The following is a 46826-nucleotide window of genomic DNA, read 5'->3' as shown; positions in this document are numbered from 1 at the left end:
TATCGCGGGAGGCATCCACAAAGCGCCGAAGCGGTATTAGCAGAATCTCTGTATCTAGTCTAAAATGGTCAACACGAAAATAAATAAATAAATAAATAAATAAATAACCTACATCTATAAAAAGGAGGAAACCATATGTCACTGCGTTTCATTACCGGAAGGTCTGGATCCGGGAAAACGACATTCATCGAACGCGAAATTGCTACCGAACTCGAGCAGAATCCAATGGGCGCACCAATCATTGTCATCGTTCCGGATCAGATGTCGTTCTCGATGGAGCATAGTTTGTCCGTTAAGTTTGGCTTAAAAGGAATCATCCGTGCACAAGTATTGACGTTCAAACGCTTGGCATGGCGTGTGTTGCAGGAAACAGGCGGCATCACCCGTAAGGAAATAGATAGCTTCGGTTACAGGATGCTTGTTCGAAGCGTTCTTGAAGACAACCGAGACGATTTTAAACTATTTCGGCAAGCTGCGAGTAAACGAGGATTCACTGAACAAATCGGGGATTTGTTGAAGGAGTTCAGCCGCTATTCTCTTGACCATCAGACTATGAACACGCTTCACGAGACACTCGCCGCATCAGGCGCGCCGCGTACGTTGCTCGACAAGGCGGAAGATTTATCACTGTTGCTGACGAAACTGGAAGAAAAGCTAGGCACAACATATGTCGATAGTGAAGGGCATCTTGCACTCCTAGCTTCGCAAATTCATCACGCAGACCTGTTAAAAGGGGCTGACATTTATATAGATGGTTTTGAAAACTTTACGACAAGGGAATATGAAATCGTGACGGAACTGATGAAACATGCAAAGCGCTTGTCGGTTGTATTGCCGATGGAAGGAGCGCTAACGGGTTTTGCGGATCACGAATTATTCTTCAATCCAGTTAGAACCTCGCTTAAATTGCGTGAATTGGCTAGGGCGGATTCCATCGATGTTGAAGAAGACGTCTTCATGCAGGATTCGCACCGATTTCTGAATACGGACCTCACTCATTTTGAAGCTGAATTCGACCACTATCCAGCGCAGCAAAAACCATCTGAAGGCAATGTCATCTTGATTGAAGCCGCGACCCGCCGTGCAGAAATCCATGCAGTGGCACGCAAAATTCGTGAGATGATGATTTCAGGGAAACGGTACAAAGACATGTCAATCCTGTACAGGCAGCCTGAAAAGTATGATGAACTGATTGAGACCATTTTTCCGCATTATGATATACCCGTGTTTATCAGCCAGAAAAAGCCTATGCTGCATCATCCACTCATTGAGTTTTCGCGTTCAGTGTTAGAAGCGGTGACTATGGGATGGTCGTATGAATCGGTATTCCGTGCTGTTAAAACGGATTTGTTTTTCCCGCATAGGGAAACGAAGTTACTATGGCGTGACAGGGCAGACAGACTTGAAAACTACGTACTTGCACATGGAATTCATGGACATCGTTGGTTCGACGACACTCGCTGGCGCGTGAAAAAGTACCGTGGGCTCGAAATGCATACAAATGTACAAACCGATGAAGAACTAGCAATGGAGCAGCAATTGCATATGATTCGGGATGCAATTAGAGAACCGCTCGCGGCTTTAGAACAACGTTTAAAACGATCGAAAACAGGCCGCGATGTAACGGAGGCATTGTTTGTATTCATGGAAAAACTTCATGTGTACGATAAAATTATCGATTTACGTGCTGAGGAAGAACGAGCGGGGCGTTTGCTTGGTGCAACGGAACATGAACAGGCATGGAACGGGTGGATTAACGTCCTCGATCAGTTTGTATTGATGTTTGGTGATAAGGAAATGGATGTTGTGGAAGCTGTTCGCATATTGGATGAAGGGTTTGATTCACTCGAATTTGCCCGCATTCCGCCGTCGCTCGACCAAGTGACTGTTACATCTGTTGAGGTTTCCAGTTTAATGGATATCGATGCGGTGTTTGTTCTCGGCGTAAATGATGGCGTGATGCCAAAACGAGTGGACAATGAAGGGCTTCTCTCAGATGTAGACCGTGAATGGTTTTCGCAAATTGGCTTTGAACTTGCGCCAACCTCGAAAATGAAGTTGATGGATGAAACATATATGGCGTACCGTGCATTCACGGCGTCGCGCGAAAAATTATATGTATCGTATCCAATCGCAGACGAGGAAGGAAAAGCACTCATTCCATCATTATATATAACGAGAATTGGACAGTTGCTCCCGGGAACGCCACTTGAAATCGCTGTGACAGATCCATCCGAATTGTCACTTGAAGCCGATCAATTCGATTACATCAGTCACCCAAGATCAGCACTCCCTTACGTTTCCATGAAGTTGAAAGTGGCAGAACAGTCAGGTGTCCTGGAACGTGAATGGCGTGCGGTGATGGCGTATTACGAAGAGGATCCCTACTGGTCATCTGTGATAAGCCATATCTCGCGCCCGATGCATTCAAAGAATGATGCAGAACGTCTGCGATCCGAAATCACAACAGGGTTGTACGGGGAATCATTTGTCTCTAGCGTATCACGCATTGAATCCTACTACAGTTGTCCGTTCCAACATTATGCGTCGTTTGGGCTTGGCTTACGCGAGCGGACGGAATTTACGCTGGAAGCACCAGCAATCGGTGATTTATTTCACGCTGCGCTTAAATGGATTTCGGATGAAACAATGCGTCTCGGGAAGTCATGGGCAGCGTTGTCGCGCGAGGAATGCTGGAATCTTGCAAGAGGTGCAGTGGAAGACATTTCGCCATACTTTTTCAATCGGATTTTATTGTCGACGAACCGTTATGTCTATATTAAACGAAAGCTGATGCACATTATTCAGCGGACAATCTATTCACTTAGTACGCAGGCGAAATCGACTGTGTTTAAACCGGTTGCTATTGAAGCAGGATTTGGTCCGGGCGAGGAACTGCCAGCGCTTGAAATTCCACTACGTCGGGGCGATTTGATGAAACTGCGCGGGCGGATTGACCGTGTCGATGCAACAGAAATAAGCGGAAAAAACTATGTCCGCGTTGTCGACTATAAATCGTCTGCGAAAAGCCTTGACCTAACGGAAGTCTACTACGGCTTGTCTCTGCAAATGATGACGTATCTTGACGTTGCACTCGAAAATGCGGATGAATGTCTCGGGATACATGCGGATCCAGCGGGCGTTTTATATCTGCATATTCATAACCCGATGATTAGAACCGGCACGGAATTAACTCCAGCACTCTTAGAGGCAGAAATTGTGAAGTCCTACAAAATGAGAGGCTATCTGCTCGATAATCCGGAAGTCGTTATCGGAATGGACGCTGATATTGGACGATCTTCTTCAATCGTACCGGCCTCTATTAAAACGGATGGAACATTTGCAAAAACTTCAAAAGTCTTGTCTCCAGATGATTTACAGATGATGCGGTCTTTTGTCAGAACGCGCCATCAAAAGGCAGGAGACGCGATGTTAGCGGGCGATACCCGCGTTTACCCGTACAAATTAAAAGACAAAATGCCGTGCGAGTTCTGTTCGTACCGTTCGGTTTGTCAGTTCGATCCGACAGATCCGTCTTCACAGCACAGGCCGTACAGTGAAATGGACCCAGAAACGTCACTTGATAAAATGCGTAAGGAGGTTGCGGACGATGCAGATACCCTTGAAACCTGAAGGACTGACATTTACAGATGCCCAGTGGAAAGCGATTTGGGCGACAGGAAAAGATATTCTCGTTTCCGCTGCCGCCGGTTCCGGTAAAACGAAAGTATTAATCACACGAATGATTGAAAAAGTGTTGGATGAAACCGATCCGATAGATGTTGACGAACTGCTCGTCGTTACATTCACGAATGCGTCCGCTGCAGAAATGCGGTATCGAATGGCAGAGGCATTGGAAGAAGCCATTGCTGCAAGGCCGGAATCTGTACATTTGCGCAGGCAATTGAATTTATTGAATAAAGCCCAGATTTCAACATTGCATTCGTTTTGCATGAATGTCGTCAGGCAATATGCTTATTTAATAGACATCGATCCCGGATTCAGAATTGCGGATAGCACGGAAGCAGCTCTATTGAGTGACGATACAATTGGGGCTGTGCTTGAGGATGCGTATAGCGCGGAAAATCCTGAAGCCATGTACCGGCTGGCGGACAGTTTCACGTCTGACCGCAATGATCAGTCGATTGAAACACTGATTGACCGGTTGTATGATTATTCCCGTGTACACCCCGTCCCGGAACAGTGGCTTCGCCTCATTCCGGAGCAGTATGAAATCGATGCCGGATCTTCCATAGATGATCTGCAATTTATCGGACCGCTGAAAACAGCTATCACGCATACCCTTGAAGAAGCGGCGGCACTGACTAACGACATGAAACGAATTGCACTTATGCTTGACGGACCAGAACCGCTTGCGGCCACGGCGGAAACGGATCTACTGTGGATAAATGAAGCCATCCATCGCATAACTGAAGGTACATGGGAACAAACCTATGCATTTTTTGGTACGCTGAAATGGGTGAAGGCCGCTACAATTCGCAAAGATTCGTGTGACGAGGAACTGGCAAAACGTGCGAAAGCACTTCGTGATGCAGTGAAAAAGATTATTAACACACTTAAAGAGTCCTATTTTACAAGGACACCGGCTCGACTGCTCGATGAAATTCGGTTGATGGCACCGACGATGCATACGCTGATTGACTTAGTCATCGATTTTGGCAGACGTTTTGAACTTGTAAAAATAGACCGTGGGATTGTCGACTTTTCGGATTTAGAGCATTACGCACTGCGGATTCTATCCAAAGTAGATGATGGGGTAATTGTGCCATCTGATATAGCAGTTGATTATAAGAACCGTTTTGCGGAAGTGTTGGTCGATGAATACCAGGACGTCAATTTGTTGCAAGAGACAATCATCCAGCTCGTCAAGCGTGGTGGGGAAGCAGATGGAAACTTGTTCATGGTCGGCGATGTCAAGCAGTCCATTTACCGTTTCCGCCTTGCGGAGCCAATGTTGTTTCTAGGAAAATACAATCGTTTCACCGAAACAGATGGCGATCAAGGATTGAAAATCGACTTGAATGCCAATTTCAGGAGTCGTAAAGAAGTACTGGATGCAACAAACTTCATTTTTTCGCAAGTGATGGGCGTGACTGTTGGTGAAATTGACTATGACGACGCAGCAGCATTGAAATATGGCGCAAATTATCCTGAGAAATCTGTGACGACGGGTCTAACCCTTCTTTACGATGAAGCGGATGACGAACTAGAATTAGACGATGCGACTGAACTGGCGGGACAAAACTTGAAAATTTCGCAAGCAGAAGCACGCTTTATGATCAAAAAGATTCAAGATATGATTGCATCTGGTGCGGAAGTGACGGATGCGTTTAGTGATAAAAAGAGGCCGCTTGAGTATCGTGATATTGTCATCTTGATGCGTTCAATGACTTGGTCAGGAGAAATTGCTGAGGAATTTAAACTGGCGGGCATTCCGATTTACACAGAACTAAAGCGCGGCTATTTCGATGCGCTCGAAGTAATGATTATGCTAAACACATTACGGGTCATCGATAATCCGTATCAAGATATTCCGCTCGCGTCCGTCTTGCGCGCTCCGTTTATTGGTATGACAGAAAATGAATTGGCGCAAATTCGACTTGCTGGGAAAAGTGAGCCGTTCTTTGAGGCGTTGAACCGCTTTGTGTCAACTGGTGGAGCCGGTATTGCACCAGCTACGCAAGAAAAACTTCAACGATTCTTCACGCAATTTGAGAACTGGCGCAACTTGGCGCGACGCGGTTCGTTGTCAGAACTGATCTGGCAAGTATTATCGGATACACATTACTATGAAATGGTGGGTGCCATGGCGAATGGCAAGCAGCGCCAGGCAAATCTACGTGCACTGCATGATCGTGCAATTGATTATGAAAAGACTTCGTTCCGAGGATTGTTCCGCTTTCTTCGTTTTGTTGACCGGATGCGAAAGCGTGGGGATGACCTCGGCGCAGCACGTTCACTAACGGAGAAGGAAAATGTCGTTCGTATAATGACAATTCATTCATCCAAGGGGCTGGAATTTCCTTTTGTTTTCATCGCAGGGGCTGGCCGGAAATTCAATAAAATGGATTTCAATGAACCTTATCTATTTGACCAGCATTTTGGTTTGGCGGTCAAAGCAATCGATCCAGATAATCGCATCACGTATACATCATTGCCGTTCTTAGCAATGAAGGAAAAGAAAGAACTTGAAATGCGCGCGGAAGAAATGCGTATTTTGTACGTCGCGATGACTAGAGCAAAAGAGCAACTTGAAATTATTGCTTCTGTAAAAGACATCGAGAAATCGATTGTGAAATGGCAGGATGCACAGCTTGTCGATCCTGACCAAATGCTGCCGGAATATACTCGATCACGTGCGAATGGGTACTTAGATTGGATTGGGCCGGCTGTTGCGAGACATCCATCATTCGCGAAATTTGGCACTATGCCAGGGGGGCAGTCCATTATGGATTCATCAAACTGGCATATAAATGCACTTCCAGTTTCCTCGTTATTTACGCGAATTGAGGGTATAGAAGAGGAAGAGATGGCGCCCGAAATCGTTCCGGTAGAAGAAGTGAACGAAGATATGCTCGTAGAAGTGAAACGACGATTCGATGCGACCTATCCGTTTCTTTCGTCCGTAACGAAGCGATCGAAACAGACAGTCAGCGAGTTGAAACGCTTGGCAATTTTAGAACAACAGGCGGAAGAAGACATCGTAATCTCTGGAAATGAAGATGTAAGTACAGCGTATCTGCATCAACGACCGGCATTCATGCAATCGCGTGCGCTGTCAGCTGCTGAAGTCGGAACGGCGATGCACACAATTATGCAGCATATTGATATTCGGCAAAAAGGTAGCGTCTCTACGATTGAAAAGCTAATAACAGAGTTGACGGCCCGCCAATTGCTGACTTTTGAAGAAGCGAATGCGGTCGATGCGAATCGGATAGCCAACTTTTTCAATATGGATATTGCAAAACGACTGATGTCAGCTGAGCGCATTGAACGGGAATTGCCGTTTACATATGCCCTGGATGACCTAGATGGCGACTATCAAATCTTGCAGGGAATCGCCGATTGTCTATTCAAAGAAAAGGACGGTTGGGTGCTGCTAGATTATAAAACGGACCGGGTAAGCGGACGCTATGGTTCTGATGAAGAAGTGGAAGTAGAAATGCAAAAACGTTATAGAATCCAGTTGAATTTGTATAAGAAAGCGATTGAAGAAATCTTGAAAATCGAAATTAAAGAGATGGTCCTCTATTTATTTGATGGAGAAAGGACTGTGGACATACAGGGGGAAAGAAATTGAAATTAACTTCAACTACGCTTGGAAATCGGATTGAGACACTTGACGTGTTACGGGGAATTGCGCTGCTCGGGATTTTTATCGCGAATATGTTGCATTTCCATTCCCCTTATCTGTACTTGGATCCGTATACATGGTTCAGTGCGCCGGGTGATGTGGAAAACTTCAAGTGGATAGATATATTTGTAGAGGCTAGTTTTTATCCGATTTTTGCAATGCTGTTCGGTTATGGCATAAACATGCAATATGAAAAAACGCTTGTCAACAGGTCACCGTTTGCTCCAGTTCTTGCACGACGCATGGGGATTTTGCTGCTTTTTGGATTGTTCCATGCGTTGTTCATATGGATGGGTGACATCCTGTTTACTTACGCATTAATGGGCTTTATCATGATTGCTTTCATTAGAATCCCAAAGAAATGGATGCTTCCGCTAGCCGCGGTGCTGTATATCATTCCTACGGGTATCGTGTATGCAGCGACTTACTACTTAAACAAATTGCGCCCGGATGCCATGATGGAAGGGTACGCTGATATTCATCAGATTGAAAGATCACTAGAAGCGTATGCTTACGGAAATTTCGGCGAAATTTTCACCTTCCGTTTTTTTGAGTGGGCTTTATACGGATTGACTGGGGTTCTCACTGCTCTATTCATCGTATTGCCACTAATCTTAGTCGGTGCGGGTTTGTCTAAATGGAAAGTAATTGAACGCGCTAGTGAATTTAAAGGACGCATCCTAATAGTGACTGTTATTACGCTTGCTGCAGGGATATGGATGAAGGCTGCTCCCTTCATAGGCGGCCCATCATCAGATTCGATTATGTTGCAATCGCTATTCGGCGGTCCTGTTTTAGGTGCGGGTTATGTCGGTCTAGTGCTTTTACTTTATCAGGTACCGCTGTTTCGCACATTATTCCGTCCGCTCTCAAAAGTGGGACGCATATCATTAACAACGTATATCACACAATCCATTGTGGGTACACTAATTTTCTATGCCTATGGTTTTGGCATGTACGGCAAAGTGGATTTAGCTACAGGGATATGGATTGCAGTTGGTGTATTTGTCATCCAAGTCTTATTCGCAGAGCTTTGGTTATCGAAATTCCGTCTAGGACCACTAGAGTGGCTTTGGAGAAAAGCGACTTACGGAAAGAATTTGCCAGATAAAGAGGAAAAAGGATAACATTTGTCGTAATGATTAGAATAAGACGTTTTTTCAATATGAAGGGGTGGGCACTCAGATGAAGTTATTATCGTTCCGTTATGAAGGTAGGACATTATTCGGCCCGAAAGTGAAAAGGGAAGAAGCGGTATGGGATATGATTGCCATTGCAGAAGCATATGAAGATGCTGAATTTCCTAAAACAATCACGGAAGGTATCGCAACAGGTCGTGATTTCGTTGACAAAGTGACAAAACTTGCTGAGCGGGCACGGGAGGATGAAAATGCAGATCAATTTAAACATGCGTTTACGGCTATTGAGTGGTTGTCACCAATTCCGAGAACGCCTAAAAATGTTCTGTGTGTAGGCAAAAACTATGCAGACCATGCGGCGGAAATGGGCTCGAATGCACCGCCTGAAAAATTGATGATCTTTACTAAATCGCCGACATCCATTGCTGCGGACGAGCAAGAACTTTCAATTCATGGCGATATAACGGATAACCTCGATTATGAGGGAGAGCTTGCAGTTGTCATTTGTAAAGAAGGTCGCAACATTCCAAAACAGCTTGCCTATGACTATGTTTTTGGTTATACAATTGCAAATGACGTAACAGCGCGTGACGTACAAACTGCGCATGGTCAATACTTCCTAGGGAAAAGTCTCGATGAATCGTGTCCGATGGGTCCATATATCGTGACGAAAGATGAAATTCCGAATGCACATGATTTATCGATTGTTACGAAGGTCAACGATGAAGTTAGACAAAATGGCAATACGGCATCGATGATTTTCAAAATTGATGAACTAATCGCAGAGATTTCACGATTCGTTACGCTTGAACCGGGCGATGTTATTTTAACAGGCACTCCCGCTGGTGTCGGAAAAGGCATGAAGCCGCCAACGTTTTTGAGAAAAGGTGACTTGGTGAAAGTCTCAATTGAAGGCATTGGTACTCTAGTAAACAAGTTTGTGTAAGTAATATTCCTTTTGTGAAATAGGAGATTATGATAGGGTTATTATGTAGTTATAATAACAAATGAGGTGACAAGTATGGACGCATTAACAAACACAACACATCTTCATATTTTCACTTGGGTTGTCGGAATCATTCTATTCCTAGTTGCTGCAGGCATGGACAACGAATCCAAAGGCAAAAAAATACTTCACATGATTGCACGTTTATTCTACGTACTAATTCTAATTTCGGGCGCATTGCTATTCTTCGAATACTCTTCGCTTAACGCAGCGTTGTACGGCGTCAAATTCTTATTGGGTCTTGTAACAATAGGTATGATGGAAATGGTTCTTGTACGTTCTACAAAGAACAAGAGCGTCAAGGTGGTCTGGATTCTGTTCTTCGTCTTCTTATTGGCGACGTTATTCCTCGGATTCAAACTACCGGTAGGATTTGACTGGTTCGCTTAAATTTTTATGATGGGGAGGAATGAGGATGGAATCGAGAATCGGACTACTGTTTCTGATTGTTGTCTTGATGTTAATGGCATTGTTTGTCGTTTCTGCCTTCTATACTTCCCGGAAAAAGCGAACATCTTCAGAAGAGAATGAATAAGACACTTGCTGGCTAATTGCCGGCAAGTGTTTTTTTGATTTTAAGGAAACAATAAAGTGTTGGTCAGTGGATAACGTTAATCCTTCCCAATTTCACAAAATCGACCTATTTCGCGGTGTAGAAGAAGGTTTTTCACGTTATAGATGGCGGGCGGTCACTCTGTTTGGTAAAATGACGGATGACAGTTCGTTTATTAGGAGGCTATTTTGTGAAAGCGAATAAATGGTTTGGACTTATTGTAACTTTTCTATTACTGGTAGCGACCCTTAATCCTTCGGGGGCATTTGCAGAAACGGAAAAGACAATAGAGGATGAAAGTATATATGATTTACTAGTTGACCGGTTTAACAATGGCGACGGAAATAACGATTTTGATGTCGATGCAACAGACCTTAGTGCGTTTAATGGCGGTGATTTCACCGGCGTGTCTACGCGCTTGGATTATATCGCAGGAATGGGTTTCACACTTATTTCGCTAGGACCTGTGTTTGAGACGGAAACGTATGACGGAAACAAAGTGCTAGATTATACAAAGTTTGACCCTCACTTTGGGACTGACGCAGAATTCTCAGAAATGGTTAAAGCAATCCATAAGAAAGATATGTCCGTTATCGCTGATTTCCCACTTGCTGGAGTTAGTTCGAATCATATCTGGGCGACAGAAGGAACAGTGAAATCAGTGCCAGTCGCTGAAGGAATAATCGATTGGGATTATTCTGATACAGCTACTCAACAGGCTTTGATAGAAACGATTGCAGATTTTGTTGAAACGAATAAGTTGGACGGAGTTCGCTTAACAAAGATCGAACAAATTGACACGGCTCTATTGAATGACATCATTCAGGCTGTGAAAACGGTCAATCCGAAAGCGTATGTAGTGACAAATGAAGAAAGTGATGCGGACTTCGATTCTACTCCTAATATGGAAAAAGTAAACGCAATGAGAGCATCATTTTCACAATTTGACGCGGACTCTTCACCATTATCGATATTTTCAAATGACACTGAGAAGGAAATAATCCAGTTCGATGATTTGACAGGACCGCGATTGACTTACGATATGGTGGAAGCGAAAATGTTCCCGCCAACCAGATGGAACATTGCAACAACTGCTCTATTTACACTTCCTGGAGTACCCGTAATGACATATGGTAGTGAAATAGCTGTGAACGGACAACAAGCACCTGAAAGTCACCAGCTTATGAATTTCAAGATTGATACAGAACTGATTGAGCATATCGGGGACCTCAACACACTGCGCAACAAGTCTGAAGCGTTGCGTAACGGAGATTTTGAAATGCTGCACAATGAGGGCGGATTTACGGTCTTTAAGCGTTCAAATGACGAGGAAACATGGATTATCGCGCTAAATAATACGACAGAAACGGCTAGTCTAGAAATACCGAAAGAAGTATTCGGGGAAAATAAGAAACTACGCGGTTTGCTAACTGGTGATACGGTACTTGAAGGAAAAGACGAGATTTTCCGTATCGTACAGGAACGTGAAGTTGCTGAGATTTACATCGCTGATGAAGACAAAGGATTCAATATCCCTTATCTAATCGCATCCATTCTTATATATGTACTGTTCTTAGGATTCTTATTGACAGTTTGGCGTAAAGGAAGAAAAGGTAGAAAAGAACAAAAAGAAGGAAATGTAAAATAAGAGGAAAAACTCCAAGGCAAGTAGCCCTGGTGTTTTTTTATTGAGTCGCCATTTTCACTGGATTATTTTCGGCCCGCTTTCGGCGAATTAATCACGACACTTATTCCGAGAGGCATGCGTGGCTAAAAGTGACTCCGTCACTTCTAGCCACGCATTTTTCGGTCATACTGTTGTGATTATTCGCCTGTCGCGTTCCTACAATATCCAAGTGAAAAGTGCAGTTGTTTTGAAAGAAAGAATAGATGAGCTTCTATAAAGAGTGTAAGTGCCCGAAGATGCAATTTCGGGCACTCTCGCACGCTGTACATTGTATTCTCTGCCTTACTCTATACGAAATTAATACTTCTTCATAATAAAAAGAGAAACACTATAATAGAAGGCTTTAGCGGTCAAAATTGTATCTTTGACCGCTTCTCTCCATGTGAGAAGCAATCTATTCTATCTTCCCGAAAAGCTTAGGCACTTCTTGTACCAGTGTCTTTGGAAAGCGACGGATGAACGAACACCATAAGATTATCGAAAAAATAAGCAGGGATGCGACAAAGTCGCATCCCTGCTTATTAAAACATCTCTATAACGGTATAGTGGTCCGTTCAATCCAAAGCGAACCAAAAGTAACTTTACACGTAGTGCCCAGTGTCTAAACTCCCGCGCTTTTCAGTGTTACTAATCCGCTTTATAACCTACCATATTCACCGGGTCTTTTGGTGAAGAGTAAGCAGGGGAGTAGACGAGTTCAAGAGCAGCTAAATCCTCAATTGTCATTTTTCCCATGATTGCGGTAGTGATGACATCGATTCGCTTGTCGACTCCTTTATCACCGACGGCTTGTGCGCCAAGGACGAGTCTAGACTTTTGATCATAATGGACACGCAATAAAATCTGTCCGTGATCCGGATAGTAGCCCGCGTTCGTCCTACCTTTATAGACGGAAGTGCCAAACGCAATGCCTTCATCCGACAGACTTTTCGCTGAATGTCCTGTCATAGCAGCTGTCAGTGAAAACAGTTTTGTAATCGATGAACCAAGCAGTCCATTCATTTTTACGGGTTTGCCTGCCAGATGGCTTGCAACAATGAACGCTTGCCGGTGTGCGTGCCATGCGAGTTTGACGTTTTTCGGTTTGCCCGTGAACCAATCTTTGGACTCTGCTGCATCACCAATCGTATAAATGTCCGGATCGTTGGTTTGCATAAAACTGTTGACGACAATCCCTTTTGTAGGACCGATATCTAAACCGGCTTCGATGGCAAGTTTTGTATCCAAATCGATTCCGATGCTCGCAACGATAAAATCGACTTCAAAATCCACACCATTTTTCATTACTAAACGCTTGCCTTCAATGCGTTCAATGGCGTCTTCGAAGTAGATCTCTACATGATTGTCCTTCATCTCTTGCCCAAGTACTTCAGAGATTTCTGCGTCCATAATATTCATAATGCGATCATTTCGGTCAATAACTGTTGTTTTCAATCCTTTATGGATGAAGTTTTCAGCAAGTTCTATGCCGATGAATCCGCCGCCGATGACTGCACAGGATTGCGGTTTTTCCTGTTCAATGTAATTCATGATTTCTTCCATCTCGGCAAAATTCTTCAATGTAAATAAAGGGAGTTTGCCAAGACCTTTCAAATCAGGAATACGGGAAGTGCCGCCCGGAGACAAAATGAGTTTATCGTAGGATTCGGTAAAAGTCTGTCCAGTTTCCAGGTTGTGTACCTCGACGGTTTTATTCTGTCGGTTAATGGACAAAACATCATGCGCTAACTGGACATTAATATCCCGCTGTTCACCAAATTCTTCAGGCGATGCACCAACGAGTTTCGATTTCTCATCGATCAAGCCACCGATGACGTACGGCATACCGCATGTGCCATAACCCAGTACTGGATCACGTCCGAATAATGTGATTTCTGAATCCGGCACTGCTCGTCTAATTTGAGCAGCGACAGTAGAACCTCCTGCAATCGCTCCGACAATGACTACTTTCATGCATTCAATCTCCTCGAGAAATATTATTTATTCAACTTGTTTAAGAAATAGATACCGACCGTCCCTGGCCCTACATGAGCGCCAATGACTGAACCAATTAGGTGTATTTCAATGCTTTTAGGATGGAAAAGCTCTTCAATCGTTGCCTTCAACTCCAGTGCTACAGCTTCATCGTCGCCGTGGCTGATTGCAATCGTTTGTTCAGACAAATTATCGCCTCGCTCTGCCATCAAATCAGTCATACGTCGCAACACTTTTTTACGTCCGCGGTGTTTTTCAATTGGAACAAGTTTTCCACCTGCGACGTGGAGCAAAGGTTTAATGTTCAGTAAACCACCAATGAATGCACTTGCTTTTGATACACGTCCGCCACGTGCCATATAGTCAAGATCTTCCACAGTGAAAAGGTGCTCCATATGACCGGCCATGAAACGGATTTTACGTTCGATTGTCCGCACATCGTCTTCTCCAGCATCACGGAGACGGACTGCCTCTTTTACCAGCAGTCCGTAACCAAGAGATGCGCATCTTGAATCAATGACAATTAGATTCATACTTGGATTTGTTTCTTTTATTTGATCTTTTGTCATAATTGCAGTATCAAATGTACCTGATAACTCCGATGAAAAAGCAATGTATATTCCATCTTCGCCAGATGCTGCGAGTTCTCTCCATTTTTCCAGGAACAATTCGGGAGCTACTTGTGATGTCTTAGGTTGTTTACCATTCCGGATGGCATTATAAACTTCCAACGCATCAATTGTTGCTATGTCATCGTATTCCTTGTCGTCAATTAAGACGCGTAAAGGGAAAAGTGTAACATCGTTTTCTTCGTAAAATGACTTTGGCAAATCGCAAGCACTGTCCACAAAAATTCTCATTTAAATTCCTCCATTGGGTACATATAGTTACTTCAAGTGTAACCTCTCTCTAAGGACACGTGCAATGCCATCTTCGTTATTGGTATCAGTCACTTCATCCGCAATCGATTTCAATCTGTCAATTCCATTGCCCATTGCAACTCCAACCCCAGCATAGTCAATCATTTCTAGGTCATTGTCTTCGTCACCAAATGCAATAATCCGTTCTTTCGGAATATCCATCCATTTGGATACATGAGAAATGCCAACCGCTTTATTCAATCCATGCCGAACGATTTCGATGACTTTCCATGGTGCGCCCCATTGGCGGTGATCAATAACTTCAGCGTGCACGTCACCGAGATGCCGTCGGATGGTATCGACTTTATTGTCAGGTGCATGGATCAATAAACTAGTCGGATCGACCTGCAAAAACTTACGGATGTCGCCTTGTGTAATTGTAGGATTCCCAAAACCAAAAATATCAAGCAATTTTTCGTCATGATAGTGCATATATACATCATCCATCACTTCAGCAACGATATTATGGAACGTAAATTCCTGCATTGCATCAATGACATCATTGACTACTGGAAGCGAAATCGTCTCATGTATGGTTTTCCAGGATTGATCGCCTGGATGGTGTACGAAAGCACCATTGAAATTGACGATGGGCGTCTTAAGGCCAAGTTGACGATAATACACTTCACTTGCTCTGTATGGCCTACCGGTTGCAATCATGATGTGGTGGCCATTATCCTCTGCTAATTTTAATGTGCTTTTTGTTTTATCTGATATGACTTTTTCATCTGTGAGTAACGTCCCGTCAAGGTCGAGGACGATTAAATGTGGCTTCAAAAAAAACGCCTCCTTCTGTTAATTAGTCTATCGTTAAAGTGTGATGCACGTCAAAAAATTCCAACGCATAAACCGTACTTTTTGTTTTATTAGAAAAACTTTGGTAGGCTAGATTGAAAAGGAACAGGTGATTGTCTATGATGATAACTGACGAATCTTGGGGAAGTATCCCATTACTTCATATAGTGGAAGAAGAATTTGCAGACAAACAAGTGCCTGTCGTTATTTTCTTCCATGGATTTACGAGTGCTAAAGAACATAATTTGCATTACGCATATAATATAGCGAAAAAAGGTATTCGGGTTCTACTACCTGATGCGCATCTGCATGGCGCTAGGGGAGAGGATTTAGACGAAGTTCAGTTGAGTTTGCGGTTTTGGGAAATTGTCTTAACCTCCATTGAAGAAGCGGATTTCTTGCATTACGAACTGCACAAACGGGGCCTTCATACGACAGGGAAAATTGGTTTGGCGGGGACATCGATGGGTGGCATTACAACGCTCGGATGTCTTGCCCTTTATGAATGGATCGACACGGCAGCGGTTATGATGGGCGCACCAGGCTTCGTTCAGTTGGCAAAAGCGCAAATGGCTGAGTTTGAGCGACGCGGTTTTAAATTACCTATAACAATTGAGGAAAAGCAGAAGCTACTGGCAACGTTAGCAACGTTCGATTTAACGAAAAACCCATCACTCCTAAACAAGCGACCTGTCTATTTCTGGCATGGTGAGCAGGATGCAGTAGTGCCTTATGAACCGACGCATAACTTTTATAAGGCCGTCAAAGCAGCATATACTGACACGCCCGACAACATTAAATTTGTTTCGGATAAAAATGCAGGGCACGCTGTTTCGAGGACGGGAATGCTAGGAGCTGCGGAGTGGCTTGCTGTTCATTTGAAATGATGGAGCAAACTCTGTTATGATGGGACTATCAAACGCAGGGAAAGAGGGATGTAGATGAGTCAGGATATGAAAGACAGTATGATGGGCGCTCTGGAAAACGTAATTGACCCGGAACTAGGCGTCGATATCGTCAACTTAGGGCTTGTATATGATGTTGAACTCGACGAAGAAGGTACTTCAAAAGTTACGATGACACTTACATCGATGGGCTGTCCGATGGGGCCGCAAATCGTTGCAAACGTGACACAAGAACTGATGGAACTCCCAGAAGTGAAAAATGTTGATGTTAACATCATTTGGAATCCACCATGGTCTAGAGAAAAAATGTCACGCTATGCAAAAATAGCTCTAGGCGTTAGATGATACCAATATCCAGACTGTGTGACTTAGAGATGAGTCATGCAGTTTTTTTGTTTGGAAAATCTACAAAGTCGGACGTAATTCAAACATAGCTTTAAATTAGTACCTGGTAAAAAAGGAATCTGGAATTAATGTCGAATGATATACATATAGGGAGTGGATGATTTTGTCGATAAATACAGCTGATGTGTGTGACGATTTTGCAAGCGAGTTACAAGTATGTGCCATTGAATTTAAATCTTATGGTAAAAATAAAAACTTTTCTGGTCCGATTGCAACGGTTAAAGTATTTGAAGATAACGTTCTAGTAAAAGAAGCGCTGCAAACAATTCCTGAGGGCAGCGTTCTCGTGGTTGATGGAGGCGGATCCAAAAGATGTGCACTACTTGGAGGAAACCTAGGTGAAATTGCGGAAACACGTAAGCTTGCCGGTATAATTATATATGGTTGTGTCCGCGATACAACTGAACTTTCAGCGCACAATATCGGTGTTCTCGCGCTTGGAAGCAATCCAATGAAGACTATAAAAGTAGGTAATGGGGAGCGGGATATCGTATTGCGCTTCGGAGACATCGAGTGGACGCCAAATCATTATGTTTATGCTGATGAGGATGGTGTCGTCGTCGCTCCTAGAAATCTATTTAGCAACTGACAAACCTCTGAGAAGGAAAGCCTCTTCTCAGAGGTTATTCCTTGTTTACAATCCAGTGCAAATACTTTACAACAAGTTCAATTCATCCTATAATTTAATTAATCAAAGATAGTCAAAGTCAGAAGTAACCTATAGAAAGGTGGATGGTTATGCGAATGGATGGACAACAAGAAGACCAGCGTTCACCTCTTGAACAATTCGGACGCAATCTTGTCGAAGAAGTAAAAAAAGGTAAAATGGATCCAGTTATTGGACGTGATGAAGAAATTCGAAACGTCATTCGGATTTTATCGAGAAAAACGAAAAATAACCCTGTTTTAATAGGTGAGCCTGGCGTTGGGAAAACAGCAATCGTAGAAGGGCTCGCACAGCGGATTGTGAAAGGCGACGTGCCTGAAGGATTGAAAGACCGTCAAATTTACGAACTTGATATGAGTTCACTTATCGCGGGTGCAAAATACCGCGGTGAATTTGAAGAGCGCTTAAAAGGCGTACTGAAACAAGTGAAAGACAGTGCAGGGGAAATCATTCTATTCATCGATGAAATCCATACCATTGTCGGTGCTGGAAAATCTGAAGGTGCAATGGACGCTGGAAATATGCTAAAACCAATGCTAGCACGTGGCGAACTGTATTGTATCGGGGCTACAACGCTGGATGAGTACCGCATGAATATCGAAAAGGATCCAGCACTAGAACGTCGTTTCCAGCAGGTACTTGTACGCGAACCTTCCGTGGAGGATACCGTATCAATTTTACGGGGTTTGAAAGAACGCTACGAACTTCATCATGGCGTGCGCATACATGACCGCGCAATTGTCGCAGCGGCAACCTTATCAGACCGCTATATAACAGAACGTTTCCTGCCGGATAAAGCAATTGACTTAATCGATGAAGCGAGTGCGATGATTCGGACTGAAATCGATTCGATGCCATCTGAATTAGATGCAGTGACACGTCGGATTATGCAACTTGAAATTGAAGAACAAGCTATGCGTAAAGAAAAAGATGCAGTGAGTAAAAACCGTCTAGAGGTACTGCGGGGTGAATTGAAAGAACTGAAAGATTCGTCCGCAGGAATGCGTGAGCAGTGGGATTCGGAAAAAGCGGCATTACGTGTCATTCAGGACAAACGGGAAAAATTAGATCGTTTCCGGCGCGAACTGGAAGATGCTGAAAACCGCTTTGATTTAAACAAAGCAGCGGAACTCTCTTATGGAAAAATCCCGACGCTTGAGCAAGAGTTGCATGAACTGGAGGCCATCCTCGTAGATGGTCAGGAAAATCGACTGCTCCGTGAAGAAGTAACGGAAGAAGAAATTGCAATGATTGTTGCGAGGTGGACGGGCATTCCTGTGACGAAACTGGTTGAAGGTGAACGTGAAAAACTGCTGCGTTTGCGTGAAACACTTGAAGAGCGAGTTATCGGGCAAGATGATGCGGTTCAACTTGTAACGGAAGCCGTATGGCGTGCGCGTGCAGGTATTAAAGATCCCGACAAGCCTATTGGTTCATTCCTATTCTTAGGGCCAACCGGCGTCGGAAAGACTGAACTAGCGAAAACACTTGCAGCAACACTGTTTGATTCGGAAGATCATTTCATCCGCATCGACATGTCGGAATACATGGAGAAACACAGTATATCGAGACTGGTCGGCGCACCACCTGGCTACATCGGTTACGAAGAAGGCGGCCAGTTGACAGAGGCGGTTCGTCGCAATCCATACGCGGTCATCTTGTTGGATGAAATCGAGAAAGCACATCCGGACGTTGCCAATATCTTGCTACAAGTGCTAGATGATGGACGGATTACCGATAGTCAGGGGAGACTCGTGAATTTCACAAATACAGTTGTCATCATGACGTCCAATATTGGCTCAGCCTACTTGCTTCATGGTCTGGACGATACAGAAAATCATGCTGCAGAAGATCTCGTTATGGCCGAATTAAAAAATCATTTCAAACCGGAATTATTAAATCGAATGGATGATATTATCATTTTCCATTCGCTTACAGGAAATTCGTTCCGCAGGATTGCACGAAAAATGATTGATGACCTCGTCATACGATTACGCATGCAGGAAATTGTTTTGGAATACAGCGAAGATGTACTAGATTGGATTATTAATGAAGGAACAGATGCCGATTTCGGTGCACGTCCATTGAAGCGGTTCATCCAGCGCCATGTTGAAACAATTGTTGCAAAAGAAGTCATTAAAGGTGATCTCAAGCTGAATGATAAGCTCGTTCTTACTATGGAAGACGAGAAACTGGTTATTCAACTAGTCTAAAAAAAAAGCCACGGCGCTTGAATCCCGTGGCTTTTCCTATGGTTTATCCAATAAAAAACCATCTCCGACGTGGGAGATGGTTTTTGTTGATCAATTATCTGCAACTTCGCCGTTTGGTAAAGCTTCACCCAAGATGATGACGACTACACCAACGATTAAAGAAACAACCACACCTGACATGAAGTCAAATGGTACGTTGGCAATTGCACCAGTTACATAGTTCAACATTGTGATTAAACAGAAAGACCAGAAAAATGTCATTACGTATCTCATCGAATTCACCTCTACATTACTATTTCATTATTTATCATAGCACAGCAAGTGCATTGGAGAAACTATTTTCCGTGGAATCAGAAGTTTATTTGGCGAAAAAGTGTCAGCGGGTTGAAAAATCGGCCTGTTTCTTTTATAGTTAAGAGCAGGTACTAACAATAGATGATAAAGAGCGGGGGATGCGAAATGAATGCTGGTATATTAGGCATGGGTAAATACGTGCCAACACAAGTTTTAACGAATGCGGACCTTGAGAAGCGTTTAGATACATCAGATGAATGGATACGTACAATGACAGGCATCGAAGAAAGACGAATTGCAGATGATTCAACGAATACTTCCCATATGGCCTACAATGCCGCAGTGGATGCGATTGAAAAAGCGGGAATTAAGCCAGAAGAAATCGGACTCATCCTTGTGGCTACAGTAACACCGGATAGACCGTTTCCTTCTGTATCCGCCATGCTTCAAGAACAGTTAGGCGCAACACATGCAGCAGCAATGGATGTTTCAGCGGCATGTGCAGGTTTCATGTATGGTATTGTAACTGCGAAACAATTCGTCGAGTCGGGAACATATGATTATGTACTCGTTGTTGGTGTTGAAAAACTTTCAAAAATCACCAACTGGGAAGACCGCAATACCGCGATTCTTTTCGGAGATGGAGCGGGAGCTGCTGTCATCGGAAAAGTGAGTGAAGGACGTGGAATTCTGTCATTCGAACTTGGTGCAGACGGTAGTGGTGGTAAACATCTTTACCAGGATGAAAAACTTGTCATGAATGGCCGCGAAGTATTCAAATTTGCTGTTCGTCAAATGGGAGAAACGGCTGAAAATGTTATTGAAAAAGCGGGTCTTCAAAAAGAAGATGTTGATTTCCTCATTCCGCATCAAGCAAATATCCGAATTATGGAAGCATCTAGACAACGACTTGGTTTACCAGTCGAAAAAATGTCGAAGACAATTCATAAATATGGTAATACATCTGCGGCATCTATTCCCATTTCACTTGTCGATGATTTAGCTGAAGGCAAAGTAAAAGATGATGATGTCCTTGTTCTTGTTGGATTCGGTGGAGGGTTAACATGGGGAGCTTTATGCATCAAGTGGGGACGTTAAGAATTGGAGAAATACGTTTTAAAATGGTTTGGCAATAACTGATCGAATTATCTTATATAGAGGGGAAGTTTATACGCTATGGAAACAAAACGTGTAGTAGTTACAGGAATTGGTGCTGTTTCTCCATTGGGGAATTCCGCTGAGGAGTCATGGAGTGCGGCATTAGAAGGCAAGTCTGGAATTGGACCATTGACAAGACTTGACAGTGATAAGTTTCCTGTAAAAGTAGCAGCAGAAGTTAAAGACTTCGATATCGAAACGTACATCTCGAGGAAAGATGCACGTAAAATGGACCGATTCACGCATTTTGCGCTTGCATCCTCGATTATGGCGATGAAAGATGCGGACCTGGTACTTGAAGGCGACTTAGCGCTTCGTACAGGTGTATGGATTGGATCAGGCATAGGCGGCATGGAAACACATGAAAAACAGTTTCTAACTTTCCAGGAGAAAGGCTATCGCCGCGTTAGTCCGTTTTTCGTACCAATGATGATACCGGATATGGCAGCGGGCCAAGTTTCCATATACCACGGTGCAAAAGGCATCAATTCATGTACAGTGACAGCTTGTGCATCGGGCACGAACTCAATAGGTGACGCTTTTGAAGTCATCCGTCGGGGTGATGCAGATGTCATGATTACCGGCGGGGCAGAAGCACCGATTACAACAATGGCGGTTGCTGGTTTTTGTGCAAACACAGCTTTATCACTAAATCCGGATCCAGCGACTGCATCACGTCCTTTCGATAAGGACCGTGACGGCTTCGTAATCGGAGAAGGTGCGGGGATTCTCATTCTTGAAGAGTATGAACATGCTGTCGCACGCGGTGCAAAAATTTACGCAGAAATGGTCGGTTACGGTTCGACAGGTGATGCACATCACATAACAGCTCCAGCACCTGGTGGCGAAGGCGGTGCGCGTGCGATGATGGAAGCGATTGAAGACAGCGGCATCAGTCCTGACAAAATCGATTATATCAATGCTCACGGGACTAGCACAGCGTATAATGATGAATTCGAAACAATGGCAGCGAAAACAGTTTTCGGCGAGCATGCCTATAAACTTGCAATGAGTTCAACCAAATCAATGACGGGTCATTTACTTGGTGCGGCAGGCGGATTGGAAGCAATCTTCACAGTGAAGGCGCTACAAGAAGGAATTCTTCCACCGACAACAAATTATGTCAATGCGGATCCTGAATGTGATCTTGATTATGTCACTGAAGGTGCACGTAAAGCCGACATCACTTATGCAATGAGCAACTCTCTTGGTTTTGGCGGACATAACGCTACACTCGTGTTCAAAAAGATATAAATTTAAATGATTGGGCGTCCCTTTTAAAAGGGACGTCTTTTTTTCTTGGTTAGGTATAGGATTCGGTTTATAAACAAAGCGATGGCAATTAACGACAGTATATTTACATGGAGTGAAACGGAGATTCTGCTAATGACGCTTCGGCGCTTTGTGGTGCCTCTCGCGATAAGCCAGAAAGGAGGGCGCTTTCCGTCTTATCGCTTCGGCTACCACTGGACGCGCCTGTGCTGGATGGACTATGTAAGAAAGCGTATTTCGTTATCGGTGATTAGATTGCACCCTATATTATAGTGCGATAAATCGAGTCAATGCATTTAACAACGGTAACCATAGATGGAATGAAACGGAGGTTCTGCTATTACCGCTTCGGCGCTTTGTGGATGCCTCCCGCGATAAGCCGGAAAGGAGATCGCTTTCCGTCTTATCGCTCCGGCTACCACGAAGTCACGCCTTCGCTGGATGGTCTCTTTCAGAAAGCACATTTCGTTATTGGGGATTTGACTTGCAATCTATAGTGCGTCTTTCTCCAATGAAATTAGTATCAAATAGTAATCACATTATAATCTCAGTGCATACATCTCAGAATTACTATTAATAATGTACACTCCAGCGCCGGCGCGGCAAAGGGTAGCCGAAGCCGTGAGACTGGATGCGAAGCGTTAATCAAGGCTCATGGCGAGAGGCCTCCCCAAAGCGCCAAGTGTTCTACAATCCACACTCCGAATTGCCATAACTGTATAAGCCAGCCAGCTATATCTCCAAAATTACTCCACACAAAAGCCCCTCTTTCGTCTAAAAGAGGGGCTTGCAGTCATATAATCAAAGAAAATCAAAAGGACGATGCATAATGACAAGGTTATTCCTATTCCTTATGAGCTATGGACTCATTGTCGTTACAGTTTCAAATATGATTTTCTATTTTAACTACAGATCACTAGGATATGAGTGGTATCAAATATTCTATTTCATTTTACGTACGGCAGATTTTACACTGTTCGTTATTTCCGCAATCGTAATCATTCTTACCGTCTACGTCCGAGCCCCATCGCGGACTCCATCTTACCGAGAGTGACAGACGCAATTGCGTTCGCTTTCTCCGCACCTTTATCCAGAATTTCATCAAGAACAGGTGAATCCAACAATTCATAATATCTTTCTTGAATAGGTGTCAAATGATTAATAACTGCTTCAGCAACACCCGCTTTAAATGCACCGTATCCAAGACCATCGTATTTCGCAACGAGATCGTCGATTGACACGCCAGACAATGCAGCTTCAATTGTTAGCAGATTTGATACGCCGGGCTTATTCTCGATATCGAATGTAACGATGCCTTCTGAATCAGTCACTGCGCCCTTGATTTTCTTTTCAATGTCTTTCGGTGAATCGAGAAGAGAGATGGTTCCCTTTTTATTGGGGTCGGATTTACTCATTTTCTTTGAGGGATCCTGAAGGGATTTGATGCGTGCACCGTTCTTTGGAATCCGGACTTCAGGAATTGTTAAGACCTCGCCGTATCTCTTATTAAAACGTTCCGCCAAATCTCGTGTTAACTCGAGGTGTTGCTTCTGATCATCGCCGACTGGAACGATGTCAGTGTTATACACTAAAATATCAGCGGCCATAAGTGGTGGATATGTCAGCAAGCCAACCGAAACACCTTCTTTGCCTTCTGTCTTATCTTTAAATTGTGTCATGCGCTCAAGCTCGCCGATCGTCGAAATACATTGCATCATCCATCCTGCTTGTGCGTGCGCCGGAACTTCCGATTGGATGAATAATACCGCCTTGGAAGGATCAATCCCGCTTGCAATATAAATTGCAGCTAGAGAACGAATGGTTTTTGCGAGTTCCACCGGATCCTGTTGTACTGTAATCGCATGCTGATCAACAATGCAAAACAGACATTCAAAGTCATTTTGCAACTCTGTAAATTGACGGAACGCTCCAATGTAGTTGCCTAGTGTCACTGTTCCTGTAGGCTGAACGCCTGAAAAAATGGTTTTCATCTTTACATCTCCTCCTCAATCATAAAAAAACATCAGCCGTCCCCGTAAAAAAGGGACGACTGATGTTTGATCAACCGTGGTACCACCCGAATTGCCCGAAGGCCACTCTGATTCCCATAACGCGGGGGACGTGACAAATTTCCACACGGTTCGTTCAATAAATTCAAGCTAAATTGAACGAACTCAAGTGGGTTGACTTGTCAGGCTCAGGATCCCATTCCTTCAGTTTAGTATGCTTGTTTGCACCAACCACAAGCTCTCTGCAATACGAATACTGAAATACTCTTTTCCTTCAAAGCCATTCGCTATAAATGTTATTCACCATTATAAAACGTAATACAAAAGAATGCAATAGGCGAGCTGCTTATAGATAGAAGATAATGAGAGCGATTCCCATTACAGCGAGGATGAGTGCACCAACGCTTAGAAATGAGCCAACATTCCCTGTGAATATTTCTGAAGGTTTTCGCATCGACATGACATCTTCCATTCGTTTCTTAGATGTAAATACTTTTCTCATGCTCACCGTGAATACATCAAAAAAACCGGTTGAAAAAACAAGTGAAACCAAACCGATGAACAATATAATACCACCAATGATGAAAGATGCATTTATATAAGAGAGGAGAGTCATCTCTTTAAAATAGACAAGCATCAAAAGGCTAATTAGGAGATGTGCGATTAGAAAGTTACGAATAATTGTTCTCATAATAACTACCTCGTTCCAAAGTAATGGTAATGGTATATAGAGAAAAAATCAATAGTACAGAAGAAAGTTTATAAATGTTTTATCAAAAAATCCTTCTGTAAGCGTTGTCAATCTAGCATTATAGGAATAATACCTGTGTTAGTACACTATGATATTTTAAAAAGGTATGTACAACTGAAATAATCATAGTATAATAATGAGGTACCTAGTTATCAGATAATTTAGAGGAGGTCATCGATTTGAAAACCCACAAGTTTATGTGGCTAATTAGTATCATGCTTGTACTTAGCGTGTTCCTAGCAGCGTGCGGCGACAAGAATGAAGACGCAGGCACTACAGAACCAGAAAAAGACAAAGAAGACAAAGGAACTACTGGAGAACCTGCTGAAGATGTAGCACAAGTTCTTAATTTGGTTGAATTGGCAGAGATTCCTTCTATTGACTCATCAATTTCAGAAGATGCAGTTGGTTTCAACGTACTGAACAACATCATGGAAGGGCTTTACCGCCTTGACCAAGACAGTCTTCCAGTACCAGCTATGGCAGAAGGCGAGCCAGAAATCAGTGAAGATGGATTGACTTATACATTCAAAATCCGTGATGCACAATGGTCAAATGGAACACCTGTCACTGCACATGACTTCGTTTATGCTTGGCAGCGCGCGATTGATCCTGACACGGGTTCACCTTATGGACCGTACTTGATGGCAGGAATGATTAAAAATGCTACTGAAATCGGCGAAGGGAAAGCAGAAATTGCAGACCTAGGCATTAAAGCTGAAGACGATAAAACACTTATCATTGAACTTGAACGCCCGGTTGCATACTTCCTATCACTAATGTCTTTCGGGACATTCTTACCACTTAACGAAGAGTTTGTAACAGAACAAGGCGACAAATATGCATCTAACTCTGACGCTATGATTTATAACGGTCCATTCACATTAGCTGATTGGGATGGTACAAGCGGTTGGAAATATCTTAAAAACGATAAATATTGGGATGCAGAAACTGTAAAACTTGATGAAATCGTTGTTGACGTTGTCAAAGAAACTGCAACAGCAGTTAAATTATATGAACAAGGCAAGAAAGACCGAGTATTACTTAATGCTGAATACGCAATGCAACATGCTGATAATCCAGACATCGTCAATGAGATGGAAACATCTGTATTCTACTTCAAAATGAACCAAGAACGTGATGGTAAAGCTACGCCACTTGCAAATGCTGACATTCGTAGAGCAATTGCTACAGCGTATAACAAAGAAGAACTTGCAGACGCAGTTCTTGCCAATGGATCTATCGCTGCAAATTTCTTAGTTCCAACTGCTTTCACATTTGACGAAGAAGGAAAAGATTTCCGTGACTACAGCAAGGAATTTGCTGTGTATAACGTTGAAGAAGCACAAGCTTCATGGGCAAAAGGTCTTGAAGCACTAGGAACAGATAAAGTTGAACTTGAAATCCTTGGTGGAGACACTGAAAATGCTAAAAAACAACAAGAATGGTTCAAATCTGAACTTGAAAGAAACCTTCCAGGCTTGACGATCAAACTGAAAGAAGTTCCTTTCGCTGTACGTCTTGAACTTGATGATACAAGTGATTACGATATTCAATCAGCTGGATGGGGCCCTGACTTCCAGGATCCAATCTCGTTCATGGAATTGTTCGTAACAGGAAGCCCACAAAACAAGATGAACTACTCTAATCCTGAGTATGACAAATTGATTGAATCTACAAAAACGACAATCGCAACTGATCCAGTAGCACGTTTTGAAGCTTTTGCAAAAGCTGAACAAATTCTTCTTGAAGATGACGTGGCTATTGCACCTCAGTATCAACGTGGAAGAATGGTTCTTATGAATCCAGCAGTAAAAGATCTTGCTACACATCCATTCGGTGGCGACTATAGCTACAAATGGGCGTACATGGATGCTGCAGAAAAGTAAAAATAACAATTTGTTAGCTTAAAATCTTATAGAAAAGAGAGTATATGGGTATTTCAGACCATGTACTCTCTTTTTCACTGAGATGGAACAAACTAAAAATTCATTTTATCAATTTATTGCAAATAGACTATGTAGTAGGTTTAATACGAATTTCCAGGAGGTATGAAAATGGCAAAGTATATCACAAAACGCGTGATTTATATGTTCCTATCACTATTTCTAATCGCATCATTTACATTTGTCCTTATGAAACTGCTTCCAGGGTCCCCGTTAGCTTCCGCAGAAAAATTATCCATTGAGCAAAGGGAAGTCGTTTATGAGAAATATGGCTTGAACGATCCGATCCCAGTCCAGTACGTCAGGTATATGGGGAACCTTGCAAAAGGGGACTTTGGTGTATCGTTCCAATATAAAAATGCAGATGTCACAACACTGATTGTGAAGAAACTAAAATACTCAGCTATTCTCGGTGCCCAAGCGCTCATTTTCGGTACCTTAATAGGAATCGTTCTCGGGATGATTGCTGCTTTGAAGCAAAACACAGTCTGGGATTATGGAAGTACAATAATCGCAATTCTAGGAATTTCGATACCATCGTTTGTCTTTGCCGTTCTGCTACAATATGTCTTTTCGGTATGGCTTGAATGGCTGCCTGTCGGCCTATGGGAAGGTTGGAAGTCGAGTATTCTACCATCCATCGCACTAGCAATGGGCCCGATTGCCGTCTCGGCAAGGTTCATTCGTACTGAAATGATAGAAGTATTAAGTTCTGATTATATTTTATTAGCGAAAGCGAAAGGCGCAAACTGGTTTGAAATCGCTTTTAAACATGCATTTCGTAATGCGCTTATTCCACTCGTCACGGTACTTGGACCGCTCGCAGCCGGATTATTGACAGGATCACTCGTAGTAGAGCAGATTTTCGCAATTCCAGGTATTGGTGAACAGTTCGTCACATCGATTAGCACGAACGACTTTTCTATCATCATGGGTACGACGATGTTCTTCTCAGTCCTCCTCATTGTGATCATATTAATTGTGGATATACTTTATGGGATTATTGATCCGCGTATCCGTTTGTCTGGAGGTTCCAATTAATGAATAAAAACTTTGATAAATTACCAAAGGATTCGTTTGAACGGATTACGATAGATAGTTCACATGCAGAAAGAATTTCGAAACCTAGTTTGAGTTTCTGGCAAGATGCTTGGCTTCGTATTCGTAAAAATAAAGCAGCTATCGTTAGTATGTTTGTTTTAATCTTTATCGTATTTATGGCATTTGCTGGCCCTTACATGGTTGAACATGATCCAGAGGATGTAAGAGTAGCGCATGCGAGCTTGCCACCGAAAGTTCCAGGACTTGAAAAACTAGGGATTTTCGATGGTGAAGGTAAACTTGGTACAAAAACAGTCAATCTCTATGAACTGAAGAAGGTTGACGAGTATTACTGGTTTGGTACAGATAGCCTAGGACGAGATTTGTTTTCACGTCTATGGCAAGGAACGCAAATTTCTTTAATTATCGCTTTCGTTGCTGCTGTCATTGATGTTGTAATAGGTGTTATTTACGGTGGGATTTCCGGTTATTATGGGGGTCGAACCGATGACATTATGCAACGGGTTGTCGAAGTGTTAATCGGAATTCCAACGCTAGTCATTGTAATACTGATGCTAATGATTATGGAACCGGGAATTTGGGCAATCATTATTGCCATATCGATAACCGGATGGATCGGCATGTCTCGTATTGTCCGCGGCCAAGTCCTTAAGTTTAAAAATCAGGAATTTGTCTTGGCGGCCAAAACGTTAGGTGCAAGTGATAGACGAATTATCAGCAAACACATACTACCGAACATTATGGCGATCATTGTTATCAATATGATGTTTACAATTCCGACTGCGATATTCTTCGAGGCTTTCTTAAGCTTTATCGGGCTTGGTCTTCAAGCGCCAGAAGCGTCTCTAGGAACGCTGATTAATGATGGTTATAAATTCATTCAGTATCAGCCGCATATTTTGTTCTTCCCGGCATTTATTTTGAGTATTCTGATGATCTCGTTCAACTTAATCGGGGACGGAATGCGTGATGCACTTGATCCGAAAATGAAAGATTAAAGGAGGAAAGTGAAATGGAGAAAATTGTTGAAGTGAAAAACCTGGAGCTTTCCTTCCATACGTTTGCAGGAGAAGTGAAAGCAATTCAAGGCGTCAATTTTGAAGTTTACAAAGGGGAGACCCTCGCGATTGTTGGTGAGTCGGGTTCAGGTAAATCAGTAACGACAAAATCTATCATGCGACTGCTTCCTAAATCCAGCACAGAATATAAAAATGGTGAAATCTTATTCGGAGGAAAAGATCTGCTGAAACTTCCTGAAAAAGAGATGCAAAAAGTTCGTGGAAAAGACATCTCGATGATTTTCCAGGATCCGATGACATCTCTCAATCCAACAATGACAATTGGCAAGCAGATTATGGAGCCGTTGTTGAAACACCAAAAGCTTAGTAAATCCGATGCTTGGAATAAATCGATTGAGTTATTGGGCCTTGTCGGCATGCCTCAGCCAGATATGCGCATGAAACAATACCCTCACCAATTTTCAGGTGGGCAACGCCAGCGTATCGTAATCGCTGTTGCACTGGCGTGTAATCCAAAACTACTCATTGCGGATGAGCCAACAACTGCCTTGGACGTAACAATCCAAGCCCAAATTTTAGAGTTAATGAAAGACCTTCAAAAGAAAATCGATACGTCGATTATATTTATCACACATGACCTAGGTGTTGTAGCGAACGTAGCTGACCGGGTAGCGGTCATGTATGGGGGCCGAATCGTTGAAGTAGGAACGGTGGATGAAATATTTTACAACCCGCAGCATCCATATACATGGGGCTTGCTGAGTTCTATGCCATCACTCGATACAATAGACGAAAAACTATATGCGATTCCAGGGACGCCTCCAGATCTGTTGGATCCTCCAAAAGGGGACGCGTTTGCACTGCGTAGTGAATACGCAATGAAGATTGACCTTGAACAGGTTCCGCCTTTATTTAAAGTGAGTGAAACGCATTATGCGGCGACATGGCTTCTACATCCGGATGCGCCTCAAGTGGATCCTCCAGTGGCTGTCATGGAACGGATGAAGAGATTCCCTGGAAGCCGTTATTACGTTGGTAATGCAGGAGGTGACCGTTAATGGCTGAAAAATTAGTAGAAATCAAAAACTTGAAGCAGTATTTCAATCATGGGAAAAAGAACGAAGTGCGTGCAGTTGATGATATTACATTCGACATCTATAAAGGGGAAACACTCGGTCTTGTAGGTGAATCAGGTTGTGGTAAATCAACGACCGGCCGTTCAATCATTCGGCTTTACAATGCGACAGGCGGAGAAGTCATCTATGATGGCGTTGACGTACATGCGAAAAAGTCGCAGAAAGAACTGAAAGAGTTTAATCGGAAAATGCAAATGATATTCCAGGATCCCTATGCTTCATTAAATCCTCGAATGAAAGTGCTTGATATTATCGCCGAAGGGCTCGATATACACGGGCTTGTAAAGAACCCGAAAGAACGTACAGCACGCGTTCACGAGTTGTTGGAAACAGTCGGTTTGAATCGTGAGCATGCGAACCGTTATCCGCACGAGTTTTCGGGCGGACAACGTCAACGTCTAGGTATTGCACGTGCGCTAGCAGTTGAACCAGAATTTATCATCGCGGATGAGCCGATTTCAGCGTTGGACGTATCGATTCAAGCACAAGTAGTTAACTTGCTTAAAGAGCTTCAAGAAGAAAGAGGATTGACGTATCTATTCATTGCGCATGACCTTTCAATGGTAAAGTATATATCAGATCGTATAGGGGTTATGTATTTCGGTAGACTTGTCGAAATTGGACCTGCTGATGTGTTGTATACTGCACCTTTACACCCCTATACACAATCGCTTTTATCAGCGATTCCGTTACCAGATCCAGCTTATGAACGTAGTCGTGTTCGTAAAAGTTACAACCCGAAAGCTCATAACTACAGTGAAGATGAAGAAGTGAGCATGCGCGAAGTATCACCAGGACATTTTGTCCTTTGCTCACAACGTGAATTTGATTCCTTTTCAGTTTAATTAGCTACTAGATCAAACACTGGGCACTACATGTAGAATTGCTATTGGTTCGCTTTGAATTGAACAACTTCTAAAGCGTCAACGAGATGTATTGAGAAGGGGGGATGCGACTTTGTCGCATCCCTCCTTATTTTTTTCGGTAATCGTATGGTAGTTGCTCATTCGTCGCTCTCCAAAGACACTAGTACAATAAGGAGGGCAATGGAAAAGTCCTATTTCCTTCAATCCCGTTGATTTCCGTTCCGAGCGGACGCTTTCCGCGGGCACGGCTTCAGCCTCCTCGTCACTGCGTTCCTGCGGGGTCTTCAGCTCGCGCTGTTCCCGCTGGAGTCGCCGCTCTCCACTACAATCAACTAGTTCATATTTATAATACAGAACTTTCTCAGTGGCCCCACAACTAGTGCCGAAGCTTTGTGGGATGAAAAAATAGATTGCTTCTCATCTAGAGATAAGCGGTCAAAAATACAATTTTGACCGCCCTAACCTTCATCTATAGTATATCTACTTTTAATTTAAGGAACTATTACTTCAAAGCAGAGAATACAATGTACAACGTGCTAGAGTGCCCGAAATTGCACCTTCGGGCACTTACTCTCTTTAATAGAAGTTCATCTATTCTTTTCTTTCAAAGTAACCGCATTTTTCACTTGAATATTGTAGGAACGCGACAGTCAATTAATCACAACAGGATTACCAAAAAGTCTGGCTAGAAGTGACGGAGTCACTTCTAGCCAGACTTGCCCCTCGGTAGTAGTGTCGTATTTAATAAGCCGAAAGCGGGCCGGAAATATTCCAGTGAAAAGTGAATTACTTTAGCCCTTCCGCCAGTATTTCAAGCACATTAACGGTTTATCAACAGGTGTACTACTATATGAAACTAGATTGGTCTTCGACAAGAAAACTGGCAACTCTCTATATATCGCTATTATTCATGTAGTCAATTTGATAGAATGATTGAAAAGAGAGGATGGTTCGATTGTTATGAAAACAAAGATATGGTTACCGGCTATGCTGCTTATTCTAGCAATTGCGCTACCAATCAAGGCGGATGCCGACGAGGTTAAAAAACATGAAGATTTTGCCGAACGCTCTTATGGTTTTGAAGCAATAGATGAGAGTATCGTTGCCTCCTCAACGCTATTCAGCTTTGATTCAGGACTGACATTTGAATACCCGGATGCAATTCGGGGTGTCTACGTAACTGGGCACTCTGCGGGCGGTGAACGTTTTAATTATTTAACAGATTTGCTAGATAAGACAGAACTGAATGCAATGGTTATTGATATTAAAGATGATTTCGGAAACATTACCTATCAACCTGCTGATGATTCACCTTTGAAAGCATTGGGTATTGGTAAACCTTATATTAAAGATCCGCAAATCATGTTAAAGACACTTGAAGAAAAGAAAATTTATCCAATTGCCCGTATTGTTGTATTTAAAGATAGTGTCCTTGCAGAAATGCGTCCGGATTTATCATTCATGGAAGGCGACAGCGTATGGAAAAATGGACGGGGAGAATCATTTGTCAATCCTTTCATGAAGGAAGTATGGGATCACAATGTCAATATTGCCATTGAGGCTGCTAAATTGGGTTTTCAAGAAATACAGTTCGACTATGTTCGTTTTCCAGAAGGCTTTGAAAAACGTCATGATTCATTGAAGTATACATATGAATCCTATGCGGAATCTGAACTCGACCCTGTACAACGCCGTGTAGAAGCAATTACGGAATTCGTTGCCTATGCACGTGAGCAATTGAAACCATATGGCGTCAAAGTATCAGTTGATATTTTCGGTTATGCAGCAACGCTCCCAGAAGCGCCAGGCATCGGACAGAACTTCGGAAAGATATCGGAAAATGTGGATGTCATATCATCTATGATTTATCCAAGTCACTGGACGTCCTATTTTGGTATTAAAAAGCCGGACCTTGAACCTTATAAGTTGGTTTCTGAGTACGCCAAGTTAGAAAATGCAGTGCTTGCTAAGCTTGACAATCCCCCGATATCGAGACCTTGGATACAGGATTTTAGTGCACCATGGCTTGGTTCAGGAAATTACTTGCATTATGGAAAAGCCGAAGTCGATGCGCAAATTAAAGGACTGAAAGATAACGGAATAAACGAGTATCTACTATGGAATGCAGGAAATAAATATTCACCAGGCGTAAATTACAATCCGTGATATACAGAAAATTCAGGAACGCGTTTGAAGTTTCTTGATTTTCTTTCTATTTCATGAAACCTTTACCTCTATTAAGACGTATTATATTAGTGTAGTTAATTAAACGATGAAGCGCTTATTTTCAATTAGCTGTGTTCTAATTGAGAAATAGATTTAATTGAAAGAGAGATGTTTAATTATTTTCCCTTTAGGGTATAACAGTGTAGAGTGCAACACATACTGGTTAATGTTCAACATAAGCCCTTAATGTTGTGGAATTGTGACAATAGTGTATGCTCCGATGAATATTTCTGGAAAAGTGTACTCATCAGTAATGAATATGTGTATAATAGAAAATAGAAGCAGACAGATTAAAGTTATTCTAATTTACTCGTAAAAATATATATCAAAACATTCGAGCCGACTGAAAGGAAGTGTCAGCATATGATGGTTACATTATTTACTTCACCTAGCTGTACATCATGCAGAAAAGCAAAAGCATGGTTAGAGAAACACGAGATTCCGTATACTGAACGTAACATTTTCTCAGAACCATTGAATATTGATGAAATAAAAGAAATTCTTCGAATGACCGAGGATGGAACTGATGAAATTATTTCCACTCGCTCAAAAATATTCCAAAAACTAAATGTTGATGTGGAAAGTCTTCCACTGCAACGTCTGTACGAGCTAATTCAAGAACATCCAGGTCTTTTGAGAAGACCAATCATCCTAGATGAAAAAAGGCTTCAAGTAGGCTATAATGAAGATGAAATTCGCCGATTCCTACCGAGGAAAGTAAGAGCCTATCAGCTGCAAGAAGCGCGGCGCATGGTAAACTAATTAAACCAATAGTGTGAAGCTGATAGGGATTGACATTGCAAAATGCCGTATTCCTATCAGCTTTTTGTGTTTCTCTTGCTTTCCCGGTGGATGTTCTCTACAATGCTATTACTATCAAAATTATTCGTCCTAAGGCGTAACCCTTTCAAATCGTAGAGGACGGTCATATAGTAAGTATAAGCATTGCAGTTTTTTTACACACATTGAAGGGAACTGGACTTGTCTTGTTCCAAGGAAGGGAGAGAAAAGGAATGGAAATAGAGCGCATTAATGAAAATACAGTTAAGTTCTTTCTTTCATATATTGATATAGAAGAGCGTGGCTTTACCCGTGAAGAAGTTTGGTATAATCGCGATAAAAGCGAGGAATTATTCTGGGAAATGATGGAAGAAGTAAACGATGAAGCCGAATTTGAAGTTGAGGGACCATTGTGGATTCAGGTCCACGCGATGAACGGCGGTATTGAAGTGACTGTCACGCGAGCACAATTGTCAGAGGATGGCGAACCATTAGAATCACCATTTACAATGGATGATCCTAAAAAGTTATTTCAACATGGGAAAATGTTTGACGATGATGCGGATGAAAATAATTCGAAAATGTCAGAGATAGACGATATCGCGTACGAGTGGCTTGACAATATGTTCGTATTTACTGATTTTGATTACCTCATTCCATTATCTGTTAAAGCAGCAGACTATGATGTAAAAACATCGCTTTATTCATTTGAAGATAACTACTATCTACATGTGGAATATGATGTCGATACGATGGACGATTCGCGTAAGTCGGATTTGTTTAGCGTAATGTCCGAATTTGGAGACCCATCAAATTTGACAATTCATAGAATTGAAGAATATGGCGACCTCATTATGGACACTGATGTGTTTGCAAAAATACAACAGTACTTTGGAAATTAATAAAATCTCTTAAAGCAGCTACCTACTATTGAACTGCACTCCAATTGTTAGCTCAACCTAACAATTAGAGGTGCAGTTCAACGGGTAGCTTTTTTTGTTTGCGTTTTTATTTGAATTTTCGTACTATTGTATATAAGAGAGGGGGATATCTATTCTTACAGCAAAAACAAGCGAAGGACAAATCGTCGTACTTACAAAGAAATTAGAAAGAGAAAAATTGAGGCAGTGGCGACAGTCACAATTATTCTTTTGCCAACAATGTAATTCACAGGTTCAGTTAAAGGTTGGTGATATTATCATCCCTCATTTTTCACATATGAAAGACGCATCCTGTTCGACCCTTTTTTCTGAAGGTGAATCACAAGAACATTTACGTGGAAAACAGCAATTATATGGGTTTCTGCAACAATACGCGAAAGATGTAGAACTTGAACCCTTTTTGAAAATGCTGACACAAAGACCCGATATTCTTTTAACTACACCAACAGAAACAATACCAATCGAATTTCAATGCAGCACCATTCCGATTGCTGACATTGAATCTAGATCAGATGGCTATCGTAGTATTGGCATGAATCCAATCTGGATTTTGCATACCCCGGCAAAATTCGTGCATGCGCCCGTAGGTATAGGCGTATTTCATTTATCAAAATTTCATGAGAGTTTCTTAACAAATACATCCCCTGAAGGTCTTACACTACTCACATATAACCCCCAAACAGAACGATTTCACTACCTCACTAGTCTAATTTGTATTGCTGGTAAGCGTTATATCGGCATGCATCGGACTTTGCCGTTATCCCTTCAAGTCTTTCCTTTTGCACGCCCAAAAGCACCATCAAAGAATGAAATCAGAAAGTATACAGCAATTTATTTATCCATGCGAACTCAATTTATTCAATCATGCATATTATTGAATAGAAAAGGTGTAAATAATCCTTTTTTAAGAATGTGCTATGAAATGCGTACTTTACCTGCGCATCTTCCGCAATGGATTGGATTACCCGTTCTTTTTAACAATGTATTTAAGGAGCATGATTGTGAATGGCAATTGGCTTTCCTCTATCACATGAGGAGGGAAGGGATTAATATAATGGAAATTACAAATAGCCAGGTCAGAAGATATGTATCCCGATTGAATGGATCGTCAGAGGGACAGCTAAAAGCGTGTCTTGCATACTTGAAATATCTTCGTTTCATTGGCGTTCATTCCATTAAAGATAGTACAGTTATAAGTGAAGAAGAAATTTTTGAGTTGTTATCAGAAAGATTCCTTGCAAAGCGGAGCGAAAATTGAGAAAATAGAATTGATTCGTATCCCGAAATAAAGGGAGAAGGGGGATTAATGAAAATGTCCGAAAACAAAAACAAAGTACTAACGCGTGAGGAAGTAAAAGTAGAGGAGACTTGGCGTCTCGAAGATATCTTTGCTACAGATGAAGCGTGGGAAAAAGAATACACTGAAGTGGAAGCGTTCTCCGGTAAGGCAGAGTCTTATAAAGGGACATTAACCAATGGTGGCGATGCATTATACAATGCTCTAAAATACCGTGACACGCTTTCAGAGAGATTGCGCAGGCTTTACACATATGCGCATCTAAAGACTGACCAGGATACAACTAACAGCTTCTATCAGGCGATGGATAGTCGCGTAAAATCACTCTATGTCAAGGTGTCGACTGCGTTATCATTCTTCCTCCCAGAGCTTCTGTCAATTGATGAAGCTGAACTAAACAAACAAGTAGTTGAACATGAAGAACTGCGTCTTTATAAACAGGAATTCGAAGAAATCAACACACAAAGACCACATGTTTTACCGGCTGAACAAGAAGCACTTCTTGCCCAACTATCGGAAGTGACAGGCAATTCATCAGAGACGTTCAGCATGTTAAACAATGCCGATTTGACATTCCCAATGGTTAAAGACGAAAACGGGGAAGAAGTAGAGTTAACACATGGCCGCTACGTTAGGTTCTTGGAGAGTAACGACCCGCGTGTTCGTGAAGATGGTTTCAAAGCAATGTATAAGAGGTACGGTGAATTCCAAAACACTTTTGCATCGACGCTTTCCGGTAATGTGAAAAGCGATAACGTCAACGCACGCATCCGCAATTATTCATCTGCCCGTGAAGCGGCAATGTCCAACAATCATATACCTGAACAAGTTTATGAAAACTTAGTTTCTACAATCAATAAAAATGTCCACTTATTGCAACGTTATGTGGCACTTCGTAAAAAAGTATTTGGACTTGAAGACCTTCATATGTGGGATATGTATGCGCCTCTCGTCAAGGACGCTAAAATGAAAATGCCCTATGACGAAGCTGCTAAGACGATGCTGGAGAGTTTCCATCCGCTTGGTGACGAGTATGTCTCCATCGTTAAAGAAGGCCTTGAAAACCGATGGGTCGATGTCCGTGAAAACAAAGGGAAACGTTCTGGAGCTTATTCCTCAGGTGCCTATGGAACAAATCCTTATGTGTTGATGAACTGGCAAGATAATGTCAGTAACTTATTCACGCTGGCTCACGAATTCGGACATAGCGTCCATAGTTACTATTCACGTAAAAGCCAGCCATATGTCTACAGTGGATATTCGATTTTTGTGGCGGAAGTTGCGTCAACAGTGAATGAAGCTATATTGAATGATCATCTCTTGAAAACAATTGATGATGAACAAAAACGCATTTACTTACTGAATTATTGGCTCGATGGTTTCAGAGGGACTGTCTTCCGTCAGACCATGTTCGCTGAATTCGAACACTTGATTCATGAGCTTGACCAGCAAGGCGTCGCTTTGACAGCGGAAAAACTGACTGAAGAATATTATGCGCTCAATAAAAAATACTTCGGAGAAGACATGGTTATTGATGAAGAAATCGGCTTGGAATGGGCTAGAATTCCTCACTTCTACTATAATTATTATGTCTATCAATACGCAACAGGTTATAGTGCTGCAGTTGCGCTCAGCAATCAAATTCTTACAGAAGGGGAGCCCGCTGTTGACCGTTATGTAAATAACTTCTTGAAAGCTGGTTCTTCCGATTATCCAATCGAAGTTCTTAAAAAGGCAGGCGTTGATATGACAAGCGCTGCGCCAATTGAAGAAGCATGTCGTGTTTTCGAAGAGAAATTAAATGAATTAGAAGCACTGCTCTTGAAAAAGTAAGTAAAATACAAAAACAGCCTTATCCGCCTATTTTAAAAAGCGGGTAGGGCTATTTTTTATCATAGATTTCGAAAAATATAAAGTAAGCCGCCTTGGTGTAACAGTCAATGTGACGTTCTTGTGAAATTCTTTGTGAATTGTTGATGCTACTATTATCTTGTGATAAGATAAGGATGTGAAATAAATCACATACCAAACATACACCCCTTTTGTTTGAACGTGAACATTTCCCCCATTCCCTTTGATATAGAGCATTCACTCCCCCCCAGGAGTGAGTGCTCTTTTCTGTTGGTGAAAAATGGCGGGCTGAGTTAAAACGAATGGCATTCTTTGAATCGTTATTGTCTGTGAGTGAGATAGTCATGACTTACCTCAAAATATCCATGATCCAATCGTGCTAAATTATAGTAGTTCACACAACTATGAATACTCTTCCAGAAGTCGCAATCCATCCCATTCCCAATCAAAAAAGCATCATCTCCCATAAATTCTGGGGGACGATGCTTGTTTAATGAATTAGCTCTTTTTTTTACGCCATAGTGTTATATCTTGGAAAGAAACGCGTTCAACATGTTGTTGAAGAAGTCGTTTTTTAAGTTCACGCTCAGCGGATTTCTCTGAGATGCTGTAAATGTTGGCAATCTCTATTGTGGAAAGTGTATCGAATCGTTGGAACAAATCCTCTAAAGGTGGAGGGAGATCAGGGAAAACTGGCCCGCCGATCAGTTCTTCCAATATTTGTTCGTACACTTCATAGTCATACAAACCGCTTACTTTCAATCCTTCATCTTCAATGTTTTCATTGAAAAAAACGAAGGTAGGGGCTTTGTCGACTTCCATTTCTTTTGCCATATACAAATCGACTTGTAAAGACCGCAACACATTTTTTGAAGAGAAGTCCTGAATGAATTCGTCGACATCTAAATTTACCTTATTTGCAATTTCAAGGAGTACCGAAAATGATAAGACATTCCTAGATTTCAAAAATGAGTATTCTAGCATTTTGGATAAGAAACGGAAGCCGGCACGTTTACCTTGAAACTCCGCAGTTTTAACAGCAATGCTTGGAAAAGAGGGATGGACTTTTTCACAAGCCAGCTCATCAATGAATTTTTCCTTAGATTGAAGATTCATCTTGGGCAGTGATGTACGCAATGCGATACGCAGTGTAAAGTATCGATCATACTCCACTTGCAGTTTCCGAAGTAAAGGCTGAAGTGACCAGCAATCTCCGCATAACGGGTCGATATAAACATACAACTCGACAGGTCTTTTGCATGAGGAAGGAATAACCGGATTCTCCATCAAATTTCGTCGATTCACGTTATCTCTCCCCCGGTCCTGTTCACCATATGATTGGCAGTCAAGACGAGGCGTTTATAGTAGATATCACGTATTTTTTCATCAAGTTCTACCTCATCCATCGCTTCTGCCATGCAAGCTAACCATGCATCTGCTTGAACTGGAGTAATGGGAAATGGCATATGACGTGCTTTCATCATGGGATGGCCATGTTCTTCAGTATATAAATTGGGTCCGCCTAAATATTGTGTTTGAAATTGTTTTTGTTTGCGTGCTGTTTCTGTCAGGTCGTCCGGGAAAATCGGGTATAGGTCCGGGTGTACGGCAACTTTAGCGTAAAACAGGTCGATAAGTTCCGATAACTTTGTAGCACCGATCTCCTCAAAAGGGATCAAAGGTTTTCGCATCATTCTGTCAATCTCCTTTGCTCTGACTGTACTGATATTCTATCAACCCTTCACTCCTTACACAAATAAATAGCTTGCAGAGTGAAATGGAAATCAAAATTATCATTGTTAAACTTTCAAATAGCCAAGCACTTTTGTGACATATTGCTGTGTTTCTTTGAAAGGAGGAATTCCCCCGTATTTTTTTACGTTACCGGGACCTGCATTGTATGCGGCAAGCGCCAATTCAACATTGCCGTCGAACTGATTAAGCATTTGTCTTAAGTACTTCGCTCCACCCATCACGTTCTGAGCGGGGTCGAAACTATCTTTGACACCCAAGAACTTCGCAGTGCCGGGCATCAGTTGCATGAGTCCCTGTGCGCCTGCATGACTCACAACATTATTGTTAAAGTTTGACTCCTGTTTGATGACAGCAGAAATTAGATTATCCGGTAAATTGTATTTTTTTGCGGCTTGGCCGATAATTTCGCTATAGTTGCCATTAGTTGTAGATGTAGCGGCAATTGGAATAGGCTGCACTTGTTGAGTGGCATCCATTATGGCACTTAGCGTAGAAGGTTTGAAAACGCCATTAATCCCATTATATCTCAAACTTTCAGTTGTATTACTATCTCCAAGTAATGCGGACGTAGAAGTGGATAAGGAGTCCGTTATGGATGTGTCACCCAACATTTCTTCTAGTATCGTATTGAACATAGAGGTTGAAGTATTATTTTGTCCTGCATATGTCTGAACAGCTCCTAGAGACTGGAGTGCATTTATCTCCAATACTGCACGAAATGTGCGCGTATCCATGACGATTTCCCCTTTCCTATGAGGTGTGAGTAATTGCTGGATATCTATCCTTACATATAGTATACCAATTTATGTGGAATAACGCATTTTCTAAACTGCATGCACGTTCTCCATATGATAGAATGTACGTAATGACAGATGAAGGGAAGAAGAAATTATGAACATACAAAATCGAATTCATAGAGCGCGGCGCAACAACGATCAGGTCCTTTTTTTATTGGAAGAAGGTGCTGAGAAACCACAGGGGCTTCCATCAGGGAAGATGATTACAGATTCCGACAACCTTTCGTTTGTGTACCTGTTGGAAGGGGAAGAAGAATACAATCACGTTTATTTCCCTGAGGAAGTATGGCCATTCATGCTAGATGTATTGACAACGGAAACGGATCCGGCAATTTCTTGGCAAGAAGAACTAATTGTACTTCCCGGATTCAGAGATGAACTGTTGATGTTAATTTATAATATTGAGGGTAATGATAACTACGGGGAAGTTTTCTCTACGTCAGTTGAGAAAGCATTTAGTTCGATTCTTCAACAAATGGACTAACAGTTGGGAGGGATCCGGATGAGGCAGTGGAATCAGTTTCTAGAACCTTACAAACAAGCGGTTGATGAACTGAAAGTGAAATTGAAAGGTTTGCGAAATCAGTATGAATTGGAAGATGTGCATACGCCTGTTGAGTTTGTGACAGGTCGGATAAAACCGCTCGCGAGTATATATGATAAGACGCTTGAAAAAGGGATTCCGTTCGAACCTTCACCGGAACTTGCTGCCGAACTTCCTGATATCGCGGGACTTCGTTTGATGTGTCAGTTTGTTGATGATATCAGTACCGTTGTGGAAACGTTACGACAGCGGAATGATCTCGAAGTGATTGAGGAACGCGATTATATATCGAATAATAAACCGAGTGGCTACAGATCTTACCATTTGATTATCAAATACCCCGTTCAGACAATTCATGGGGAAAAGACCATTTTAGCGGAGATTCAAATTCGCACATTGGCAATGAATTTTTGGGCATCGATTGAGCACTCATTAAACTATAAATATGAAGGTGAAATGCCCGATGAAATTAGGCATCGGCTTGAAAGAGCCGCGGAAGCCGCTTTCCGACTGGATGAAGAAATGTCCTTAATCCGTAATGAAATACAGGATGCACAACAATATTTCAGTGCATTTAAGGAAACGGCTACGAGACGTTATGGTGAAAATAATGGGAAAGGAGGAGAGAAATGATGAAATTTGCAATCCAGTCACGTAATGATGATTTATCAAATCGATTACTTAGCGAAGCAAAAAACTATTTGGTTGATTTCGGCATGGTGTTTGACGAAGAAGAACCTGATATCGTTTTGTCGATTGGCGGGGATGGTACATTACTTCATGCCTTTCATAAATACCAATACCGCCTGAAAGAAACTGCATTTGTTGGAATTCATACAGGACATCTAGGTTTCTATGCAGATTGGAAGCCGGCTGAAATTGAGAAACTTGTTATCTCAATCGCTCGTAAAGATTTTGAAGTTTTCGAATACCCGCTTCTGGATGTCAAGATTAATTATGCAAATGAAAGAGACAGTGCCCTATTCCTAGCACTGAATGAATCGACTGTGAAGTCACCTGACGTAACGCTTGTGATGGATGTTGAACTGAATGGCAACCATTTTGAACGCTTTCGCGGTGATGGTCTATGTATGTCTACACCTTCAGGATCCACTGCATATAATAAGGCGTTGGGAGGGGCAATCATCCATCCATCACTACCTTCAATGCAGCTAACGGAAATGGCGTCCATCAATAACCGGGTTTTCCGTACTGTGGGTTCATCGCTTGTTCTCCCAGCGCACCATAAATGTATATTGACGCCTGTCAAAGGACCGGATTTCATGGTAACAGTGGATCATTTGCAACTTCTTCATAAAGATGTAAAGTCAATTGAATACACAGTTTCACAAGAAAAAGTGCGTTTTGGAAGATTCCGACCGTTTCCATTTTGGAGAAGAGTACATGACTCATTCATCGACAGCGATGTTTAATGCATTAGAGCGGGATGCACGTTTTCAACTTAAATTTCATGTAGATGAAGAGGGTCTGCTCCTGCGCGAATACCTCTACGCAAAAGGGATATCCAAAAGGACATTGACAGCGACAAAATACGACGGTGGCACTATTACAGTAAATGGATTTGAACGAAATGTTCGACATCACTTACAATTAGGCGACGAAGTAATTGTCTTCTTTCCACCGGAAGTACCTAGTCCCGGTTTACGCCCAGAGCCCGGTCCACTTTCTATTGTCTTTGAAGATGATGCACTTATTATTATTAATAAGCCAGCGGGTCAAAGTACGATACCGTCACGAGATCATCCAGTCGGTACGATTGCAAATTCACTCGCCGGTAAGTTTGCCCTTGAACGACTGCCATCGACGGTTCATATTGTGACTCGCCTGGACAGGGATACTTCAGGTTTGATTTGTGTTGCAAAAAACCGACATATTCATCATCTATTAAGTGAGCAAATGATACATTCTGCTTTTCACAGACAATACGTGGCGATTGTAGAAGGCCATATACAGCAGGAAAAGTTCAGTGTTTCACAACCAATTGGCAGAAAAGATGGCAGTATCATCGAGCGAATTGTTCGTGAAGATGGTCAAAAAGCCTTGACCAAAGTAGAAGTTAAAAGACATTCCGAATTAGATGGAAATAAATTTACAGAAATTGCATTGATTTTACATACAGGAAGGACACATCAAATTCGTGTCCATATGCAGTGGGCGGGTTTTCCGCTCCATGGCGATGATTTATATGGCGGCGGTCGTGGATTGATTGGGCGGCAGGCACTACACTGTGCAGAAATTGGATTTACCCATCCACTTACGGGTGAGTACCTAAAGTTCAGCTGTGAAAGCCCAGTGGATATGAAACAATTGTTGAACCCTAATGTCAATCAAAATCAGTGAACTTTTCAGGGATGAACGGCTGGTGTGATGGAACTGAGATGATTTCCATTTCGGGATAACGTAACGCGGAAAGCTTTCCTCCAAAGACACAACCTGTATCGATATTCGCAGTGTTATTTATGATGCGAGATTCTATTACAGGTGTATGCCCGTATACGATATAAGGAGTTCCTTTGTAGTCCTTAGCCCAATCGCGTCGAAGAGGTCTTCCGTCAGGTAATTTCTGTCCTGTAATATCTCCGTAGAGGACGAAAACTCTCATCTTTTCCGACCGCGGTTTACCGATCATATCTTCGCGAATACCAGCGTGAACAACAATCAGATTGCCAGTATCCAAGGATTGATACAATGGTAAACTTTCATAAAAACTACGATAATTACTAAGAAATTGGCTGCGTTCATCCTTTGATAATGCATCAAGTTCAGCCACCGTAGTTTCGAGACCGTGTGTGAGTTGAACTTGATTTCCTTTGGCAAATCGATAAAGTTTATTGCAATGATTTCCCGGGGAATAGAGAAGAGATTGGTTTTTTTGAATCTTGAATAAGAGATTTAACATCTTGATTGAGTCAGGACCTCTGTCCATGGCATCTCCAACAAAGGCGACTTTTCTTCCGTCCGGATGTAGGGGAACACCTGTTCCTATAGTGTATCCCAGCTTTTGAATTAACTGCATAAATTCATCGTAACAACCATGAACATCGCCAATAATATCAAATTTCATAATTTCATCATCCTTTTAGTATTTATATTAGTTTATAATACCCTTATTCAAATCAATAATGCACGATAGACATGGAAAGGAAGGTGTAGCTATGAACACAAAAGAAGAGACGAATGAAGAAGTCATTTTCGATGAAGAGAAATTAATAGAGACGCTCGTTCAACATGATATAAAATCTTTCCGGAATGAATATCTACTCCTTCATCCGTATGATCGGGCACTGTTTTACGAGAAAGTTACACCAGAACTACGAGAAATCATTTATCAATACTTATCTCCGAAAGAACTTGCAGAAATTTTCGAGACAAGTGAAATTAGTGACGACGAGTATAAGCAGTTCCTTCAGGAGATGGACACGACGTATGCAGCAGACATGATTTCGTTCATGTTCGTCGATAACGCGGTAGATGTCCTGAATGAACTCGACAAAGCACAAGTTGTTAGTTATTTAACCTTGATGGATAAACAAGCGGCTGCCGAAATCAAAGCCTTACTCCATTATGAAGAGTATACGGCAGGTTCGATTATGACGACGGAATACGTAACAATTCCGCAAAACTCAACCGTTCGTTCTGCTATGACTATTTTGCGTAGTGAAGCACCAAAAGCTGAAACAATCTATTATATTTTTGTTGTGGATGATTCCTATCGTCTGACTGGTGTCATATCGCTTCGTGATTTAATCATTGCACATGAAGATACGTTGATCAGTTCCATTATGAGTGAACGGGTTGTTAGTGTTCTTGTTTCGGAAGACCAGGAAGATGTAGCTCGAATGATTAAAGACTATAATTTCCTCGCAGTACCGGTCGTTGATTTCCAACATCATTTGCTAGGGATTATTACAGTTGATGACATTATTGACGTCCTTGATGAAGAAGCATCTGATGACTACTCCAAACTTGCAGGGGTTTCTAGTATGGATACATTTGACAAAAACTCCCTTTCAGCAATGAAGAAGAGACTGCCATGGTTACTAATCTTATTAGTACTTGGAATGCTAACCGCAAATTTGATTGATCTGTTTACTGAAACAATTTCAAAAGTAGCCCTTCTGGCAGCGTTCATCCCTCTCATTGCGGGAACAGCGGGTAATAGTGGTACTCAAGCGCTTGCTGTTGCTGTACGTGGTATCGCAACAGGTGATGTTGAGGATGAAAGTAAATTTAAGTTGCTTCTGCGCGAGGCGGGTACGGGTCTCATGACGGGATTCATCTGCGCAATATTTGTTGTTGGTCTCATTTATGTTTGGAAGGATCAATTTGTGATAGGGTTGTTAGTCGGTGCCGCAATTTTTGTTTCAATTTTTGTCGCAACAATTTCGGGCTCTTTCATTCCTTTGTTAATGCACAAAATGAATATTGACCCAGCTGTTGCATCAGGGCCTTTTATCACAACCTTAAACGATGTTTTAAGTGTAACTATTTACCTTGGCCTCGCTACTGTTTTCATCGCTGATCTTTAGATCAGCGGTGAATTTTTTTGTTTGGAGAAGTTTCTGTGCGCGGCGCCTTCAGCTTTTCAGGTGATCCAGCTTCAGGCGCCAGACGCTCGGGTCATAAGTCAGACCAGCTACGTGGCAAAGAACGCCACTGCGCTGGTCTGTCTTATGCCTGTCGCGCCTAGACGGCGCCTTCAGCTTTTCGGGTGATCCAGCTTCAGGCGCCAACTCCTCGGGTCATAAGGCAGGACGGCTATGCGGCAAAGAGCGCCGCTCCGCCGCCCTGTCTTATGCCTGTCGGAGCTGAGCGGCGCCTTGCGCTTTTCTCGAGTGACAATTCGAAATTTAGGCGCATATACTGTGGTTAAAAAGGATGTGCTGATCATTTATCGAAATGAGCCATTGTTATTTGTTCATGGACCGCCTGTCTTTATGAAAATTGCCATCACAGTCGAGGAAAGCACGTCAGTATTTGTAATAGATGGGGGAGAACTTGAGGCTACTTTAGATGTTATTGAAGAGGGGCTGGAGGAAAAGGAGATAGATGAAAACCAGGTGCCAGAAGAAATACAATCATTCTCGGTTGCCGATCCATCTATCGTGAAGCGAATAATGTATCTAGGCACACCGTTTCCGCGGCAAGCATACCAACCCCTTCAATTTGTATTAAATGATGAAACATTGACAGGGAAAATCGAGAAGATTGAGGGCGAAACACTATTCATTGAAGTCAAGGGTGGAGACAATGAATTTGTTGCTGTAGAAATGGGCAATATTAGTGAAATACTTTGGCGCGGTAATCCATTTAGGAATTAGTAGATAAAAAAGGCAGAACGGGTAAAATCCGTTTTGTCTATTTTTTTGTTACTTTAATATCTCATATATATTGATTAACCATTTACTTGTATAAAATGCTGGTGAGTAGGGATTGAAAACTGCCATTTTCACTGGACTATT

40 protein-coding genes and 1 other annotated feature are annotated in these 46826 nt (G+C 42.2%); of the genes, 30 read left to right on the top strand and 10 right to left on the bottom strand.

The window, feature by feature from the left end; genetic code table 11:
* Positions 1-135: 135 nt before the first annotated feature.
* The 7 genes from addB (at position 136) to AC25Y5_RS06135 (ending at position 11977) form a co-directional block, all read left to right on the top strand.
* Positions 136-3633 carry a helicase-exonuclease AddAB subunit AddB gene (addB, locus tag AC25Y5_RS06165; protein WP_488139551.1) on the top strand — a complete coding sequence of 1166 codons (3498 nt, stop codon included), beginning with the start codon at positions 136-138 and terminating at the stop codon, positions 3631-3633.
* Positions 3611-7321, top strand: coding sequence for a helicase-exonuclease AddAB subunit AddA (addA, locus tag AC25Y5_RS06160; RefSeq protein ID WP_488139550.1), 3711 nt, complete (start codon positions 3611-3613; stop codon positions 7319-7321). The genes addB and addA overlap by 23 nt, the downstream gene beginning before the upstream one ends.
* Positions 7318-8502 carry a DUF418 domain-containing protein gene (locus AC25Y5_RS06155; protein WP_488139549.1) on the top strand — a complete coding sequence of 395 codons (1185 nt, stop codon included), beginning with the start codon at positions 7318-7320 and terminating at the stop codon, positions 8500-8502. The genes addA and AC25Y5_RS06155 overlap by 4 nt, the downstream gene beginning before the upstream one ends.
* Positions 8503-8560: 58 nt before the next feature.
* Positions 8561-9460, top strand: coding sequence for a fumarylacetoacetate hydrolase family protein (locus tag AC25Y5_RS06150; RefSeq protein WP_488139548.1), 900 nt, complete (start codon positions 8561-8563; stop codon positions 9458-9460).
* Positions 9461-9535: 75 nt separating this feature from the next.
* A complete protein-coding gene (locus tag AC25Y5_RS06145) occupies positions 9536-9910 on the top strand; it encodes a YisL family protein (protein ID WP_488139547.1) in 375 nt (124 codons plus the stop codon).
* Between the two features lie 353 nt (positions 9911-10263).
* Complete coding sequence (locus AC25Y5_RS06140; RefSeq protein ID WP_488139546.1) at positions 10264-11721, top strand: alpha-amylase family glycosyl hydrolase; 1458 nt, start codon at positions 10264-10266, stop codon at positions 11719-11721.
* Positions 11722-11839: 118 nt separating this feature from the next.
* The gene (locus AC25Y5_RS06135) at positions 11840-11977 is read left to right on the top strand and encodes a hypothetical protein (protein WP_488139545.1); all 138 of its coding nucleotides are present in this window, start codon (positions 11840-11842) and stop codon (positions 11975-11977) included.
* Between the two features lie 410 nt (positions 11978-12387).
* On the opposite strand, the gene AC25Y5_RS06130 is transcribed toward AC25Y5_RS06135, so the two are convergent.
* The 3 genes from AC25Y5_RS06130 to AC25Y5_RS06120 are packed head-to-tail and all read right to left on the bottom strand — an operon-like array spanning position 12388 to position 15431.
* Positions 12388-13713, bottom strand: a complete 1326-nt coding sequence (locus AC25Y5_RS06130) for a CoA-disulfide reductase (RefSeq protein WP_488139544.1) — start codon at positions 13711-13713, stop codon at positions 12388-12390.
* A gap of 23 nt (positions 13714-13736) precedes the next feature.
* Positions 13737-14594, bottom strand: coding sequence for a DegV family protein (locus tag AC25Y5_RS06125; RefSeq protein ID WP_488139543.1), 858 nt, complete (start codon positions 14592-14594; stop codon positions 13737-13739).
* A gap of 27 nt (positions 14595-14621) precedes the next feature.
* A complete protein-coding gene (locus AC25Y5_RS06120) occupies positions 14622-15431 on the bottom strand; it encodes a Cof-type HAD-IIB family hydrolase (protein ID WP_488139542.1) in 810 nt (269 codons plus the stop codon).
* Positions 15432-15568: 137 nt separating this feature from the next.
* On the opposite strand from AC25Y5_RS06120, the gene AC25Y5_RS06115 reads away from it, so the two are divergent.
* The 4 genes from AC25Y5_RS06115 (at position 15569) to AC25Y5_RS06100 (ending at position 19639) form a co-directional block, all read left to right on the top strand.
* On the top strand, positions 15569-16336 hold the full coding sequence (locus AC25Y5_RS06115) for a dienelactone hydrolase family protein (protein WP_488139541.1): 768 nt from the start codon (positions 15569-15571) through the stop codon (positions 16334-16336).
* A 54-nt stretch (positions 16337-16390) separates the two neighbouring features.
* Positions 16391-16699: a metal-sulfur cluster assembly factor gene (locus AC25Y5_RS06110; RefSeq protein WP_482100221.1), complete on the top strand. Its 309-nt coding sequence runs from the start codon at positions 16391-16393 to the stop codon at positions 16697-16699.
* 163 nt (positions 16700-16862) lie between these two features.
* On the top strand, positions 16863-17348 hold the full coding sequence (gene rraA / locus AC25Y5_RS06105; protein ID WP_488139540.1) for a ribonuclease E activity regulator RraA: 486 nt from the start codon (positions 16863-16865) through the stop codon (positions 17346-17348).
* A 155-nt stretch (positions 17349-17503) separates the two neighbouring features.
* Positions 17504-19639 carry an ATP-dependent Clp protease ATP-binding subunit gene (locus tag AC25Y5_RS06100; protein WP_488139539.1) on the top strand — a complete coding sequence of 712 codons (2136 nt, stop codon included), beginning with the start codon at positions 17504-17506 and terminating at the stop codon, positions 19637-19639.
* A 90-nt stretch (positions 19640-19729) separates the two neighbouring features.
* Here the strand turns inward: AC25Y5_RS06100 and AC25Y5_RS06095 are convergent, their stop codons facing one another.
* Positions 19730-19912: a DUF2929 family protein gene (locus AC25Y5_RS06095; RefSeq protein ID WP_488139538.1), complete on the bottom strand. Its 183-nt coding sequence runs from the start codon at positions 19910-19912 to the stop codon at positions 19730-19732.
* A gap of 186 nt (positions 19913-20098) precedes the next feature.
* Between AC25Y5_RS06095 and AC25Y5_RS06090 the strand changes: the two genes are divergently transcribed.
* From AC25Y5_RS06090 to AC25Y5_RS06080, 3 genes are all read left to right on the top strand, one after another.
* On the top strand, positions 20099-21031 hold the full coding sequence (locus AC25Y5_RS06090) for a beta-ketoacyl-ACP synthase III (protein WP_488139537.1): 933 nt from the start codon (positions 20099-20101) through the stop codon (positions 21029-21031).
* Positions 21032-21109: 78 nt separating this feature from the next.
* A complete protein-coding gene (gene fabF / locus AC25Y5_RS06085; protein WP_488139536.1) occupies positions 21110-22345 on the top strand; it encodes a beta-ketoacyl-ACP synthase II in 1236 nt (411 codons plus the stop codon).
* Positions 22346-23192: 847 nt separating this feature from the next.
* On the top strand, positions 23193-23417 hold the full coding sequence (locus tag AC25Y5_RS06080) for a YuzI family membrane protein (protein ID WP_488139535.1): 225 nt from the start codon (positions 23193-23195) through the stop codon (positions 23415-23417).
* On the opposite strand, the gene trpS is transcribed toward AC25Y5_RS06080, so the two are convergent.
* On the bottom strand, positions 23368-24354 hold the full coding sequence (gene trpS, locus AC25Y5_RS06075; RefSeq protein WP_488139534.1) for a tryptophan--tRNA ligase: 987 nt from the start codon (positions 24352-24354) through the stop codon (positions 23368-23370). The two genes, AC25Y5_RS06080 and trpS, sit on opposite strands and share 50 nt — an antisense overlap.
* A gap of 48 nt (positions 24355-24402) precedes the next feature.
* Positions 24403-24659 (bottom strand) — a binding site (T-box leader).
* Positions 24660-24718: 59 nt separating this feature from the next.
* The gene (locus tag AC25Y5_RS06070) at positions 24719-25063 is read right to left on the bottom strand and encodes a DUF3899 domain-containing protein (protein WP_482100228.1); all 345 of its coding nucleotides are present in this window, start codon (positions 25061-25063) and stop codon (positions 24719-24721) included.
* Positions 25064-25302: 239 nt separating this feature from the next.
* Here AC25Y5_RS06070 and AC25Y5_RS06065 point away from each other — a divergent pair, with 239 nt between their 5' ends.
* The 10 genes from AC25Y5_RS06065 (at position 25303) to pepF (ending at position 38229) form a co-directional block, all read left to right on the top strand.
* On the top strand, positions 25303-27012 hold the full coding sequence (locus AC25Y5_RS06065; RefSeq protein ID WP_488139533.1) for a peptide ABC transporter substrate-binding protein: 1710 nt from the start codon (positions 25303-25305) through the stop codon (positions 27010-27012).
* Positions 27013-27180: 168 nt separating this feature from the next.
* Positions 27181-28110, top strand: a complete 930-nt coding sequence (gene opp3b / locus AC25Y5_RS06060) for an oligopeptide ABC transporter permease (protein ID WP_488139532.1) — start codon at positions 27181-27183, stop codon at positions 28108-28110.
* On the top strand, positions 28110-29129 hold the full coding sequence (gene opp3C / locus AC25Y5_RS06055; RefSeq protein ID WP_488139531.1) for an oligopeptide ABC transporter permease: 1020 nt from the start codon (positions 28110-28112) through the stop codon (positions 29127-29129). The genes opp3b and opp3C overlap by 1 nt, the downstream gene beginning before the upstream one ends.
* 14 nt (positions 29130-29143) lie before the next feature.
* Complete coding sequence (locus AC25Y5_RS06050; RefSeq protein ID WP_482103807.1) at positions 29144-30208, top strand: ABC transporter ATP-binding protein; 1065 nt, start codon at positions 29144-29146, stop codon at positions 30206-30208.
* Positions 30208-31131, top strand: a complete 924-nt coding sequence (locus AC25Y5_RS06045) for an ABC transporter ATP-binding protein (protein WP_488139530.1) — start codon at positions 30208-30210, stop codon at positions 31129-31131. The genes AC25Y5_RS06050 and AC25Y5_RS06045 overlap by 1 nt, the downstream gene beginning before the upstream one ends.
* Positions 31132-32112: 981 nt before the next feature.
* A complete protein-coding gene (locus AC25Y5_RS06040) occupies positions 32113-33318 on the top strand; it encodes a putative glycoside hydrolase (protein ID WP_488139529.1) in 1206 nt (401 codons plus the stop codon).
* Positions 33319-33744: 426 nt separating this feature from the next.
* Positions 33745-34140 (top strand): transcriptional regulator SpxA, encoded by a 396-nt coding sequence (gene spxA, locus AC25Y5_RS06035; RefSeq protein ID WP_482100600.1) that lies wholly within the window; start codon positions 33745-33747, stop codon positions 34138-34140.
* A gap of 251 nt (positions 34141-34391) precedes the next feature.
* Positions 34392-35060, top strand: coding sequence for an adaptor protein MecA (gene mecA, locus AC25Y5_RS06030; RefSeq protein WP_488139528.1), 669 nt, complete (start codon positions 34392-34394; stop codon positions 35058-35060).
* Positions 35061-35205: 145 nt separating this feature from the next.
* Positions 35206-36357, top strand: a complete 1152-nt coding sequence (locus tag AC25Y5_RS06025; protein WP_488139566.1) for a competence protein CoiA — start codon at positions 35206-35208, stop codon at positions 36355-36357.
* Positions 36358-36411: 54 nt separating this feature from the next.
* Positions 36412-38229, top strand: a complete 1818-nt coding sequence (pepF, locus tag AC25Y5_RS06020) for an oligoendopeptidase F (RefSeq protein WP_488139527.1) — start codon at positions 36412-36414, stop codon at positions 38227-38229.
* Between the two features lie 516 nt (positions 38230-38745).
* Here the strand turns inward: pepF and AC25Y5_RS06015 are convergent.
* The 3 genes from AC25Y5_RS06015 to AC25Y5_RS06005 form a co-directional block, all read right to left on the bottom strand.
* Positions 38746-39552 (bottom strand): DsbA family protein, encoded by an 807-nt coding sequence (locus tag AC25Y5_RS06015; protein WP_488139526.1) that lies wholly within the window; start codon positions 39550-39552, stop codon positions 38746-38748.
* On the bottom strand, positions 39549-39941 hold the full coding sequence (locus AC25Y5_RS06010) for a globin domain-containing protein (RefSeq protein ID WP_488139525.1): 393 nt from the start codon (positions 39939-39941) through the stop codon (positions 39549-39551). Before AC25Y5_RS06010 ends, AC25Y5_RS06015 begins: the two co-directional genes overlap by 4 nt.
* A 105-nt stretch (positions 39942-40046) precedes the next feature.
* Positions 40047-40736 carry a lytic transglycosylase domain-containing protein gene (locus AC25Y5_RS06005; RefSeq protein WP_488139524.1) on the bottom strand — a complete coding sequence of 230 codons (690 nt, stop codon included), beginning with the start codon at positions 40734-40736 and terminating at the stop codon, positions 40047-40049.
* 157 nt (positions 40737-40893) lie between these two features.
* On the opposite strand from AC25Y5_RS06005, the gene AC25Y5_RS06000 reads away from it, so the two are divergent.
* Genes AC25Y5_RS06000 through AC25Y5_RS05985 form a run of 4 tightly spaced genes read left to right on the top strand, consistent with a single transcriptional unit; the run spans position 40894 to position 43704 of the window.
* Positions 40894-41283: a UPF0738 family protein gene (locus AC25Y5_RS06000; RefSeq protein ID WP_488139523.1), complete on the top strand. Its 390-nt coding sequence runs from the start codon at positions 40894-40896 to the stop codon at positions 41281-41283.
* A gap of 18 nt (positions 41284-41301) precedes the next feature.
* Positions 41302-41976, top strand: coding sequence for a GTP diphosphokinase (gene yjbM, locus AC25Y5_RS05995; protein WP_488139522.1), 675 nt, complete (start codon positions 41302-41304; stop codon positions 41974-41976).
* The gene (locus AC25Y5_RS05990) at positions 41976-42776 is read left to right on the top strand and encodes an NAD kinase (RefSeq protein ID WP_488139565.1); all 801 of its coding nucleotides are present in this window, start codon (positions 41976-41978) and stop codon (positions 42774-42776) included. The genes yjbM and AC25Y5_RS05990 overlap by 1 nt, the downstream gene beginning before the upstream one ends.
* Positions 42748-43704: an RluA family pseudouridine synthase gene (locus AC25Y5_RS05985; protein WP_488139521.1), complete on the top strand. Its 957-nt coding sequence runs from the start codon at positions 42748-42750 to the stop codon at positions 43702-43704. The genes AC25Y5_RS05990 and AC25Y5_RS05985 overlap by 29 nt, the downstream gene beginning before the upstream one ends.
* On the opposite strand, the gene prpE is transcribed toward AC25Y5_RS05985, so the two are convergent.
* Entirely contained in the window at positions 43688-44428 is a 741-nt protein-coding gene (gene prpE / locus AC25Y5_RS05980; protein WP_488139520.1) for a bis(5'-nucleosyl)-tetraphosphatase PrpE, read from the bottom strand. The two genes, AC25Y5_RS05985 and prpE, sit on opposite strands and share 17 nt — an antisense overlap.
* A 91-nt stretch (positions 44429-44519) precedes the next feature.
* On the opposite strand from prpE, the gene mgtE reads away from it, so the two are divergent.
* A complete protein-coding gene (gene mgtE, locus AC25Y5_RS05975; RefSeq protein WP_488139519.1) occupies positions 44520-45893 on the top strand; it encodes a magnesium transporter in 1374 nt (457 codons plus the stop codon).
* Positions 45894-46229: 336 nt separating this feature from the next.
* Complete coding sequence (locus tag AC25Y5_RS05970) at positions 46230-46685, top strand: hypothetical protein (protein WP_488139518.1); 456 nt, start codon at positions 46230-46232, stop codon at positions 46683-46685.
* The last annotated feature ends 141 nt before the right edge of the window (positions 46686-46826 follow it).

The sequence above is a fragment of the Sporosarcina sp. Y1011 genome, assembly GCF_057669885.1.
Note: the sequence above shows the minus strand (reverse complement) of the source record. Positions and strands in the feature narration are given on the sequence as shown.

Bases quoted from the DNA above. Each gene is read 5' to 3' on its own strand.
- addB (WP_488139551.1), top strand. From the start codon at position 136: ATGTCACTGCGTTTCATTACCGGAAGGTCTGGATCCGGGAAAACGACA.
- addA (WP_488139550.1), top strand. From the start codon at position 3,611: ATGCAGATACCCTTGAAACCTGAAGGACTGACATTTACAGATGCCCAG.
- AC25Y5_RS06150 (WP_488139548.1), top strand. From the start codon at position 8,561: ATGAAGTTATTATCGTTCCGTTATGAAGGTAGGACATTATTCGGCCCG.
- AC25Y5_RS06145 (WP_488139547.1), top strand. From the start codon at position 9,536: ATGGACGCATTAACAAACACAACACATCTTCATATTTTCACTTGGGTT.
- AC25Y5_RS06130 (WP_488139544.1), bottom strand. From the start codon at position 13,713: ATGAAAGTAGTCATTGTCGGAGCGATTGCAGGAGGTTCTACTGTCGCT.
- AC25Y5_RS06125 (WP_488139543.1), bottom strand. From the start codon at position 14,594: ATGAGAATTTTTGTGGACAGTGCTTGCGATTTGCCAAAGTCATTTTAC.
- AC25Y5_RS06115 (WP_488139541.1), top strand. From the start codon at position 15,569: ATGATGATAACTGACGAATCTTGGGGAAGTATCCCATTACTTCATATA.
- AC25Y5_RS06110 (WP_482100221.1), top strand. From the start codon at position 16,391: ATGAGTCAGGATATGAAAGACAGTATGATGGGCGCTCTGGAAAACGTA.
- AC25Y5_RS06100 (WP_488139539.1), top strand. From the start codon at position 17,504: ATGGATGGACAACAAGAAGACCAGCGTTCACCTCTTGAACAATTCGGA.
- AC25Y5_RS06095 (WP_488139538.1), bottom strand. From the start codon at position 19,912: ATGAGATACGTAATGACATTTTTCTGGTCTTTCTGTTTAATCACAATG.
- AC25Y5_RS06090 (WP_488139537.1), top strand. From the start codon at position 20,099: ATGAATGCTGGTATATTAGGCATGGGTAAATACGTGCCAACACAAGTT.
- fabF (WP_488139536.1), top strand. From the start codon at position 21,110: ATGGAAACAAAACGTGTAGTAGTTACAGGAATTGGTGCTGTTTCTCCA.
- AC25Y5_RS06080 (WP_488139535.1), top strand. From the start codon at position 23,193: ATGACAAGGTTATTCCTATTCCTTATGAGCTATGGACTCATTGTCGTT.
- trpS (WP_488139534.1), bottom strand. From the start codon at position 24,354: ATGAAAACCATTTTTTCAGGCGTTCAGCCTACAGGAACAGTGACACTA.
- AC25Y5_RS06070 (WP_482100228.1), bottom strand. From the start codon at position 25,063: ATGAGAACAATTATTCGTAACTTTCTAATCGCACATCTCCTAATTAGC.
- opp3b (WP_488139532.1), top strand. From the start codon at position 27,181: ATGGCAAAGTATATCACAAAACGCGTGATTTATATGTTCCTATCACTA.
- opp3C (WP_488139531.1), top strand. From the start codon at position 28,110: ATGAATAAAAACTTTGATAAATTACCAAAGGATTCGTTTGAACGGATT.
- AC25Y5_RS06050 (WP_482103807.1), top strand. From the start codon at position 29,144: ATGGAGAAAATTGTTGAAGTGAAAAACCTGGAGCTTTCCTTCCATACG.
- AC25Y5_RS06045 (WP_488139530.1), top strand. From the start codon at position 30,208: ATGGCTGAAAAATTAGTAGAAATCAAAAACTTGAAGCAGTATTTCAAT.
- AC25Y5_RS06040 (WP_488139529.1), top strand. From the start codon at position 32,113: ATGAAAACAAAGATATGGTTACCGGCTATGCTGCTTATTCTAGCAATT.
- spxA (WP_482100600.1), top strand. From the start codon at position 33,745: ATGGTTACATTATTTACTTCACCTAGCTGTACATCATGCAGAAAAGCA.
- mecA (WP_488139528.1), top strand. From the start codon at position 34,392: ATGGAAATAGAGCGCATTAATGAAAATACAGTTAAGTTCTTTCTTTCA.
- pepF (WP_488139527.1), top strand. From the start codon at position 36,412: ATGTCCGAAAACAAAAACAAAGTACTAACGCGTGAGGAAGTAAAAGTA.
- AC25Y5_RS06010 (WP_488139525.1), bottom strand. From the start codon at position 39,941: ATGATGCGAAAACCTTTGATCCCTTTTGAGGAGATCGGTGCTACAAAG.
- AC25Y5_RS06005 (WP_488139524.1), bottom strand. From the start codon at position 40,736: ATGGATACGCGCACATTTCGTGCAGTATTGGAGATAAATGCACTCCAG.
- AC25Y5_RS06000 (WP_488139523.1), top strand. From the start codon at position 40,894: ATGAACATACAAAATCGAATTCATAGAGCGCGGCGCAACAACGATCAG.
- yjbM (WP_488139522.1), top strand. From the start codon at position 41,302: ATGAGGCAGTGGAATCAGTTTCTAGAACCTTACAAACAAGCGGTTGAT.
- AC25Y5_RS05990 (WP_488139565.1), top strand. From the start codon at position 41,976: ATGAAATTTGCAATCCAGTCACGTAATGATGATTTATCAAATCGATTA.
- AC25Y5_RS05985 (WP_488139521.1), top strand. From the start codon at position 42,748: ATGACTCATTCATCGACAGCGATGTTTAATGCATTAGAGCGGGATGCA.
- prpE (WP_488139520.1), bottom strand. From the start codon at position 44,428: ATGAAATTTGATATTATTGGCGATGTTCATGGTTGTTACGATGAATTT.
- mgtE (WP_488139519.1), top strand. From the start codon at position 44,520: ATGAACACAAAAGAAGAGACGAATGAAGAAGTCATTTTCGATGAAGAG.